Below are 56,693 nucleotides of genomic sequence, written 5' to 3' on the forward strand. Positions count from 1 at the left end.
TGCTTGGGCTGGGTTTGAGTGTTGTGTGCGCGCTGTGCTGGAGAGTGCTTGGGCGGCGTGCAGGCCGGGGGGGATGCGCTCAGGCGCATGGAGGCAGCCAGCGAGCCGTGCGCTGGCGTTGCGTCGCCTAAAAGACAAAACCCCCACAAGCGAGGCTTGCGGGGGTTTTGAGCAATAAGAGCTTGACGATGACCTACTTTCACAGACGTCCGTCCACTATCATCGGCGCAAAGGCGTTTCACAGTCCTGTTCGGGATGGGAAGGCGTGGGACCACCTTGCTATGGTCGTCAAGCGTAACTGGTTGCCAGGTTGTCTTGTGGACAGCCTAGCCAATTTGGAAGAAGCACCTTGCCAGGATCAGTACGGATCGCTTAGCAAGTGTTTACGAAGGGTTTGAGCGCGGGCTGCGCTGCACTTCAATATTACGTTCTGTGGTCAACAACTTGTACTCACTACAACCACAAGGGTTATAGGATCAAGCCACACGGGCAATTAGTACTGGTTAGCTACATGCATTACTGCACTTCCACACCCAGCCTATCAACGTCCTGGTCTCGGACGACCCTACAGGGGGTCAAGCCCCCGGGATACCTAATCTTCAGACGAGTTTCCCGCTTAGATGCCTTCAGCGGTTATCTCTTCCGTACGTAGCTACTCGGCAATGCCATTGGCATGACAACCGATACACCAGTGGTACGTCCACTCCGGTCCTCTCGTACTAGGAGCAGGCTCCGTCAAGTATCCAACGCCCACGGCAGATAGGGACCAAACTGTCTCACGACGTTTTAAACCCAGCTCACGTACCTCTTTAAATGGCGAACAGCCATACCCTTGGGACCGGCTACAGCCCCAGGATGAGATGAGCCGACATCGAGGTGCCAAACACCGCCGTCGATATGAACTCTTGGGCGGTATCAGCCTGTTATCCCCAGAGTACCTTTTATCCGTTGAGCGATGGCCCTTCCATACAGAACCACCGGATCACTATGTCCTACTTTCGTACCTGTTCGACTTGTCAGTCTCACAGTCAAGCACGCTTATGCCATTGCACTATCAGAACGATTTCCGACCGTTCCTAGCGTACCTTCGAACTCCTCCGTTACACTTTGGGAGGAGACCGCCCCAGTCAAACTGCCCACCATGCACGGTCCCCGATCCCGATAAGGGACCTAGGTTAGAACCGCAAACAGACCAGGGTGGTATTTCAAGGTTGACTCCACGCAGTCTGGCGACCACGCTTCAACGTCTCCCACCTATCCTACACAGGCCGGTTCACAGTTCAATGCAAAGCTACAGTAAAGGTTCATGGGGTCTTTCCGTCTAGCCGCGGGGAGATTGCATCATCACAACCATGTCAACTTCGCTGAGTCTCAGGAGGAGACAGTGTGGCCATCGTTACGCCATTCGTGCAGGTCGGAACTTACCCGACAAGGAATTTCGCTACCTTAGGACCGTTATAGTTACGGCCGCCGTTTACCGGGGCTTCGATCAAGAGCTTGCACCCCATCACTTAACCTTCCGGCACCGGGCAGGCGTCACACCCTATACGTCCACTTTCGTGTTTGCAGAGTGCTGTGTTTTTAGTAAACAGTCGCAGCCACCGATTCACTGCGGCCTCTTCGTGCTCCGTGCGCAGGCACTTCACACTAATGAGGCATACCTTCTCCCGAAGTTACGGTATTAATTTGCCGAGTTCCTTCTCCTGAGTTCTCTCAAGCGCCTTGGAATATTCATCCCGTCCACCTGTGTCGGTTTGCGGTACGGTCTCGTAGAGCTGAAGCTTAGAGGCTTTTCTTGGAACTGCTTCCAGTCAGTTTAGAGCCGAAGCTCTATTCAGTCACACCCTTGAATTATGCACCCGGATTTGCCTAAGTGCCTTCTACGATGCGCCAACGGGGACATCCAACACCCCGATGACCTTCTGCAATCCGTCCCCCCATCGCACTCTACGACGGTGCGGGAATATTAACCCGCTTCCCATCAGCTACGCATCTCTGCCTCGCCTTAGGGGCCGACTCACCCTGCGCCGATGAACGTTGCGCAGGAAACCTTGGACTTACGGCGAGGGGGCTTTTCACCCCCTTTATCGCTACTCATGTCAGCATTCTCACTTCCGATACCTCCAGCATTCCTCACGGAACACCTTCACAGGCTTACGGAACGCTCTCCTACCATGTGTACATAGTACACATCCGCAGCTTCGGTCTATGGCTTAGCCCCGTTACATCTTCCGCGCAGGACGACTCGATCAGTGAGCTATTACGCTTTCTTTAAAGGATGGCTGCTTCTAAGCCAACCTCCTGACTGTCTATGCCTTCCCACTTCGTTTCCCACTTAGCCATAGTTAGGGACCTTAGCTGGCGGTCTGGGTTGTTTCCCTCTTGAGTCCGGACGTTAGCACCCGGTGCTCTGTCTCCCACGCTGTACTTGTCGGTATTCGGAGTTTGCCATGGTTTGGTAAGTCGCTGTGACCCCCTAGCCATAACAGTGCTCTACCCCCGACAGTAATACGTGAGGCACTACCTAAATAGTTTTCGGAGAGAACCAGCTATCTCCAGGCTTGTTTAGCCTTTCACTCCGATCCACAGCTCATCCCCTAATTTTTCAACATTAGTGGGTTCGGTCCTCCAGCACGTGTTACCGTGCCTTCAACCTGGCCATGGATAGATCGCCTGGTTTCGGGTCTACACCCAGCGACTGAATCGCCCTATTCGGACTCGCTTTCGCTACGCCTCCCCTATTCGGTTAAGCTTGCCACTGAATGTAAGTCGCTGACCCATTATACAAAAGGTACGCAGTCACACCACGAAGGTGCTCCTACTGTTTGTATGCATATGATTTCAGGATCTATTTCACTCCCCTTCCGGGGTTCTTTTCGCCTTTCCCTCACGGTACTGGTTCACTATCGGTCGATCACGAGTATTTAGCCTTGGAGGATGGTCCCCCCATATTCAGACAGGATTTCACGTGTCCCGCCCTACTTGTTCGATGCTTAGTTCCACGTATTGCATTTCGTCTACAGGGCTATCACCTGCTACGGCTGGACTTTCCATTCCATTCGACTATGTAATACGCTAAAACATCCAGGCTGGTCCGGTTTCGCTCGCCACTACTTCCGGAATCTCGGTTGATTTCTTTTCCTCGAGTTACTGAGATGGTTCAGTTCACTCGGTTCGCCTCCACATACCTATGTATTCAGTATGGGATACCGCATTGCTGCGGTGGGTTTCCCCATTCGGACATCTACGGATCAAAGCTTGTTTGCCAGCTCCCCGTAGCTTTTCGCAGGCTACCGCGTCCTTCATCGCCTGTGATCGCCAAGGCATCCATCATATGCACTTATTCGCTTGATCCTATAACGCTTACGGCTATAGGATATATGAGTATACGTTGTTGCCGTTCATCAATCCTTAGCTGTCATCCAATCCGAGGATTGAACAACGTCTATATTTTTGAGAACTTGTTGAACATAAATTGTTCGTGTTGCAATCACAACCCGTGCATTGTCTACATCGCTTCCTAAGAAATGATGCGTATCAGACAACACACCTTCGTTGTGCTTCTTCCTAATTGTTAAAGAGCAATTCGTGGGTTGCATAACCCAACGAGCAGTATTCTTTAAAAAGAACACTCTTCGTTGAATCTAGCGCCAGCCAAACCGTTGTTTGCCTGTGCCCTATACTCTGTCATGAATGATCAGTTACCGGCCCCTACCGCGATAAAGCGATGGTGGAGGATGACGGGATCGAACCGACGACCCCCTGCTTGCAAAGCAGGTGCTCTCCCAGCTGAGCTAATCCCCCGAGGTAATCGTTGGTGGGTCAAGTTGGAATCGAACCAACGACCCCCGCCTTATCAAGACGGTGCTCTAACCGACTGAGCTACTGACCCATCTATCACCACTGGGCGATAACCTTCATGGTCATGACATTAACTAACAGCCAATAAGTGTGGACGCTTTCGCTTTGCGAGCCATTCGCTCTAAAAGGAGGTGATCCAGCCGCACCTTCCGATACGGCTACCTTGTTACGACTTCACCCCAGTCATGAATCCCACCGTGGTAAGCGCCCTCCTTACGGTTAGGCTACCTACTTCTGGTGAAACCCACTCCCATGGTGTGACGGGCGGTGTGTACAAGACCCGGGAACGTATTCACCGCGACATTCTGATCCGCGATTACTAGCGATTCCGACTTCACGCAGTCGAGTTGCAGACTGCGATCCGGACTACGATCGGGTTTATGAGATTAGCTCCCCCTCGCGGGTTGGCGACCCTCTGTCCCGACCATTGTATGACGTGTGAAGCCCTACCCATAAGGGCCATGAGGACTTGACGTCATCCCCACCTTCCTCCGGTTTGTCACCGGCAGTCTCATTAGAGTGCTCTTGCGTAGCAACTAATGACAAGGGTTGCGCTCGTTGCGGGACTTAACCCAACATCTCACGACACGAGCTGACGACAGCCATGCAGCACCTGTGTTCCGGTTCTCTTGCGAGCACGGCCAAATCTCTTCGGCTTTCCAGACATGTCAAGGGTAGGTAAGGTTTTTCGCGTTGCATCGAATTAATCCACATCATCCACCGCTTGTGCGGGTCCCCGTCAATTCCTTTGAGTTTTAATCTTGCGACCGTACTCCCCAGGCGGTCAACTTCACGCGTTAGCTGCGCTACTGAAGCCTAACGGCCCCAACAGCTAGTTGACATCGTTTAGGGCGTGGACTACCAGGGTATCTAATCCTGTTTGCTCCCCACGCTTTCGTGTCTGAGCGTCAGTATTGTCCCAGGGGGCTGCCTTCGCCATCGGTATTCCTCCACATCTCTACGCATTTCACTGCTACACGTGGAATTCTACCCCCCTCTGACATACTCTAGCTCGGCAGTTAAAAATGCAGTTCCAAGGTTGAGCCCTGGGATTTCACATCTTTCTTTCCGAACCGCCTACACACGCTTTACGCCCAGTAATTCCGATTAACGCTTGCACCCTACGTATTACCGCGGCTGCTGGCACGTAGTTAGCCGGTGCTTATTCTGCAGATACCGTCAGCAGCGCTTCGTATTAGGAAGCGCCTTTTCTTCTCTGCCAAAAGTACTTTACAACCCGAAGGCCTTCATCATACACGCGGGATGGCTGGATCAGGGTTTCCCCCATTGTCCAAAATTCCCCACTGCTGCCTCCCGTAGGAGTCTGGGCCGTGTCTCAGTCCCAGTGTGGCTGGTCGTCCTCTCAAACCAGCTACGGATCGTCGCCTTGGTGGGCCTTTACCCCACCAACTAGCTAATCCGATATCGGCCGCTCCAATAGTGAGAGGTCTTGCGATCCCCCCCTTTCCCCCGTAGGGCGTATGCGGTATTAGCCACTCTTTCGAGTAGTTATCCCCCGCTACTGGGCACGTTCCGATACATTACTCACCCGTCCGCCACTCGCCACCAAGAGAGCAAGCTCTCTCGTGCTGCCGTTCGACTTGCATGTGTAAAGCATCCCGCTAGCGTTCAATCTGAGCCAGGATCAAACTCTTCAGTTTAATCTCTGTGGTTGTCCCGTCTTGCGACGAGACCGATTGTGTCTCAAAGAAAAATTCAGAGTTTACACAAGGTAAAAACTTCATTTTTCGTCTGTGAGCACTTGATACAAACTTGTGGCGATCCCGTAAAGGGTTCGGCCCGCTCATTCCAAGCGCCCACACTTATCGGCTGTTAATTGTTAAAGAGCAGTGACAGTTGCCTGTCGTTCTACTGGCTGAGTCGGCCGGCGCGTTACGCTGTGTGGCGTTTCGTGCCTTGCTGTCTCAGCAGCAGAGAAACGAGATTATGAAGCGTTTTTCGCAGTGTGTCAAGCGTTTTTTTGAAGTTCGTTTGAGCGTTTTTGGCAGAACCTAAACTGATCAAACTTGTTCCCGCTTGAACCAGAACCGGATGAAACCACCTGATCCTGTGCTGCTTAACTTCACAAGCTACAAAGTTAAATTTTAAGACGTCGCTAAAAACTTAACTTTGCAATCTCGTTTGCAGAATCTAGAACTTTAACATGAAAAACTGAAATCATGCAAGCTTTATTTTCTGCCGGTTAATTTAGACTTCGGTGCGGGCCATTGAGCCAAGGCGGTGAAATCGAACTAACCGCTTGCTGTACCGCTTCGGGAAAACCCTGTTCGCTGCAGCAAGAAAGAAACTATAGCACGGTGTTTTCCCCGATAGCAAGCTTTTTGACAAGAATATTTCAGCAGGCCTGACACTCTTTCTCCAGAAACATCTCAACCCACTGAAAACAAATAAAAATACAGGATACATATAAAATGTAACTTTTAGATGCGTAGCCACCCACGCTCCAAAACTACCAGACAAGAGCTTCGTCATCTATGCAAGGTGCTTAACAAGCCACTCATCCCTATTACGAAACAGAGCCACTGCCCCAGCCAACCCGCCCCACCATGCCTGAAGGAGCAGGCCGGCATCGCACCTATACAAACACCACCCCTACAATGGCAGCGCGCAATGACTGCCCGGCACCTAACGCCGGATCGTCGACCACCGACACAATCGCAAGCATCGTCACTCTGATTCGGGACTCGCCCTACTCTATATATATAGGGCAACCTGCTCTTCTATATATAGCGACCTTCGTTTTGCATGTCCGCGCCCAACACAGGCCCTTGGTGCTCGCTACTATATATAGAGGAGATGCTGCCCCCGCCACGCAGCCTATCGTCCTCACAACATTCCAGGCACAGCGCATTCGGCAGAGCGCAAGGCACGCCTTACAATACGCGGATAGTCACCACACTCTTTTCATTATGGCGCGCTCATCTTCCTCTCGCCCTAAGGGGCAGCTCAGCCTGATCGGCGACGAGATTCTAGCCGGCAATACGCTGGACGGCAGTATTCTTGCGCAGCTATCCCTTCTACCACCTCACTGGAAAGCCGCCCTTGGCAGCCCCGAACTGGTTCAGACCCTGCAAAACGTCTCTGCATGGCTGGACAAGGAGCTGGCTCAAGGAGCCACCATCTATCCGGCCGCTCCTTTTCGCGCCCTGCAATTGCTGCCGCCGGATGGCGTGCGTGTTGTCATACTGGGGCAAGATCCCTACCACGGCCCCAACCAGGCACAAGGTCTGGCATTTTCGGTACCCGACACCTGCCCCGCCCCTCCCAGTCTACGTAATATCCTGGCACAGTTGCAGCTGGAGTATCCAGATATGCCGGCACCGGCCAGCCATGATCTGAGCAATTGGGCGCGCCAGGGCGTACTGCTGCTCAATACATCGTTGACAGTGGAAGATGGGCTACCCGCCTCGCATGCCAGGAAAGGATGGGAGACAGTAACGGATGCCCTGCTGGTTCACCTGGCCGATCAGACTACGCACCCCATTGTCTATATGCTCTGGGGCAATCATGCCCAAGCCAAAACGGACCTGATCCGCCGGCACGCGCAAGGCCCGCACCTGATCTTGGCGGCCAACCATCCGTCCCCCTTATCGGCTCGTCGGCCTCCTGTCCCTTTCATGGGCTGTGGCCATTTTCGCCAAGCCAACGACTGGTTAGCCGAACAGAACGCCGCTGCCATCGACTGGCTGGCAACCGGCCCCTGACCCTGACCTTCTATATATAGACATACGCATATGCCGCTAAGCCCTGCCGATCCGACTTTGAACCCTGACGAACAACACGCTTTGTGGTCATCGGAACTGACCCAGCAATATGCCTGGCAGTTTGAAGGCAACACACCTATTCAGGTGCCCTTGAACTGCCTGCCTTTGATGGAAGAACTGTTCAAGCTGCTCAATGAAACCATTAAAGACTCGTTTGATCGTTCGCTGTTTTGCTGGACCGAGCTGAAACTGGACGCATCTGGCCTGACAGCATGGTACCTGGGGGTGGAAGACTACGACGCGACCATCGAAGCCTTTGTGGCATCGCTATCGAGCCGGTGTCTGGCCGCAAGCCAATAGGCTGACGGCGCACCGATCGCTGACCACAGCACGTGGTCATGCAAAGCTTGCTCGGTACGCCCAAGTCCGGGAGTTTTTGTTGCTGCTATGGCAAGAAGTAGACAGTGACCCGTATCAGGGCTGCACGCCGGCGGCGTGGGCCTGCTGATCCGCATGATAGGACGAGCGGACCATGGCACCGACAGCAGCATGGGTAAAGCCCATCGCGTAAGCTTCGCGCTCGAACATGGCGAATTCGTCCGGCGTGACATAACGCAGAACAGGCAAATGGTGTCCCGACGGCTGCAAATACTGGCCTATGGTCAACATCTCTACATTGTGCGCCCGCATATCGCGCATGACTTCCAGAATTTCCTCGTTGGTCTCGCCCAGCCCGACCATCAGCCCCGATTTGGTCGGCACTTCGGGATGCAGTTTCTTGAATTCCTGCAACAGCTTGAGCGAATGATGGTAATCCGAGCCGGGCCGGGCCTGTTTGTAGAGACGCGGCACGGTTTCCAGATTATGGTTCATGACATCTGGAGGGCAGGCATCCAAGATGTCCAAGGCGCGCTCCAGACGGGCACGGAAATCGGGCACCAGGACTTCAATGGTTGTATGGGGCGAATGCTCGCGCACCTGACGGATGCATTCGACAAAATGGGCCGCGCCGCCATCGCGCAAATCATCTCGGTCTACCGATGTAATGACCACATAGGACAATTTCATCGCGCCAATGGCCTTGGCCAGATTGGCGGGTTCGTCCTGATCCAGCGGATCGGGACGGCCATGCCCCACATCGCAAAACGGGCAACGACGCGTACACTTGTCGCCCATGATCATGAAGGTGGCCGTGCCCTTGCCAAAGCATTCGCCGATGTTCGGACAGGACGCTTCTTCGCAAACCGAAAACAGCTTATGTTCGCGCAGCGTTTCCTTGATTTCGTAAAAACGCGAATTCGGTGCCGCTGCCTTGACCCGAATCCAGTCCGGCTTCTTCAGACGCTCGGCCTGCACGACCTTGATCGGAATGCGCGAGGTCTTGGCCTGGGCCTTCTGCTTTTGCGTAGCGTCGTAATCAGCGGGCGCGACAGCGCGTGGGCGGACGGTAGGTTTAGGGTCGACGGACGTATCTGCAGGGGAGGTCATAGGCGTAGTAAATATAAACAGCATGCCTGCGCCACAGCCGGGCTGCGGGCGCATCGTCATTTGATTGTAGCCCCAAGCCTTTACAAGCGCCTAGAAGCAAGGCCATAGTTTGCTCACGAACCCCTTGAATATAAAAGCAGACGCATCGCATCGGCAACATTGCGCTGTGTATTCTGCACATACAACAAGTACGGAGACCTGCATGCCTTACGAGGAAAACACAGCCCCTGTGCTGCTGCAACAGCACGATGGACTGGCGCACATCACCTTGAACCGCCCGACGCAATACAACGCGCTATCCGAAGAAGTACTGGATGCCTTGCAGGACATACTGGATGATCTGGCCCGGGATCAAGCCCTACAATGCGTCGTTATACAAGCGCGCGGCAAGGCGTTTTGCGCCGGGCACGATTTAAAGCAGATGCGCAGTCGTCCCGAACATGCGTATTACCTGGACCTGTTTCAGCGCTGCAGCCGCGTCATGCAAAGCGTGCAGTCCCTGCCCGTGCCCGTCATTGCGCGCGTGCAGGGGCTGGCCACGGCGGCTGGCTGTCAGTTGGTCGCCAGTTGCGACTTAGCCGTGGCTGCGCAATCAGCACGCTTTGCCGTATCGGGCATTAATGTGGGTTTGTTCTGTTCCACTCCTGCGGTGGCCCTGTCGCGCTGCGTGCCGCCCAAAGCCGCCATGGAAATGCTGATGACGGGCGAGTTCATCGACGCCAGTCGGGCCCGGGAACTGGGGCTGATCAACCATGCCGTGCCCGACGAGCAACTGGACCAGGCCGTACACGATCTGGCCGACCGCATTCTGGCCAAAAGCCCGGTAGCGGTACGTGCAGGCAAGGCGATGTTTCACCGCCAGCGCAGCCTGCCGCTGGAGCAGGCTTACGACTACGCAAGCCAGATCATGGCCAAAAACATGATGAGCGACGATGCCTGCGAGGGCATAGACGCGTTCATACAGAAGCGCCCAGCCGTCTTTAAAGGGCGTTGATCAGGCTACGGCAGCGCTCATGCGCTGCGCCATTGCCTTGGACAAGTATTCGCATAAGAACTGTGCCGCCTGATCCAGGGTAACATCCGCCCCTTGGGAGCGCATATCGGTGGTTTGCAAGCCTTCGTAGCCACATGGATTGATGCCCATAAATGGGGTCAAATCCATATCCAGGTTCAGGGCCAAGCCATGATAGGAGCGTCCATTGCGGATTTTGATGCCCAGCGCGGAGATCTTGGCCAGTGCGCCACCCGGCGCTACCGGGACATACACGCCAGGCGCACCGGGTTTGCGGCAGGCCCCCTGGACGCCGAAATGCGTCAGACAAGCGATAACGGCATCTTCGAGCAAGACCACATACTCTTTGACATACAGGCCGACACGACGCAAGTCGAACAGGCAATACACCAGTAACTGACCCGGCCCGTGATAGGTGACCTGCCCCCCTCTATCGGTCTGCACAACAGGGATGTCCGCGGGGTTGAGCACGTGTTCGGGCTTGCCGGCCTGTCCTTGCGTATAAACCGGAAGGTGCTCGGCCAGCCAGATTTCGTCGGGGGTGTCGGGTCCGCGCTGCTCGGTGAACTCGCGCATGGCTTGCCAGACTGGCCCATAGTGGACCGGTCTGGGCAAAGACTTCACCTGTATGCAATCGGACATGCCGCCCCCCTGATCCTGCCTATAGGACGACACGCACCAGATGGTGCGCGTGCAAGGCACGGTACAGATTGTCCAACTGTTCACGCGACGTGGCCCGAACCGTGAACGTCAGGCCGGTATAGTTGCCTGCCTTGCTGGGGCGTTTTTCAATCGTGGCCGCGTCGAAGTCGGGGTCGAACTCCAGCACAATGGCCAATAGCTCTTCCTGCAGCGTGTCGTGAGTCTGGCCCATGACTTTAATGGGGAAGTCGCTGGGGTATTCGATCAATGATTCTTCGGGTGGAATAATGCTCATGCTTGCTCCGTAGCCTGAATGGCCTTGTCGTATCCTGCCCGCAATTGGGCAAAGACCGGGCCTGGCCGACCGTCTGCGACGGGGCGGCCATTAAATACAACGATGGGCAACACTTCCTTGGTCGCTGCCGTCATCAGGATTTCGTCGGCGCTATCGACTTCCTCGCGGGAAATCCGACGCGCCTGGAAAGCAATGCCCGCCTGCGCCGCCAGCTCTTCCATCAAGCCGTAGCGAACGCCTTCCAGAATCAGGTTATTGCGCATGGGTGCCAGCAAGGTGCCGTTACGCACGATCCAGATATTGCAGGATGCGCCTTCGGTCAGAAAGCCGTCACGAAATTGGATGACTTCATCCACCCCCGCCTGAACAGCCTGCTGTTTGGCCAGCACATTACCCAGCAACGACACCGACTTGATATCGCAATGCAGCCAGCGCACATCATCGATGGCGATAGCGGTCAGACCGTTTTCGCGCTCGGCCTGCACACGCTGAAAAGGCGAAACCATAATAAACACGCTGGGTGCGACATTCTTGGGGAAGGCGTGGTCGCGCTTGGCCACGCCGCGCGTGACCTGTATGTAAACCATACAGTCCGCCCCTTTGCCGGAGCGGGCCAGCATGTCCAGTACCAGCTTTTCCCACTGAACCCGTGTAAACGGATTAGCAATGCCGATCTTGGCCAGGCTGCGCTCCAGGCGGTTCAGGTGTCCGTCCATTCGAAAGGGCTTGCCGCGATAGGCCGGCACGACATCGTAGATGCCGTCGCCATAGATAAAACCGCGGTCCAGCACGGATATTTTCGCCTCGCCCAAACGAACGAAGTCGCCATTCAGGTAAACAATGCTGTCGGGATCAATACCAGAAATCATAGCGTCGGTCTCGGAAAGAAAGGCTTATTCGAACATCAGACGCACTTTGTCGACCATGCGGCCAAAAAAGCCGGCCTCGGGGACATCGTCCAGTACGACCAGAGGCTGTTCGGACAAGGTCTTGCCGTCCAGAGTCAGCGTCAGGGTACCGACTTTGGTGCCCTTACTTAATGGCGCGACCAGCGGCTGCGTATACTGAGCCACAGGCTTGATCTGGGCAGATTTGCCGCGCGGCACGGTCAACCACAAGGGTGCCGCTGTGCCCAGCCCGACATTCTCGACCGTGCCTTCCCAGACACGTGCATTAACAGCGGGGTTGCCGGCGTCGTAGAGCTTGACCGTCTCGAAATTCTGGAAGCTCCAGTTCAGCAGTTTCAGGCTGTTTTCGGTACGGGCATTGTCGCTGGCCGTACCAACTACCACGGACACAATACGACGACCGTCGCGCATGGCGGTGGACACCAGGCAGTACCCTGCTGACTGGGTATGGCCGGTCTTCAAGCCGTCCACTGTATTGTCCAACCAGAGCAAACGGTTGCGATTGGGCTGCTTGATATTGTTGTAGGCGAATTCTTTCTGGCTGTAGTAGTGCAGGTATTGCGGAAAGCGCGACACCAAGGCGGCGGCCAATGTGGCCAGATCGCGTACCGAGGTCAGATGGGCGGGATCGGGCAAGCCGGTGGAGTTGACGAAGTGCGTAGCGGTCAGGCCCAGCTTGGCGGCCTGTTCGTTCATGAGAGCCGCAAAGGCCGATTCGCTGCCGGCGACGGCTTCGGCCAGGGCCACGGAGGCGTCGTTGCCCGATTGCACGATCACGCCTTGCAGCAAGGCGTCCACCGGCACCTGTGTGTTGACCTTGACGAACATGCGCGAACCTTCGGTGCGCCAGGCCTTTTCCGAAATGTTCACAGCCTGATCCAGCTTCAGACGGCCTGATTCCAGTGCATCGAAGACCAAATAAGCGGTCATAATTTTGGTCAGCGAAGCCGGTTCGACACGCTCGTCGATGCGTTCGGCTGCAATGACCTGGCCGCTGTTGACATCCATGGACAGCCAGGCCGGCGCGGTCAACCCGGGCGGCGGCACGATGGAAAGATCGCCAGGCAAGGCCGCTGCTGTAGCGGCTGGTGCCGTGACCGGTGCGCTGGATTCAGCCGGCGTCTGTGCATAAGCTTGTACAGGCAACGCCAGTGCGAGCGCCACTACACAACGGGAGAGAATCGGAGATACGGATTTTTTTGCAAAGGTCATGTCTGGGAACAATTGTAAGCTGCGGTCAGATCAGGAAAGGCCCATTATGGCAGAGCGCCGCTACGCTGTAAGCCCGCCTGCCCAGTGATCCGCCAATGAAAACGCAACGATTTGAAAGCAAAGCGCCGCTTAAGTTCCAAGCCCGGCCAGATGGCGGCTGACAAGTTCGCGCAATTGGATCAGCTTGCCGTGAAAGAAATGGCCAGCCTGCGGCAGCACCACCATAGGAAGCTGGTGCTCGCGGGCAAACTCCATGCCCTCGGACAGCGGAACGACATCGTCCAATTCCCCATGCACCAGCAAGGTATCGGCAGGCGGCTGCACCTGACGAAAGCGAAAACGGTTGACCGCTGTACCAGCCAACACCAAGGCGCGCGGCGACGCAGCGCCCGCATCGGCCAGCTCGGCATGAACCTGGGCGGCCACGGAGGTGCCAAACGAAAACCCCGCCACAAGCCAGGGGCCGTCCGGCCATTGCGCAAACCGGTTGGAAAACTGTTCGATCAAGGCCAACATATCGACTGTCTCGCCACGGCTCTGATCGAACTGACCGGCAGACAGCCCAACGCCGCGAAAATCGGGACGCACCACCAGCAAGCCTTGCTGAGTGGCGCAGCGGGACAGGGTCGTCACCACTTTATTGTCACGCGCACCGCCATGCAGCGGGTGCGGATGAAGGATCAGCGCCCAACCACGCGGCGTGTCGATGGGCCAATCCAGTGCGCAATCGATGACGCCGGCAGCGCCGGAAAATTGGATCGTATCCAGGCGTTCAGACATGTTCAGACCAAATATCAAATAAGATTATGCCAAGCTCTTCCAGTGTACCGGATTGTCATGAACACCTCTTCCCAATTCGCCCTACCCAGCCCCCGCGACATGGTCGCCGAGCTGCGCACGCGTCTGCCGCATTTCAACCAGATCCGCTGGCTGGACGATACTGAATCCACCAATGCAGATCTGCTCACCCTGGCCCGCCAGGAAACCGGACCGCGAGTGCGGCCCTGGCTGCTGGGTGCCCACCTGCAAAGCCGTGGACGTGGCCGCGCGGGCCGCACCTGGCAGAACCGCGCCGGTGCCAATCTGATGTTCTCCTGTGCCTTCGATGTCTTTCTGCCGGCGCGCCAGTTGCCCACGCTCTCGCCGCTGGCCGGCATGGCCACCTGTGAAGCGCTGCGCCTGTGCCTGGAACCTGCCTTGCGCCGACGCCTGACCATGAAATGGCCGAATGACGTCCTTTGGGATCAGGCCAAGCTGGCTGGCATTCTGGTCGAAGCCACACGCGCCAGCGCCGCCCCCAGCTCGGCCGATCATCATGTTGTCATCATAGGCATAGGCATCAATCTGCAAGACGCCGCCGATCTGAGCCTGCGCACCCAGCGCGCTGTGGCCGACTGGAGCGGCATCGCCGAACACTCCACCCAGGCCAGCCTGACCCGCTGCTCGGACATTGTGACCAAAGTCGCCCAGTCCTGCTACCTGAGCCTGAATCATGTCACTGCGCAAGGCTTTACGGACCTGCCTGATCGCTACGCGCAAGTGGACGCCCTGATGGGACAACACGTACACATCATGGACAATGGCCAGATCCTGCATACCGGCATTGTCACCGGCATCAATGTATCGGGTCAGTTGTTGCTGCGCCATCCTGACGGCTCGGAGCGGGCCATCACGGTGGGCGAGGTCTCCGTGCGCCCACAGCGCTGATCACTATACTGGCGCTTTCTTTTCTCGGACTGGCACCGCATGACTTTGCTGATCGATTCCGGCAACACCCGCATCAAGCTGGGATGGTGCCATCCTGTTACCGGCGCGCGCGAAGCCATGGCGCTTTCGCTGCGCGCCGATCAGCTCGATCAATTGCCGGCCTTGCTACAGGCACATCAGGCCCCCCTGCAAGACATCAAACGCTGCAACGGCCCGCGTGCCATCGGCGTCAATGTGGCCGGAACCCACGTGCAGGCGCTGATCGATCAGGCCATGCACGCGTTGGGCCTGAGCCCGGTGCGCTGGCTGCGCAGCGAAGCGAAGGCATTTGGACTGCGCAACGGCTACAAGCGCGCCGAGCAATTGGGCGCGGATCGCTGGGTAGCCCTGCTAGGTTTGTGCGATCTGCTGCAAAACGCATCTTATGCCAATCACCCTGCTTTACTGGCCAGTTTCGGCACGGCCACCACCATCGATATGCTAGGTCCTGTTCAAACGAACGAACGCAACTTTCTGGGCGGCACGATCCTGCCCGGCCCCAGCCTGATGCTGTCCTCTCTGAAGCAAAACACGGCCCAACTGCCCCAGGCCCACGGTCGCATCAGCCCATTTCCCACCGACACGGACGCCGCCATCTGTACCGGCGTGGCCGCCGCGCAAGCCGGAGCCGTCCTGCGGCAGTGGGAACAAGGCAGACTGCAATTTGGCGTCCCCCCCCTACTGTTTATCGCCGGCGGTGGCCGCGACCTGATTCTGCCCGAACTGCATCAACAACTGGCGCATCACTGCAGGCTGATTAATACGGTACCGCCCCCGGCACAAAATCTAGACACGCCCACCCTAAGTGGATTGGCCCTGTACGCTAGCGCACCGTGCCGCTGACACAAGGTCTGGATACGCTAACCCATCCACAAACAAGCCCCCTTTGATACGTGAAGTTCACATTAAACGGGTGAACTTATAGGCCCGACCCCTTACAATCCAAGATTGAACTGTTTCTTTCCGGTGTCGGGGATGCGACTGCTTTTTATCGTTATCGTGCTGGTAAACATTGCCGTCCTGGCCTTTGGCCAAGGTTTTTTCGGCACGCCACCCAGCGAGCTGGGCCGCGAGCCCCGACAGTTTTCCCAACGCAACCAGGATGCGGTCAAATTGGGGGCTCCGCAAGAAGCTGCCAACTCTGCTCCTTAAATCACGATTGCCGAACTCATGAAACCTATCCGTAAAGCCGTCTTTCCCGTCGCTGGCCTTGGCACCCGCTTTTTGCCCGCCACCAAAGCCATGCCTAAGGAAATGCTGCCCATCGTCGACAAGCCGCTGATCCAATACGCCGTGGAAGAAGCCGTGGCCGCCGGCGTCACCGAACTGATTTTTGTGACGGGCCGCAATAAGCGCGCCATCGAAGATCACTTCGACAGCGCGCCCGAGCTGGAAAAAGAACTGGAAAACAAGAACAAGCTGGACATGCTGGAACAAGTGCGCCATGTCATTCCCAGCCATGTCAACTGCATCTACACGCGCCAGTCGCGCGCCCTGGGCCTGGGCCACGCCGTGCTGTGCGCCGCCCCCATCGTCGGCAACGAGCCTTTCCTGGTGCTGCTGGCCGACGACCTGATCGATGCCACCACGCCGGTCTCTCGTCAGTTGGTCGAAGCCGCCCACCAGTACAACGGCAGCATCGTGGCGACACAGAATGTGGACCGCAGTGAAACCAATAAATACGGCATCGTGGCCGGTGAGGTACTCGATGCCAATACCATCCGCGTCAGTCGTATCGTCGAAAAGCCCGCCCCCGAAAATGCGCCTTCCACGCAGGCTGTCGTCGGCCGCTATGTGCTCGAACCGGAAATATTCGATCACCTGCGCCGCACTCAAGCAGGCGTCGGCGGAGAGATTCAATTAACCGACGGAATTGCCAGTCTGATGGAAAGTCGGGCCGTATATGCATATCAATACGAAGGCACCCGTTACGACTGTGGTAGCAAGGCCGGTTTCTTTCATGCTACGCTTGAATTTGGTCGTAAATACCACGGACTTTAACGAGGGGCGCAGAGGGGTCCGGTTAATCAACAAACCTTAGTCGCAATTGTTTATTCCTTGCGTGTTACAAACTGTGCAAAGGGCGATTTAGCTTGACTTACAGGCCATTTCCCCCCTACGATTGACGGTGCAGGATTTCAAGTTCGTCGAAGTTTGTTCAATACGGTATTGTTTCTAATACTCATTGCCCTGATTTTTACATCTTGACAATCTTTTTTGAGCAGATTGCTCGTCATTTTTAGGGAATGCAGGAAATGCAAACAGAAACCGGTATTGTGAAATGGTTCAATAACGAAAAAGGCTACGGCTTTATCTCCCCCGACAACGGTGGCAAAGATCTTTTCGTTCACCATTCCGACATCTTGGGCACGGGCTTCAAATCTCTGGAAGAAAACCAGCGCGTATCTTACGTGTCTGCTGAAGGCCAGAAAGGTCCCCAAGCCAAGAGCATCCAAAAGCTGTAATCAATACAGTTTTTGATCTCAAAAAAAGCCCGCTTCAGCGGGCTTTTTTTCGTCCAACCCATCTCTTTGTTGGCGGAACGCTACATCCAATCCTGCCCCCTACAACAAAATACGCATTTGCTTATGCTCCGGAGTCCTTATGCCCCCGGATCTCGGCCAGCCCCGACAGCACGCGCAATACAGCACCTTCATGCATCTGCACCCAGTGCAGTCCTGCATCAGACATTTTGTGATGCCGCGCCGGCGCATCCACTAATTCCACGGCCTGCTGCAAGGCCGCCACCGGTGTCGCGGCACGTACGACTGCACCGGCATGCAGCGCATCCTGCACGGCCTGCTCGAAATTACGCGTATGGGGTCCCACAATGACAGGCACACCTATCGCGCTGGCCTCGATGAAATTCTGTCCACCCAAAGGCTGAAAACTGCCTGCCACGATGGCTACCCGGGCCAAGGCGTAGTACCAATACATTTCACCCAAGGTATCGCCCAGCAGAACGTCCACATCACGACACGCCTGAATAGCCGATGTGCTGGAATCGCCCTGTTGCAATAAAACGCTGCGGCGCACGTAACGCAATCCCAATTTATCCAGATAAGCGGCTGCCTCCTCGAAACGCTGCGGATGGCGTGGAATCAGCACAAACAAGATTGGGCTGTGCAATTCACTGCCATGCTCACGCTCCCGGCGCAGAAAATGCGCAATAGCGTCGGCAAAGTCCATATCCTCTGTTTCGCGGGTGCTGGCAATAACCACGACGCGCCGATTCAGGTCACTGGAAAAACGCCGTCCCCGGGCGATTTTGTCGTGCGGCAAGTCCACATCGAACTTCAGGTTTCCCGATACCCGCACTCCTTGCGCACCGGCCTGCTCCAGCCGCTGTGCATCGGCCAGGCTCTGAGCGTAAACCAACTCGAAAGAACGATAGGCTTCGCGCATGACCGAACCGCTGCGCAGGCTGGTCGCCAAAGCGTGTTCAGAAAAACGGGCGCTGGCCAGCATCATGGGAATGCCCTGACGTCGTGCTGCCGCCAGCAAATTAGGCCAGACCTCGCGCTCGATCAGTACGCCGGCACATGGCCTGTAGTGCGCCAGGAAACGGCGCACCGCGCCGGGAAAGTCGTAGGGCAGCCACTGCTGGATAACACGGCCTTGCTCGATATCGGCGGCAAAGGCATTGGCACCTTCGGCGCGCCCTGTCACAGTCATGTGAGTCAACAACACCGTTTCGCCCTGATCCAGCAAAGCGCGGATCAAAGGGTGCGCCGCACGGGTTTCACCCAGACTGACGGCATGCACCCAGACCGGAGCCTTGGGTTCTACCGCCTGCCCGCCATAATACCCAAAGCGCGGCCCCGACAGCACTTGCCAGTCCCCGCCTGCACGGCGCGCCCGCAGGCCCATCCAGGCCATCAAGGCCGGAGCCAGCAAGCGTATGGAAGTGGTATAGAAAAAACGGTTCACCGGCCTGGCCTCAGCGCAAAAGCAAAACACATTGTAAGCAATAATGACACACTGCCATCGGGTGTTCCAAGCAGCACGGCCATTTCAAAGGCTGAGCTTAAGTGGCCGGGCTTGCCAGAGCAGGCGCAGCGCCTGCCGCATCACTGCCTAGCGCCTGATCAATTGCGCATAACACGGTCTGGGCCGAAGGCTCATGACCACGCTCTCCCAGACTAGCCGTGTAAGCGGCCCCTTCAAGCGGCGTGCGCACCGGCGTGGACGCCTTGTAGATGCCGATCGTCGGCCTGCCCAGGCCCGCCGACAAATGCGTCAGTCCGCTATCCAGCCCCACCATGATGCGTGCTCCGGCTAACTGCAAGGCAATAGGCGTCAGCCCCATGCGTGGCAACACAGTCGCGTGCGCCCGGCCGGCGATCAAGGCCTGGGCCCGCTCGGTCTCGGCAGCGTTGCCCGCCAGCAGGCGCAACTCCAGACCATCGCCTTGCAACCGGTCGAACACTTGCTGCCAATTGGACGCCGCCCAAAGTTTGTCGTCCCGACTGGCCGACGGCATGATAATGGCATAGGGAGGCTGATCCGCCGGTGCCTGGGCAACCAGGCCCTGCAGGCCGAAGTCCGGCGCGCCCTCGAACTGATAGCCAAATGCAGCAGCGGCCAGACTACGTTGACGAAATACGGCCGGCTGCCAGAAACCCACGCGATGGCGAACATCGTAAAACAAGGACGCCAAAGGTTCGCGGGCCGACTTCCAATCCAGGCCATGACGCCGACCGTGAGTCTGACGCACCAACCAGATCGACTTCATTAGGGCCTGCATATCCAGTACGACATCGTAGCGGCGCGCAGCCAGTTGCTCGCGCAGCGCCGCGCGTTCGCGTCGTGTCTGAGCCGACCACCACTGCTTGCGCCAGCGCCGATGCGCCACCGCAATGGCCTCGTGCACGGCGGGATGCCAGCGCGGAATTTCGGCAAAGCTTTCTTCCACCAGCCAGTCGATTTGTGCGCCAGGCACATGGCGCGCGATATCCGAGATGGCTGGCAGCATATGGACCAGATCCCCGAGGGAAGACGTACGCACAATGAGTATCTTGCAAGTCATGGCGCGATTATAGTGGCGACGCATGCAATTCCAGCCCTTGCCGCCAAAATTTTGCACTCCATCACAAAAGCGGGGAAGGCCGCTTCAGGCATAATAAGAGCCACCTCTTCAGGACCGGAAACATGATTGATTTCAAACAGATCGAAGCCTTTGTATGGGTCGCCGAACTGGGCGGCTTTCGGGCTGCCGCAGAAAAACTGAATACGACTCAGCCCTCTATTTCGCAGCGCATCGCCGGTCTGGAAGCCAACCTGGAGGCGAGGGTATTCGATCGCGGGGCACGCGGCATCAAACTGACCGACAAGGGGCAAGAGCTGCTCTCGCATGCCCAGCGCATGCTGGATCTGCGTACCGAGATGCTGCGTGCCGCCAAAGAACAAAACGCGATTCGCGGCGTGCTGCGACTGGGTGTCGCCGAAACCATTGTGCAGACCTGGCTGCATAACCTGATCGATTATCTGCATCACGAATACCCTGCCTTGGTCATCGAAATCCATGTCGATACCACTAGCGTCCTGCGTCAGCAGCTCGCTACGTTCCAGATCGACATGGCCATGATCGTGGGCATAGGACAAGACCCGAAAGAGCATTGCCTGCGGCTATGCGCCTATCAATTAGGTTGGGTGGCCAGCCCTGCCCTAAAGCTGCATGGCCGGAAAATCAGCGTTTCCGACCTAGGGGTTTACCCTGTAATCACCTATCCGTCGGGCAGCGTTCCTTATCAGTCGACACGCGAAGCCTTGCTGCGTGCCGGGGTCAAATCGCCCCGCCTTTTCGGCAGCGCATCGCTCAGTACCATCGTGCAAATGACCCGCCGGGGGATGGGCCCCAGCGTGCTGGCACCGGATGTCATAAAAGACGAGCTCTCCGAGGGAAAACTGCGCCTTTTGAAGGTAGATCAACCTTTGCCGGCGATCGAGTTTTTTGCCTGTTGGATGGACTCTCCCGACAGTCACATCGCCCGTACTGTAGCTAATCACGCACAGCGAATCGCACAGCTTTACGCCGAGACTGATAAGTAATATTTATAACTGCATATTTGAACTTACAATTGGACAGGCATAGCCCCATCGGTTGCAATTCGCTGCTGTGATCAACCCCCTGCGTGCGAGTGGTCATCATGAACCTGGAATCCCTGCCAAGCTTGGCACCCGTGGCCGAACAGTGCCGCGAGCGCATCCGCAACGAACAGCACACTGGCCCTACCGCCGGACTGGCGGCCGGTTACGTGCAGGCCAACCTGATGATTCTGCCCAAAGACTGGGCAGACGAGTTTTTGCTGTTCAGCCAACGCAATCCCAAGCCATGCCCCATCCTGGCGGTGACCGAACCTGGCCAGCACCTGGTCCCCTCGTTGGGCAGCACCATTGATGTGCGCACTGACTTCCCACGCTACCGGGTCTGGCGCAACGGTGAGCTGTGCGCCGAACCGCTGAACATCCGCGACCTCTGGCGTGACGATCTGGTGTCATTTTTGATCGGATGCTCGTTTTCGTTCGAAGAAGCGCTGCTGGCCGACGGCATTGATGTGCGCCACATCAGCGCCGGGGTCAACGTGCCCATGTACCGCAGCACCATCCAGACTCAGGCAACTCGACGTCTGGCCGGTCCGCTGGTGGTGTCGATGCGCCCCATGCGCGCCGCTGACGCCATCCGCGCCATTCAGATCACATCCCGTTTTCCGTCGGTACACGGTGCGCCCGTTCATATTGGCGACCCGGCTCTGATTGGCATTACCGACATCCACACGCCGGACTATGGCGATGCCGTGGAGATCCGTCCCGACGAGCTGCCCGTATTCTGGGCCTGCGGCGTCACCCCACAGGCTGTCGCCGCCCAGGCCAGACCCGAATTCTGCATCACGCATGCCCCCGGGCACATGCTGATCACCGATATCCCGAATACGCGCCTTGCCGCGCTTTGATCGTAGTTTTGACCGGCTGATCCCGGTTCCCCTTGTGGTTTTATATTGCTGTTTTTCCCGTGTCCTACCGACACATTCCAAGCATTGCAGCTAGACAGCTATCCGGAGCACATTATGAAAAAAATCGTGTTGACCTCCCTGGCACTGAGCAGCCTGGCCCTGGGCTCGGCCGCTCTGGCGCAGACCAGCGCCCAGGACCTGCCCAAGACCGAACTGAAAGTCGTCGGCGGCCTGAGCAACCTGACGGCCTACCAGAACACCGAACAGCCTTTCTGGACCAAGACCATTCCCGAGCTGTCTGGCGGCAAGGTCACGGCCGACATCAAAGGCTTTAACGACATGGGCCTGAAGGGCCCTGAAATCATGCGCCTGGTCGGCCAGGGCGTGATTCCCTTCGGCACGGCCACCCTGGCTTACTTTGCCAGCGACAACTCCATCAATGAAGCCATCGACCTGGCCGGCCTGGCCCCGGACATCTCCGTGGCCAAGAAGCTGACCGACGCCTTCACGCCTGCCTACGAACAGTTTTACGAAAAGAACAATATCAAGGTGCTGGGTTTCTCGACCTACCCCGCACAGGTACTGTTCTGCAAAGGCAATCTGGACGGTCTGGCTGACCTGAAAGGCAAGAAAGTGCGCACCAGCAGCCGCACCCAGGCCGAATTTGTTCAGGCCCTGGGCGGCAACAGCGTGACCATTCCCTTTGGCGAAGTGGTGCCTGCACTGCAAAACGGCGTGGTGGACTGCGCCATCACCGGTTCGATGTCCGGCTACTCGGCCAAGTGGTACGAAGTCAGCGACCACCTGTACAAAATGCCCATCAACTGGAATCAGCAAATCCACGCCGCCAATCTGAGCGCCTGGAAAAAACTGGACCCCAAAGTACAGGAATTCCTGGCCAGCAACATCAAGGTCATGACCAACCAGATCTGGGATGCAGCTGCCAAGGAAACCCAGGAAGGCTACGACTGCAACACCGGTGCCGCCGCCTGCACACACGCCGCCAAGGGCAAGATGACTTTGGTCGAGCCTACCGATGCGGACCGCGAACTGCTCAAGAAAGTCATGAGCGAGACCGTGGTGCCCAAGTGGGCCGAACGCAGCAGCGCCGATACCGTGGCTGCATTCAATACCCACCTGAGCCCCATCCTGGGCTTTGAAGCCAAGAAGTAAGCTGTAGCTGGACACCCGGCCGCCGCTACCCATGCGGCAGCCGGCGGCCTGCACACCAGGCCCCCCTCCTTCCTAGGGCGAATTGATATTTATATTCCCCCCTGAACCCTGTACGGGGTAGACACCATGGAAAACACCAAAAAATTCGCATTGCTGAACCGCATGCTGTCCGGTGCCACGACCCTATCGCGCATCGCCATCTGGTTCGCAGGCAGCCTGACACTGCTCAGCGCGCTCTACATCACCGCCGATGTGCTGTTTCGCAAGTTCAGCGGCAGCTCGCTGGGCGGCTCGGACGAATTGTCCGGCTATGCCTTTGCCATCAGCATCTCCTGGGCGCTGTCCTTTGCGACCTTGCAGCGCGCCAATATCCGTATTGACGCCATCTACCAGCACCTGCCTGTGCGCCTGGCCGCCCTGCTGGACTGGATCGCGCTGGTCGCCCTGTCCGCCTTTATCGTGTACCTGACCCGCTACGGCGCTGATGTCGCCGGCCTGTCCTGGACCAATCAATCCACTGCCAACACCGCCCTGGGCACGCCGCTGTGGATTCCTCAGTTTCTATGGGTCGCGGGCCTGATCTGGCTATGCGTGGTTCTGGCGCTGATGCTGTTGCGCTCCAGCCTGGCCCTGATTACCGGCGACATCCACACCGTCCAGGCTGTCTGCGGCATCCGCAGCACCCAGGAAGAAGCCCTTGAAGAAGCCGAGGCCGGCCACCGCATGGTTCACGGAGACGCCAAATGATCGCCACCGCACTGACTCTTTTGCTCGTCCTGATCGGACTGAGCGTGCCCGTAGGTGCCGCCCTGGGCGTCCTGGGCCTGATTCTGGACCCGCTTTATTCCATGCTGCCGCTGACCGGTGCGCTGGGCGAGCTGTCCTGGGGTACCAGCAATGAATTCCTGCTGGTCGCCATTCCCCTGTTCATCATGCTGGGCGAGATCCTGCTGCGCTCGGGCATGGCCGAACGCATGTACAACGCCATGAGCCTGTGGCTGTCCTGGCTGCCAGGCGGTCTGATGCACGCCAATATCGGTGCCAGTGCTCTGTTTGCCGCCACCTCCGGCTCCAGCGTGGCCACTGCCGCCACCGTCGGCACCGTGGCCTTGCCGCAGATCAAAAAGCAAGGCTACAACGAACCCCTGTTCCTGGGCAGCCTGGCTGCAGGCGGCACGCTGGGCATCCTGATTCCGCCATCGATCAATCTGGTGATCTATGGCGTGCTGACCAACACATCGGTCCCCAAGCTGTATCTGGCCGGCATCATCCCCGGTCTGGCGATGGCCTTGCTGTTCATGCTGTCGATCGCCGCCGCCTGCCTGGTCAAACCCCAGTGGGGCGGTGCCAAGATCAAAGCCTCCTGGAGCCAGCGTTTTGCCAGCCTGGTTCACCTGGTCCCGCCGCTGGGCATCTTCCTGCTGGTGGTCGGCTCCATCTACGCCGGCGTGGCCACCCCCACGGAAGCCGCCGCGCTGGGCGTGGTGGGCGCGCTGATCCTGGCGGCGTTTTCCGGGCGCATGAGCTGGACCATGATCAAAGAAGTGCTGGAAGGCACCATGAAGGCCACGGCCATGATCATGCTGATCGTGATCGGTTCGGCCTTCCTGAACTTCGTGATGTCCGCCACCGGCCTGACCAATGCGCTGACCAGTGCCATCACCGGCCTGGGCGTCTCGCCCATGACCATGCTGCTGATTCTGGTGGTCTTTTACCTGGTGCTGGGCTGCTTCATGGAAACCCTGTCCATGATGATCACCACCATACCGATCGTGGCCCCCATCATGATCGCCCTGGGTTTTGACCCCATCTGGCTGGGCATCGCCATCATCATCCTGGTGGAAGTGGCCCTGATCACCCCGCCGGTCGGCTTGAACCTGTTTGTGGTCCAGAGCCTGCGCAAGAGCGGCAGCATGAACGACGTCATGATCGGCAGCCTGCCGTTCGTGATCATGCTGCTGTCCATGGTAGGCCTGCTGGCCATCTTCCCGGATCTGGCCCTGTGGCTACCACGCCTGTTCGGCTGATCCCGTCTTGACCCTTGATTAAACGAGTATCGCTATGCGTCTGACCTTTGAGCTGGCCCAGGCCACCCACACCGAAATCGTCGAAGCCGACCTGCAACACTGCATCGTAGCCGGCTGGGCCGGCCGCGATATGGCTGCCATCGAGCACCATATCGAAGAGCTGGCCGAACTGGGCGTGCCGCGCCCCAGCGCCGTACCGCTGTACTACCGCATCGCCGCCAACCAGATGGTGCAGGACGAGACCATCCAGGTCGTCGGTTCCGGCTCCTCGGGCGAGTCCGAAGTATTTGTCTTCAACCACCAGGGCCGCCTGCTGGTCAGCCTGGCCTCGGACCATACCGACCGCGTATTGGAAGCGCACAGCGTAGCCTTGTCCAAGCAAATCTGCGCCAAGCCCGTCGCCCGCGAAGCCTGGCTGTTCAGCGATGTCGCCGAGTACTGGGACGAGCTGGTGCTGCGCGCCTATATCCAGGAAGACGGTAAAGAGGTGCTGTACCAGGACGGCACACTGGCCAGCCTGAAGAACCCGCTGGAGCTGATCGAGGGCTACTTCCAGTCCACGACCATGCCCGCCGGCTACGGCATGACCTGCGGCACCGTCGGAGCCATCGGCGGCATCCGTCCGGCCAGCAGCTTCACCATGGAGCTGTTCGACCCACGCCGCCAGCGCAGCATCCGCCACACCTACGTGACGGACGTTCTGCCCGAAGTGGCCTAAACTGCCACTGAGTTCAGCCTTACTTTTTGAGAGTAGCCATGCTAGCGACCATTACCGAACTGCAACGCGCCCTGGACCGGGGTGAAACCACCTCGGTCGCCCTGACCCGCCAAGCCCTGGACCGCATCCAGGACGAAAACGGCGAAGGCGCAGCGACTTTTATCGAGGTCTTTGCCGAACAGGCTATGCAAGCCGCCCAGGCTTCGGACCTGCTGCGCGCGGCAGGACTGCGCCGGTCGCTGGTCGAAGGCCTGCCCATGTCGGTCAAGAATCTGTTCGACATTGCCGGCCACATCACCCTGGGCGGTTCGGCTGTCCTGCAAGATGCCGAACCGGCTGAACACCACGCAGCCATTGTAGATCGCCTGCTCAAGGCCGGTGCCATTCTGGTCGGTTCGACCAATATGACCGAATTTGCCTTTTCCGGGCTGGGCATCAACCCCCACCACGGCACGCCCCGCTCCGCCTGGGACCGCGACAGCGCGCGCATCCCCGGCGGCTCGTCGTCTGGCTCGGGCGTGGCAGTCGCGCAAGGCATGTCCGTTTTTTCCATCGGCACGGACACCGGCGGTTCTATCCGTATACCCTCGGCGTTCAACGGCCTGACCGGATTCAAGCCCACGGCCGAGCGCGTGCCCAGCGAAGGTGCCATGCCGCTGTCGCGCAGCCTGGATTCCAACGGCCCGCTGGCTGCGTCCGTGGAATGCTGCGCCATCGTGGATGCCATCCTGACCGATCAGCCCTACGTGCCGGTGGTGGCTCCGGCCTTGGAAACTTTGCGGCTGGCGGTGCCTGCCTCGTTCGTGTTCGATGGCATCGACGATACCGTACGTGCAGCCTTTGACCGTGCCATCGCTTTGCTGCGCGAACAAGGCGCGCAGATCGAAGAAATCGACATCCCTGAATTCGAGCAGTTGCCGCATATCAATCGTCAAGGCGGATTTGTTTGCGCCGAAGCCTGGTCGGTACACCGTGACCTGATCCAGGCCAAAGGCGAACAGTACGACCCTCGCGTCGCCTCGCGCATCATGCGCGGCAAGAACATAGACTGCGCAGACTATATCGAACTGCTCGATACCCGCCAGGCCTGGATTGCTGCCGTAGAAAGCCGCCTGGAACGATTTGACGCCGTACTGATGCCCACCGTCCCAGTGATCGCACCCCGCATCCAGGATCTGATCGAATCCGACGACCTGTATTTCGCCACCAATGGCCTGATTCTGCGCAATCCGACCCTGATCAACTTCCTGGACGGCTGCGCCTTGTCGCTGCCTTGCCATGCACCCGACGAAGCGCCTGTCGGCCTGATGGTGGCCGCGCCCGCCTACCATGACGAGCACTTGCTCGGTGTAGGCGCAGCTATCGAAAGGGTATTGCCGCTGCGCGGCCGCTGATCCCGTAAGATCGTTTCCAGCAGGACGGCCGCCCGGCCGTCCTTGTGCTTTCTGTCAGGAGTCCACCATGAGCTCGCCCGCGACCGGATCACACACCCGGACGGCCCTGTCATCCAGCGCTTTCCCACTGGCCGGCGTACTGATTCTTGTGCTGTCTTCCTGGGCGCTGTCGGGCCTGGACGCCAGCGGCAAATGGATCATGGGCTTTGGCGTGCCCCTGCTGGTCATGTGCTGGTTTCGCTACGTCGTGCATCTGGGGCTGGTTCTGGCGCTGGTGCTGCCGGTCAAAGGCCGGCGCGTGCTGCGCAGCGCCCGGCCCAAAGCACAGATTCTGCGCGGCACCGTCATGATGCTGGCGACCTTTTCGTTCTTTTCGGCCCTGCGCTACCTGCCGCAGGCCGAAGCCACGGCCATCAACTTCCTGGCCCCGTTGCTGGTGCTGTCGGTCGCCCCCTGGCTGCTGAAAGAGCCGCCGCGCATCAGCCGCTGGATTGCCGCCGGAGTGGGGTTTTTAGGGGTGCTGATCATCATCCGGCCTACCGGCGGTCTGCATCCTATGGGTATTCTGTTCGGCCTGATCACGGCCTGTATGTTCGCCACTCAGTTTATCGCCACGCGCCGCGTGGCCGTGGACGACGCCATGACCACGCTGATCTGGAGCGGTGCCGTAGGCAGCATCTGCCTGACTATCGCCCTGCCCTTCATTCTGCCACCCACCCTGCCGGCTCTCAAGGCGCTCAGCCCCTTCCAATGGCTGATTCTGGCATCCACGGGCTTCTGGGGCTGCCTGGGCCACTTGCTACAAATACAGGCCTACCAGCGCGCGTCCGCTTCTTTGCTGGCACCCTTTGTGTACCTGCAGATCGTCGCCGCCGCCGCGCTGGGTTGGATGATATGGGGACAATTCCCCGATGTGTTCACCTGGATCGGCATTGGCGTGGTCTGCGCCAGCGGCATCGTGATCGGAGCGTTGGAATGGCGGCGCCAGGCCCGGCCCGGCACCTGAACGCCTAATCGGCGCGGGCCTGCCAGCCCTGCACGAATGCGCTGACCGGCTGACGCTTGCCGCCGGCCTTCTGCACTTCCAGCAAACGCAGCACGCCCTGGCCGCAAGCCAGATCTATGCCTTGCGCACTGGCGGCCAACACAGTCCCCGGAACAGCCGTACCCGACGCCTCCAGGGCCTGGGCTCGCCATACTTTAATGGGCTGCTCCAGACCCGGCAGCGCCAGCGTCGAACCCGGAACAGGATCGAACGCACGGATACGGCGCTCCAACGCCACGGCGGATAAGGACAGATCCAGAACCGACTCGGCCTTGGACAACTTGGCCGCGTAGGTAACACCCTGTTCGGGCTGCGGCGTGGCGATCAGGCTGGAATCGCGCAATTGCTGCAAAGACTCCAGCAACGCCTGGGCACCCAGGACAGCCAGTTCGTCGTGCAAGGTGGCCGCGCTGTGATCCGCCCGGATGGGCAGTTCGCGGCGTACCAACATATCGCCGGTATCCAGCCCTTCGTCCATTTGCATAATGGTAATGCCTGTGACCGCATCGCCCGCTTCGATCGCGCGCTGAATAGGGGCTGCGCCGCGCCAGCGCGGTAACAGGCTGGCATGAATGTTGAAACAACCATGACGCGGCAACTGCAAGGTCCAGGAAGGCAGAATCAAGCCATACGCCGCCACGACCATCAGATCGGGCTGTACACCCAGCAAGGCCTGCCGGGCCTGGGCGGCCTGCTCAGGGTACTTGCCGTCCAGGCGCAGGCTAAGCGGCTGCAAGACCGGAATGCCGGCCTGCACCGCAGCCTGCTTGACAGGACTGGGAGTCAGTTTAAGGCCGCGTCCGGCAGGGCGGTCGGGCTGAGTCAGCACCAAGGGGACATCAAAACCGTGCGCCAGCAAAGCGTCCAGGGCGATACGGGCAAATTCGGGCGTGCCGGCAAAAACAATACGCATACGATTAGCTGGTCGCTTTCAGGGCTTCGCGTTGCTGCTTGCGCAGACGGCTGCGTATGCGTTCGCGCTTGAGCACCGACAGGTATTCCACAAACACCTTGCCATCCAGGTGATCCAATTCGTGCTGCACGCATACGGCCAACAGGCCTTCGGCTTCCTGTTCGTACTGCTCGCCCTTCTCGTTCAGGGCTTTGAAGCGGATGCGTGCCGAACGCTCGACCTTGTCGTACACGCCGGGTACCGACAGACAACCCTCTTCGTAGACTTGGAGTTCTTCGCTTTTCCAGGTGATGACCGGATTGATCAGCACCAGTAGTTCGTTGCCCTCTTCGGATACGTCGATGACCACGATGCGCTCGTGTACATCCACTTGTGTGGCAGCCAGCCCGACGCCGGGTGCATCGTACATGGTTTCGGCCATGTCCTTGACCAGCGTGCGCACGCGCTCGTCCACTTCCTGCACGGGTTTGGCCACCGTGTGCAGGCGCGGGTCTGGGAATTTAAGGATAGGTAGCAAAGCCATGATGCAAGTCCGAAGAAAACCTATAAGTCTATATAATAAAACACGATTCAGGACAGCATCTGCTTTCGGGACGTGCGCTGCGCGCCTTTTGATCCCGCTAGAGACAACTGTCCTGCCTGGAAGCGCCAACGCGCTGTTTCATGCCACACTGCCGCATGCCACACCATTTTACATCGGAAGAACTGCGCGGCTGGCTGCGCCTGTCTCTGGAACCCGGCCTGACGCCCGCCCCTGCCCGCCAACTGCTGGCCGCGCTCGGCTTGCCGCAACATATCTACCAAAGTTCCACCGCCACGCTGACCCGCCACCTGCCGGCCGACCTGGCCGCCCAAATGGCCGGCGAACCCTCGGACCCACTGCAAGCCGCCATCGCGCAGGCAACCGACTGGCTGGAACAAGCCGGCCATCATATCCTGACCTTGGCCGACCCCGCCTACCCAGCCGCACTGCTGGATTTGCACGACCCACCCCTGCTGCTCTATGCCAATGGCGACCTGGACTGCCTGGGCCGCCCCGCTCTGGCCATTGTGGGCGCGCGCAATGCCACCCAATCAGGCCAAGAGACTGCCCGGGACTTTGCAGGCACTTTAGCGGCACAGGGATGGTGCATCGTCAGCGGCCTGGCTGCCGGAATCGACCAGGCAGCCCACCACGGTGCCCTGCGCGCCGGACAGCAAGGCGGCAGCACCATCGCCATCATGGGGACCGGCATGGACCTGGTCTACCCGGCCGCCCACCGCGCACTGGCCCACCAGATCGCCGGGCAAGGCTTGCTGCTTAGCGAACTGCCCCTGGGCACCCGCGCCCTGCCCCACCACTTCCCGCGCCGCAACCGGTTGGTCGCCGCCCTGTCCAAAGGCGTGCTGGTGGTCGAAGCGGCCCGCCAGAGCGGCTCACTCATTACCGCCCGACTGGCAGGCGAGCTGGGGCGCGAGGTCTTTGCCATCCCCGGCTCTATTCACTCCCCGCTGTCACGCGGCTGCCATGCCCTGATCCGACAAGGAGCCAAGCTGGTGGAAAGCGCACAGGACATTCTGGATGAACTGGGTGGCGCAGCCCCGTCGGGTTTGCCGCCCTGTGCCATATCGCCACCGCCTGCCCCGACAAACACTGACAACCCCTTACCCGAGGAACTGCGCCCGATTCTGGAGCGGATCGACTTTGCCCCCTTGTCTGCCGACCAACTGCTGCGCCGCACCGGCCTGCTGGCAACCGAGCTGCCCGCCGTATTGGCCGAGCTGGAACTGGCCGGATGCATCGAAGCCCTGCCCGATGGCCGTTTCCAACGCTTGAAACCTTAATCACCAGCCCGACAGCGGTTATCATCCGTATATAGTTTGCGGCCACATGGCCGCCTTCCCTTTCCAGGACTCACCATGTCATACCCATCGCGCGTCAAGATCGTCGAGGTCGGCCCCAGGGACGGCTTGCAGAACGAAAAAGAATTCATTCCCACCGCCGTCAAAGTCGAGCTGGTCGAACGCCTGGCCCACGCCGGCTTTGCCAATGTCGAAGCCGCTTCTTTTGTATCGCCCAAATGGGTGCCGCAAATGGCCGATGGCACGCAGGTCATGGAATCCATCGAACGCCGTCCCGGTACGATCTACTCGGTACTGACGCCAAATATGCGCGGCTTCGAGGGCGCGCTGGCCGCCAAGGCCGACGAAGTCGTCATTTTCGCAGCGGCCAGCGAAGCCTTTTCCCAGCGCAACATCAATTGCAGCGTCGACGAATCCATCGAACGCTTTGTGCCGGTCGCGCAGGCGGCCAAGCAGGCAGGGCTGCGTCTGCGCGGCTCCATCAGCTGTTCGCTGGGCTGCCCCTACGAAGGCGAAATCGCCCCCGCCAAGGTGCTCAATGTGGCCCAACGCCTGATCGCCCTGGGTTGCGACGAGATCGACGTGGCCGACACCATAGGGGTGGGCACGGCGCGGCGGGTCTATGACCTGATGCGCATCATCACCGAACAGGTAGATCCGGCCCGCGTGTCCGGGCATTTCCACGACACCTACGGTCAGGCCATTGCCAACATCGTAGCCTCGATGCAGGCGGGCATTCATATTTTCCACAGTTCGGTGTCCGGCCTGGGCGGCTGCCCCTACGCCAAGGGGGCAACCGGTAACGTCGCGACCGAAGATGTGCTGTACCTGATGCAGGGCATGGGAATAGACACCGGCGTGGATCTGGACGCTGTGGTGGACATCGGTCAGTGGATCTCTGGCCATCTGGGCCGCAAATCGGCCAGCCACGCCGGCAATGCGCTGGCCGCTCGCAAGGGAGCGATTGCATGCTCATGAGCCAGCCCGCCTCCTCGGAGGAGATTGCTGCGCTGCTCAAGGACATATCACCTCTGCCTGTTCAGGGCCGCTCCTGGCCGCGCTGGGTAGCCGCTACCGCCTGGCTGGTGCTAGTCCTGATCGGCATACGCATGGCTCTGGTGGCAAGCTCCCCGCAAGGTGCCGCCATCAGCCCGCTGCTGGCCGGCAGTCTGGTGCTGCTGTTCACGGGCCTGATCGTGATCGCCTGGTATATGTGGCACGGTGTCACCACCATAGACCAGGACGGCATACGCCAAAGCTGGATCATGAAGCGGCAGGTACAGTGGCAGGACATCCACTTTGCCAAATTCGTGCCGCTGTTCAACTCCAAGCGCCTGATCTGCTTTACCCGGCGCGGCCGCCCCATCGTCTTTCAAGGAGCCACGCCCGAACTGCAAGTGGCCTTCGCCAAAATCTCGCTGGTGCTGCGGCGCAAAACCTAAACAACGACCGCAGAACAGGCGCACGGCAGGTTCGTGCATCGCCTTGAAGAAAACCATCTTGCAACCGCCAGACAACAAAAACGGCTCCCCACAGGGAGCCGTTTCGACACCATCATCAATCTGGCGGCATCAAATTAACGAATAGGCAAACCGTAAATCAGGCCGCCGTTGGTCCACAAGGCATTCAGGCCGCGTTCGATCTTGAGCGGGCTGCCTTTGCCCACCGTGCGCTCGAACGATTCGCCGTAATTGCCCACTTGTTTGATGATGTTGTAGGCCCATTTTTCGTCCAGGCCCAGGTTCTTGCCGGCACCCGGAGTCACGCCCAGCAGGCGCTGCACATTCGGGTTGGTGCTTTTAAGCTGCTCGTCCACGTTGGCCGAGGTCACACCCAGCTCTTCGGCATTAAAGGTCGCCTGCAACGACCATTTCACAATGTTCAGCCACGCATCGTCGCCCTGGCGCACGAACGGCCCCAACGGTTCTTTGGAGATGATCTCGGGCAGCACCTGATAATCGTCGGGATTCTGCATCTTGGAGATGCGGATCGAGGCCAGGCCCGAGGCGTCCGTGGAGAATACGTCGCAGCGACCGGCCACGAACGCGTTGACCACTTCGTTGAACTGCTCGATGACCACCGGCTTGTAGTCGACCTTGTTGGCCCGCGCCCAGTCGGCCATGGTGTTTTCGTTGGATGTGCCGGTCTGCATGCAAACCGTCGCCCCGTTCAATTCCTTGGCACTGGACACGCCCAGCTTCTTGGACACCAGAAAACCCTGGCCGTCGTAGAAATTGATGCCGGCATGGATGGCACCCACGGCCGTATCGCGCTGCTGCGTCACCGTGGTGTTGCGCGCCAGCAGATCGATCTCACCGGACTGCAGGGCCGTAAAACGCTGCTGGGAATTCAAAGGCACGGCCTTGTACTTGCTGGCATCGCCCAGCGTCGCGGCGGCCACGGCACGACATACGTCGATATCCAGCCCCGTCCAATTGCCCTTGTCGTCAGGGGCGGAAAAACCGGCAAAACCCGTGGTCACGCCGCACAGCACATGGCCACGCTGCTTGACCGTATCCAGGGTGGTGGCCTGGGCCGCCTGGGCGCAGGCCATCGCCGCCAGGACGCCGGCAGAAAGTTTCAGGAAACGCATCGGTCTCTCCTCTGTGGATGCTGGAATACATGATTTTCCTGCATATTACCGCAGCCCGATATTACCCTGTAGGTATAAACAAATTACATATCAATCGTAGCTACGTTGATCTTCGATGACTTTTCCGTCGCGCGGCAAGGTATCAGGGGCCAGCAGCTCGACCTGGGCACGTAGTTTGGTCACATCCCGTATGGTTTCGGCCACGGCCTGCTCCAGACCGGGCAGCCCAGAGACGATCTCGGCCTGAAACACCATCTGATCCTGTCCGGTTGCGCCACGCACCACCAACCGCGCCTGCCCCAGCTCCGGATGCCGGGTACGGATCTGCTCGACCTGGGCCGGATGCACGAACATGCCGCGCACTTTGGTGGTCTGATCGGCACGCCCCATCCAGCCCCGTATGCGTTGATTGGTCCGTCCGCAAGGCGAGACACCCGGCAACAAAGCCGACAAATCGCCGGTGCCAAAACGCACCAGGGGGTAATCGGGATTGAACGACGTGACCACCACTTCGCCCACCTCGCCCGGCTCGACGGCATGGCCAGTGCCCGGACGCACGATCTCCAGAATCAGGCCTTCGTTCAGGACCAGGCCTTCGCGCGCCGCCGTCTCGTAGGCAATCATGCCCAGATCCGCACTGCCATAGGCCTGATACCCGTCAATGCCATGCCCGGCAAACCACTGCTGCAAGGAAGGCGGATAGGCTTCGCCGGAGAACAGCGCCTTGCCCAGGCTGGGCAGCGCCACCTGCATGGATTGGGCTTTTTCCAGGATGATCTTCAGGAAGCTAGGCGTACCCGTATAGCCCCCGGGCATCAAGTCGGCCATCGCCTGCACCTGCTGTTCGGTCTGCCCGATGCCACCGGGAAACACGGTGCAGCCCAAGGCATGAGCCGCCGTTTCCATCATGGAGCCGGCCGGCGTGAAATGATAAGAAAAACAGTTGTAGATCAGCTCGTCGCGCCGAAAACCGGCCGCATACAAAGCCCGCGCAAAGCCCCAATAATCGGGCCGCGCGCTTTCCGGTTCGTACATAGGGCCGGGCGAGGCAAACACTTTACGAGCCTGCCCCCAGCCAATCGCGGAAAAACCGCCAAACACATCCTGCGCCTGACGGCCCGCCCCCCCTTGCGTGCGCGCCTGTTCGCGCGACCGCAGTTGCGCCTGCAACAGCTCGCTCTTGCGGATGACCGGAATGGCGGACAAATCCTCGCGGCTACGCACAGCTGCTATATCCACGCCCTGCAATTGCACGGCAATGGCCGGTGCGCGTTGGCGCGCCGCCTGCAACACCTGCGGCAGGCGGGCCATCAATTCTTGCTCGCGCTGCTGGGCAGGCAAGGTTTCGCGTTCGTCGTAATAGTCGCTCATGGTCCCCCCTCAGGCCAGCCAGCGCTTGCGCCGTCTATAGAACTTGTTGTCCCGAAAACTCTTGCGTTCGCCATGCGAGACGCCCAGGTAAAACTCTTTGACGTCCTCGTTCTCGGCCAGCGCCTGGGACGGGCCATCCATCATGACGCGGCCGTTTTCCAGGATGTAGCCATAGTCGGCGTACTTCAGCGCCACATTGGTGTTCTGCTCGGCCAGCAGAAAACTGACCCGTTCGCGTTGATTCAGATCGCGCACGATCTCGAAGATTTCTTCCACAACCTGGGGGGCCAAACCCATAGAAGGTTCGTCCAGCAGAATCATGCCCGGATCGGCCATCAAGGCCCGGCCGATGGCACACATCTGCTGCTCACCGCCGGAGGTATAGCCCGCCTGGCTGGTGCGGCGCTGCTTGAGTCTGGGGAAGTACTGGTAAACCTTGTCCAGCTCGGCGCTCAGGTCGCCCCGAGACAAGGAACGCGTATACGCCCCGGTCAGCAGGTTTTCTTCGATGCTCAGGTGCGCAAAGCAGTGCCGGCCCTCCATGACCTGCACGACGCCGCGCTTGACCAAATCGGCCGGGGTCAACTGTTCGATGCGTTCGCCGCGCAGTTCGATATGCCCTTTGGTCACATCGCCGCGCTCGGCGCGCAGCAGATTGGAGACGGCGCGCAAGGTCGTGGTCTTGCCCGCGCCGTTGGCCCCCAACAGGGCCACGATATGCCCTTCAGGCACACGCAGGGACACGCCCTTAAGCACCAGAATGACGTGGTTGTATATGACTTCAATGCCATTGACGTCCAGCAGCACGGGTGCCTGTGTCGTCTGGTCTGCGGTATTCATCATGATCATCCCCGCGCAAAAAGCGCCCGGAGTCGCCCCCCGGGCGCCTGGGTTCAACCCTCGCAGGTGCGAGGCGTGATCTTCTTCTCGGCCGCGTACTTGGCCGACATTTCCTTGACCAGCGGATCGACAAAGCTCTTGTCGGACTGATACCAATCCGAGACGACCTCGAACTTGTTGCCATTCCACTGCACGATGCGGGCCCAGTCGTCACCCATGTGATTGCTGCACGAAGTCTTGACCGGACGCATGATGCCCTCGAAGCCCAGCTCCTTCAGGCGCGCTTCGTCCAGATTCAGATTCTCGAAACCCCAACGCACCTGCTCGGGTGTCATATGCTTGCCTTTGCCGAATTTTTCCTGGGCGGTCCGTATGGCTTCCACCTGCATCATGGAAATCATCATGCCCCGCGTGTGCGCCAGCGAACCCACGTACTTGTCGCCGTTTTCGGCTCCTTTGCCTTTGGCGTGCATGGCTTTGACAGCCTCGTGTACCGGACCATCCTCGGCGCTGTTGTGAATCGTGATGCCCTTGTATCCCTTGGCGGCCGCACCCAGATCGGCCACATCGCTTTCGGAGGCGGCCCACCAGATGCCATAGATTTTGTCACGCGGATAACCCACCGCCTGAGCTTCGCGAATGGCCGTGGGCGTCATGATGCCGGCGCTCCACAGCAGGATAAAGTCGGGCCGGTTCTTGCGTACCTGCAACCAGGTGGACTTCTGCTCCACGCCGGGCGCGGTTACCGGGTACAGATCCAGCTTGAAGCCTTCGGCCTTGGCGCGGGCCTGCAGCAGGGCAATGGGCTCCTTGCCATAGGGCGAGTCGTGATAGACCAAGGCAATACGCTGATCCTTGAGCTTATCCTGCCCAACCTGCTTGGCAATGTCCTGGATCATGACGTCGGCCGCCGTCCAGTACGTACCCAGCAGCGGAAAGTTCCACTCGAACACGGAACCATTGACCGAGTGCGACAGGCCATAGCCCATCGTTTCGATAGGTATGCCGTCCACAAACGCCTTGTCGGTCAGGGCAAAGGTAATGCCAGTGGACTGGGTGTCAAAACCCGATGCGCCGCCGCCCTTGCCTTTCATGCGTTCGTAGCATTCCACGCCCCGGTCGGTGGCGTAGGCCGTTTCGCATTCCTCGTACACCAACTTGACGCCGTTCACACCGCCGTCGCGCTCGTTGACCAGCGCCAGATAGTCCAGCTTGCCGTCGGCCCAGGGAATCCCCAAAGGCGCAAACGATCCGGTGCGGTAGGTCAGCAGCGGAATGTATTGCTCTTCGGCCGCCAGCGCAGCCGTGCTCATGGTCAGCATCGCGGCGCAGGCGCTCAAGCCCAGCGCGGCACGTTTCAGTCGTGTTGTCATCTCCTGGTCCTCCGATAAGTACCATGTTGTGAATGCCCCGTCCTGATGGCAGGGCTGTTCGTTCATGCACCACTTGCCTGCATCAATGGGGGAAAGGCCACAGCCGCAGCTTTTCCTTGCCAATGCTCCAGAGCCGCGCCAGACCATGCGGCTCCACAATCAAAAAGAAAACAATCAAAGCGCCAAACACCATATGCTCGATGTGCGAGGCCGTGTCCACCGCCAGCGACAACCCGAACCAGTGCGGGACATTGGTCAGCAGCACAGGCAGCAGCACCATGAAAGCCGCACCGAAGAAACTACCCACAATCGAACCCAGTCCGCCGATGATGACAATAAACAGCAGTTGCAAGGAGCGCGTCAGGTCAAACGCCAACGGCTCCCAGGACCCCAGGTGGATATAGGCCCACAGGGCACCGGCCACGCCAATGAAAAAGGAGCTGACGGCAAAGGCTGTTAATTTGGCGTACACCGGCCGTATGCCGATCACTTCAGCGGCCACGTCCATATCCCGGATGGCCATCCATTGCCGGCCTATGGCCCCGCGCACCAGGTTCTTGGCCAAGAGCGCAAAGATCACCACAAAAATCAGCACGAACACGTACTTCTGCGCCGGCGTCTGCACCGGCAGCCCAAATGCCGTCAAGGCCGGCACAGAGACGTTGCCCGAGGGCGAGTAGTTGGTAAAAAAAGCAATGCGCAGAAAGGCCCAGTCCACGAAAAACTGCGCCGCCAGCGTGGTTACGGCCAAGTACAGCCCCCGGATGCGCAAGCTGGGGATGCCGAACACCACACCCACCAAAGTAGCGAACACCCCGCCCAGCAAGATCTGCCCCACCAGCGGAATTTCGGGAATGCGCACCCCGAAGTTCCAGGCCGCATAAGCCCCCACAGCCATGAAGGCACCCGAACCAATGGAAATCTGCCCGCAATAGCCCACCAATATGTTCAAACCGATGGCGGCCAGCGACAGGATCAGAAAAGGCGTCAGAATGGCCTGCAGAAAATAATTGGACGCCAGCAGAGGGGCCGCCACAAAGGCGATCAACAGAACACCCAGCACCACATAGCGGTCCTGACGGATGGGGAAAATCTGTTGATCCGCCCGATAGCTGCTCTTGAACTGGCCGTTTTCGCGATAAATCATGTCGACTCCACCTCAGACGCGATCAATAATCTTCTCGCCGAACAAGCCTTGCGGCCGGAACAGCAGAAACACCAGGGCCAGCACATACGCAAACCAGATCTCGATGCCGCCGCCCACATACGGTCCCAGATAGACCTCGGACACTTTTTCGCCCACGCCGATAATCAGCCCACCTACGATGGCCCCCGGCACCGACGTCAGCCCGCCCAGTATCACCACCGGCAAGGCGCGCAAGGCTGCCGTGGACAGGGTGAACTGCACACCGTACTTAGACCCCCAGATCACCCCGGCCACCAGCGCCACCAAGCCCGCCACCGTCCAGACCACCACCCAGATTCGATTCAAGGGGATACCGATGGACTGCGCCGCCTGGTGATCGTCGGCCACGGCGCGCAACGCCCGGCCTACCCCGGTGTATTGAAAGAAGAAGGCCAGAGCCGCCACCAGCAAGGCCGCCAGCAAGGCTGAGCTCAGGTCTTCCATGCTGACCAGCACGCCGCCCTCGAACATGGATTCCAGGATAAAGACCGGGTCCTTGGGCATGCCCACATCGATGGAGTAGACCGAACTGCCAAACACAATCTGCCCCAACCCGTCCAGAAAGTAGCTGATGCCGATGGTGGCCATGAGCAAGGTCGTGCCTTCCTGATTGACCAGATAGCGCAACACCCAACGCTCGATCAGCACCGCCAGCAGCCACATGAGCAAGGCCGACACGATAAAGGCCAGCACATTGCCCCACAGGCCCGGCTCCATGCCCAGCCACTGCGGAATCCAATGCGACAGCCGGGCCATCGCCAGCGCCGCTACGAGCACCATGGCACCTTGGGCGAAGTTGAACACGCCCGATGCCTTGAAGATCAGCACAAAGCCCAGGGCGACCAGGGCATACAGCATCCCTATCATCAAGCCGCCCAGCACGGTTTCCAGAAAAAAAGCCATGTCCGCTCCCCTCAGTGCCCAGCGCCCAGATAGGCGCGGATGACGTCCGGATTCTGGCGCACCTCGTCGGGCGCGCCATCGCCGATCTTTTTGCCATAGTCCAGCACCACAACGCGGTCGGAAATATCCATGACCACGCCCATATCGTGCTCGATCAGCACAATGGTGGTGCCGTACTCTTCGTTGACATCCAGGATGAAGCGGCACATGTCCTGCTTTTCCTCGATATTCATGCCCGCCATAGGTTCGTCCAGCAACAGAATGCTGGGCTGCATGGCCAAGGCACGACCCAGGTCCACCCGCTTTTGCAAGCCATACGGCAAACGCCCCACCGGCGTCTTGCGGTACGCCTGGATTTCCAGAAAATCGATCAGGCCTTCTACATATTCGCGATTTCGGATTTCCTCGCGTTCCGCACTGCCCAGGCGAAAAGCTTGGGCCAGCACGCCGCTTTTCATGTGCAGGTTGCGCCCCGTCATGATGTTGTCCAGCACGCTCATGCCCTTGAACAAAGCCAGGTTCTGAAAGGTGCGGGCAATTCCCTGCTCGGCCGTATGCCGCGAGTTCATGCGCGCATAAGCGCGGTCGCGCAGCACGATCTCGCCTTTTTGTGGCGCGTACACCCCGTTGATGACGTTCAACATGGAGCTTTTGCCTGCCCCGTTAGGGCCGATGATGGAGCGGATCTCGTGTTCGCGTATGTCGAAAGAAATATCCGTCAACGCCTTGACCCCGCCAAAGGCCAAGGAAATATTCTTCAGATCCAGCACCACCGGCCCGATGCGCCGTTCCTGTGTCTGCACGTCAGTCATCCCTTGCTCCTTCCTGCGGCCTGCGGCATACGTTCAATGCGCAGGTCTGCCGAAATGCGGCCCGTTCGGCCATCTTCGAATTTCACCTCGGTCTCGATGTACTGGTGATCCACGCCCCCGAACAAGGCCTGCACCAGCACCTCGTATTTCTGCGCAATGAAGCCGCGCCGCACCTTGCGAGTCCGCGTCAGCTCATCGTCGTCCGGGTCCAGCTCCTTATGCAGGATCAAGAAAGCGCGAATGCTGGAACCAGCCAGTTTGGGGTCGGCCGCCAGGTCCGCGTTCACCTGCTCCACACAGTCGCGGATCAAGGCATAGACCTCGGGCTTGGCCGCCAGATCGGTATAGCCCGCATAAGGCAGGTTGCGACGTTCGGCCCAATTGCCCACCGCTTCCAGATCGATATTGATGAAGGCGCAGACCTGATCCTGACCCGCGCCAAAGGCCACCGCCTCTTTAATAAAGGGGAAGAACTTGAGCTTGTTCTCGATGTACTTGGGCGCAAACAACGAACCATCAGCCAGCTTGCCCACATCCTTGGCACGGTCAATGATCTTCAGTTGCCCATCGGTATCCAGATAGCCCGCGTCGCCCGTGTGGTACCAGCCGTCCTCGGTAAAGGATTCGGCGGTGGACTCGGGGTTGCGGTAGTACTCTTTGAACAGACCCGGACTACGCACCTGGATCTCGCCGTTGTCTGCCACCCGTATCTCCACGCCGCGCACCGGCGGTCCCACGGTATCGGCGCGCACGTGGCCGTCTTGCTGCACACAGACAAACACCGACGTTTCGGTAGAGCCATACAACTGCTTCAGATTGATGCCGATGGAGCGGTAAAAATCGAACAAGTCCGGGCCAATGGCTTCGCCGGCGGTATAGGCCACACGAACCCGGCTCATGCCCAAGGCATTGCGCAAGGGGCCGTAGATCAGCACATTGCCCAGCGCGTAGCGCAGCCGGTCCCACAGGCCAACATCGTGGTGGCCGTCCAAAATGCGCACCCCGACACGACTGGCCAGCGCCATACAACGGCGATACAGCGCCCGTTTGATTGCGCCGGCATCTTCCATGCGTATGGTCACTTGGGTCAGCAGGCCTTCGAGCACGCGCGGCGGCGCAAAGTAATAGGTCGGGCCTATATCGTGCAAATCAATGGACACCGTATTGGGCGATTCGGGATGGTTGACCGTAAACCCGGTGACCAGAAACTGCGTGTAGGAAAACATGTTCTGCCCTATCCAGGCCGGCGGCAGATAGGCCAGCACTTCCTCGCGATCGGTCAGCGACTCCATATCCTGGATGGCCAGCGCACGATCGATCAGCGCCGCATGCGTCAGCACCACGCCTTTAGGCTTGCCGGTGGTGCCGGAGGTATAGAACATGGCCGCCGCCTGGTCAGGTTGCAGTGCCTGCCAGATGCGGCTCACGCAATCGGCCTCGCGCCTCAGGCGCTCCCTGCCCTGCTCCATGACCCGCTCGATATCCAGCAATTGCTCTTGCCGGTAGTTGCGCAGGCCACGCGGGTCATCGTAGACCACCTGGCTCAGATCCGGGCACTGTTCCCAGACCTCCAGCATCTTGTCGACCTGTTCCTGGTCCTCCACCACGGCCACCCGTATGCTGGCATCCTGCAGCACGTGCAGCATCTCTTGGGCAACCGCGTCCTGGTAGAGCGGCACCGGCACGGCCCCCAGCATCTGTGCGGCCATCATGGCCAGGTACAGACGCGGGCGATTCTCGCCGATCACGGCCACATGCTGGCCTTGCTGCACGCCCAGAGCCGCCAGACCGGCCGCCAAGGCTTGCGCTTGTTCGGCCACCTGCTGCCAGGTCCAGGTTTGCCAGATGCCCAGGTCTTTCTCGCGCATGGCGACACTGCCGCCACGCACACGGGCATGATGATCTATCCACGCGGGAAAGGTGCCTGGAATAGCGGCTACCTGTCCTTGATCTGTCCGAACAACCATGTCTCCTCCGAATTTTCCCGGCTTGTTCTGCTCAGGTGGGCTGCTTATGATGGCCTAGGAAGACTTGCTTATATCAGTCTGCTATTTGCATCCTGTTGTTAATCAAGGTATCGGCTGCCTGCCCGTGCAACTGTCACGGACATGACATTCCACCTTTATCTAGGGTTATTCCTCATGCATGTTCTAGACGCCCTGCCCGAACGCGCGGCATGGTTCGGCCTGCTGACTCCCGATCTGCAGGAACGTGTGCGGCGCGACACCTTGGTCACCGTGTACGAAGCCGGTGCCATCATCGAGCGCAAAGGCGAACGCGCTTCGGCCTGGCTAGGTGTGATGTCCGGCCTGATCAAGGTTTCGGTCGGCAATCCCGACGGCAAGATTGCCTCGCTGACGGGCGTGCCCGCCGGCGGCTGGATAGGCGAAGGGTCGCTGCTCAAGGACGAGGAGCGCAAATACGATGTCGTGGCGCTGCGCGCCAGCCAGGTCGCCCGGCTGCCCGCCCGTACGTTCAACGACTTGCTGGACCAGAGCATTGCGTTCAATCGCTATCTCCTGCATCAGCTCAACGAACGTGTTGCGCAGTTCATCGGCAAAGCCGAGTACGACCGCCTGTCCACCCCGGACGCCCGCGTGGCGCGCTGTCTGGCCGAACTGTTCAACCCACTGCTGTACCCGGGCAAAGGCCCCCGGCTGGACATTACCCAGGAAGAAATCGGCTACCTGGCCCGCGTATCTCGACAACGCGCCAATCAGGCCCTGCGCCAGCTAGAAAACGAAGGCCTGCTGCTGATCGAGTACGGCGCTGTCCAGGTACTGGATCTGGATGCCCTGAAACACTATGGAGACATCCAGATCGCCTGAGCACTGCTTAATCCAGGCGTATACCGGCCCGCTGGATCACGCCCGCCCATTCGCTGCGTTCGCGCTCGGCAAAGCTGCGAAACTGCTCGGAGGTCATCGGCATGGGTTCGACGCCCATGTCGCGGATGCGCTGGGCGATGGCCGGGTCCTGCAAGGCCTGCATCAAGACCTGGCTCATCCGCTGGCTGGCCTGGGCATCCATGCCCTTAGGTCCGACCATGCCCTGCCAGGCATACGCCTGAAAGTTCTTCACACCGGCCTCGGCCATGGTGGGCACATCAGGCAGCAAATCGATACGCGCAGGGGTGGCCACGCCCAGCACACGCAGCTTGCCGGCCTTGATGTTAGACAAGGCGGCAGCCGAATCCACAAACGACATATCCACCTGCCCACCCAGCAAATCCTGGATGGCTGGCGCAGCGCCCTTGTAAGGCACATGGGTGATCTTGGTGTCCGTCAGTTGCTCGAACATTTCCAACGCCAAATGATGCGGCGAGCCGCTGCCGGCCGACGAGGCGGTCAACTTTTCAGGTTCGGCCCGGGCGGCGGCCAACAGATCAGCCAGCGTTTTATACGGCGAACCCTGGGGCACGGCCAGCATCAAAGGAAAACGCGCCAGACCACCCACATAGGTAAAGGCGCTTGGATCATATTGCAACGAACGGTACAAGGACACGTTATAAGCCAGCGTGCCCGAGTCGGCCGTACCCACCGTATAGCCATCGGGCTTGGCATTGGCCACGTAAGTAGCGCCGATGATGGTGGCCGCGCCCGGCTTGTTTTCCACGACCAGACTCTGGCCCAGCGTAGTCTCAAGCTGCTTGGCCACCAGACGGGCGATCACATCCGAACCGCCGCCGGCCGGATAGGGCACCACCCACTGGATCGAGGACTGCGGCCAATCCGCCGCCATCGCCGTGCTCGTCAGGCCGGCACCGGCCAGCAGCAGACCGATTCCAAAGGTTTTCCAACGCATAATGTCTCCTTGATTATTGTGCGAGCACGCGCGCAGCGCCGCTCTCTTTATCGTTGAGTGGTTGCGCCTCGTTCGAGACGCGCCGGATCATTATGCGTCAGCCCTGCAGCGCACGGCATTAGGAGCGATGCGGATACCGCCTGGCGGACGATTCGACACAAGGCCGCGCCATCAGGCGTAATCGCGCGCTCCGAACAGCGCCGAGCCGACCCGCACTTCGGTAGAGCCTTCCTGAATAGCCAGCTCGAAATCACCGCTCATGCCCATGGACAGGCCCTGCACCTGCTCGTAACCCAAGGCCTGCAAACGATCGCGCCACAGGCGCAACTGCGCAAAGCAAGCACGTACGGCATCGGTGTCCGGACTGTTGACCGCCATCGTCATCAGCCCACGCACCCGCAAGGTATCCATAGAACGCAAGGCCTGCATAAACGCCGGCAATTGATCGGGAGGCAAACCGAACTTGCTGTCTTCGGGCGAGGTCTTGACCTGCACCAGCACATCCAGGCTGCGTTGCTCGACCTGCAGTCGCCTATCCAGCGCATGGGCCAGCGCCAAACGGTCCAGGGACTGGACCTCGGAGGCCAGCCGCGCCGCATCCTTGGCCTTGTTGGTCTGCAAATGGCCTATCATGACCCACTGCACGTTGCGGTCAGCCAATTGTTCCTGCTTGTCGCGGACCTCTTGCAACTTGTTCTCGCCCAAACGGGTCAGGCCCAGATCCAGGGCCTGCGCCAGCACAGACGCAGGAAAGGTCTTGCTGACCGGCAACAACGCGACCGAACCAGGTTCGCGGCCAGCCTGCACACAGGCTCGCTCGATACGTTCGCGCAACTGCGCCAGGCGAACGCCAAGGGAAGAGTGGGGAGAGGACATCAATGCACACAGCCAGAAAAACCGCGACCGGAGGCGGCAAACACAAGACCGGCCATTTCCGATAGCATACCTCCTGAGGGCCTCGTGCGTTAAGGCGGCCCGCCCCTTGAACACACTTTCGCCGCGACACATAGCACGCTTATTTCTTTATTTTCCAGCCCTATCGAGGAGCCCATGACAGATCGTCCCACTCATGCCCTGCCGTCCTACCTGAATCCCGACAATGTCGGCCCCTGGGGTATCTATCTCGAACAAGTGGAGCGGGTCACACCCTACCTGGGCAAGCTTTCCCGATGGGTGGAAACACTCAAGCGCCCCAAGCGCACCCTGATCGTGGATGTGCCCATCGAACTGGATAACGGCACCGTGGCCCACTTTGAAGGCTACCGCGTCCAGCACAACACCTCGCGCGGCCCCGGCAAAGGCGGCGTGCGCTACCACCAGGACGTCACCCTGTCCGAGGTCATGGCGCTGGCCGCCTGGATGTCGGTCAAATCGGCTGCCGTCAACCTGCCCTTTGGCGGCGCCAAGGGCGGCATACGCATCGATCCGCGCAACTTCTCCCAGGCCGAGCTGGAACGCGTGACACGCCGCTATACCAGCGAAATCGGCGTCATCATCGGCCCCAACAAAGACATTCCCGCGCCTGACGTAAACACGAACGCGCAGACCATGGCCTGGATGATGGATACCTATTCCATGAACGTGGGCGGTACCTCCACCGGCGTGGTCACCGGCAAGCCGGTGTCGCTGGGCGGTAGCCTGGGCCGCGTGGAAGCCACCGGCCGGGGCGTGTTTACCGTCGGCTGCGAAGCCGCGCGCGATGCCGGCATCGATGTCAACGGCGCACGCGTCATCGTGCAGGGCTTTGGGAATGTGGGCGGCACTGCCGCCCGCCTGTTCCAGGAAGCCGGTGCCAAAGTGCTGGCCGTGCAGGATCACACCGGCACGGTCTACAACGCCAACGGCCTGGATGTACTGGCCCTGCTGAACCACGTGGAGCAAAACAAAGGCGTGGCCGGCGCGCCCAACACTGAAACCATCGCGGATGCCGACTTCTGGCATATCGAAACCGATCTGCTGATTCCCGCCGCCCTGGAAGGCCAACTGAATAAAGACAATGCTGACCGCATCCGGGCACGTATCGTCATCGAAGGGGCCAACGGCCCGACCACCCCCGAAGCCGACGACATTCTGAATGCCAAGGGCATCGTCGTGGTGCCGGACGTGGTCGCCAACGCTGGCGGCGTCACGGTGTCCTACTTCGAATGGGTGCAGGACTTCTCCAGCTTCTTCTGGACCGAAGACGAGATCAACGCGCGTCTTGGCCACATGATGCGGGCGGCCTACGCCACGATGGCCGCCGTGGCCAAAGAGCATGGCGTCACCTTGCGTACGGCGGCATTCATTGTGGGCTGCGCGCGCATTCTGGAGTCGCGTCAGGTGCGTGGACTCTATCCTTGAGGCACACTATTAAATGTCTATACCTTTTATTTAGCAAGATAGGATAGACACGATACGGCCTGAACGCGGGGAAAGCGGTAAAATCGGGGCAATCACGATATGACACCCGTATGAAACGCTTTCCCCTTTCCCATCGACCGCAAGGATGTGCCTGTGAGCCACGCTGACACAAATGCAGCCGTCCAGGTCCGCGACATTCACAAACGCTTCGGCAGCAACGAAGTCCTGAAGGGCATTTCGCTCAGCGCCTGCAAAGGCGATGTGCTGTCTATCATCGGTGCATCCGGCTCAGGCAAAAGCACCCTGCTGCGCTGCATTAATCATCTGGTCGTGCCCGATCAGGGCGAAGTTCAGATCGGCGCAGATATCCTGCGCAGCCATCGCAACCGCAAGGGACTGTGCGTCAGCGACGACCCCCGGCTGCTGGAACGGGTACGCGCCCGCTTAGGGATGGTGTTCCAGAATTTCAACTTGTGGTCACACCGCACGGTACTGCAGAACGTCACCGAAGGTCCTATCCACGTCAAGCGTCGCCCCGCCCACGAAGCTGCCGACCACGCCCGCGAACTGCTGGCCAAGGTGGGGCTGAGCAACAAGTGCGACGCCTACCCGTCCGAGCTGTCCGGCGGCCAGCAACAACGCGTTGCGATCGCGCGCGCCCTGGCGATGGACCCGGATGTGCTCCTGTTTGACGAACCCACCTCCGCCCTGGACCCCGAAATGGTCGGCGAAGTGCTGCGCGTCATACGTCAGCTGGCCGAAGAAGGCCGCACCATGATTCTGGTCACGCACGAAATGAATTTCGCCCGCGATGTCTCCAGCGAGACCGTTTTCATGCACAACGGCCTGATCGAAGAGTCCGGGCACCCCCGGAACCTGTTCGATGCGCCCTGTTCGGAGCGCCTGCGTCAATTCCTGCAGCCCATGCAGTAAGATCATTGCTTCCTCAACACGACACCGGCTGGGACGGCGCAGCGGACACACGCAGCCCGCCGCCAGCCTATCCACAAAGGAGAGCCAGACCATGAAGTTCATCAGTAAGACCCTGATCTGCGCCAGCCTGGCCCTGCTGGGCACCCAGGCGGCCACGGCCGACACCCTGAAGATCGGCACCGAAGGCGGTTACCCGCCATGGAGCATGGTGGATGCCGCCGGCAAGGTCACGGGCTTTGACGCCGACGTGGGCGCCGCCCTGTGCAAACAGTTAGGCTCGGACTGCAAGTTCGTGGTGCAGGCCTTCGACAGCCTGATCCCTTCGCTCGATGCCAAGCGCTTTGACCTGATCATCTCGGGCATGTCCTACACGCCCAAGCGCGCCGAACGCATCAACTTCAGCATCCCCTACGCCGTGGAAGACGCCATTTTCGTCTTGCCCAAGAAAAGCGAGCTGGTCGCCGCCGACAAGGAACAGACCATTTTCGACGGTCTGGCCGGCAAGACCATCGGCGTGCAAGGCGGTACCACGCATGGTGCCTACCTGAGCAAAATGGCCCCCAAAACGACGGTCAAGAACTACGACACGCTAGACCAGATGCAGATCGACCTGGACGCCGGCCGCCTGGACGGCACCTTCGCCGACCTGACCTCGCAGTCCAAGTTCCTGCACAAAGTGGGTGAAGACAACTTCGCGCTGTCCAAACTGGTCATCAAGGGCTCTTCCGATCCCGAAACGCTGGGCTACGGCATTGCCGTAGGCATTCACAAAGACAATGCCGAACTCAAAGCCAAAGTGGATGCTGCCCTGTGCAAGCTGATCGAAGACGGCACCATCAAGTCCTCCAGCGAGAAGTGGTTCGACATCGACATTTCCAACTACGAGATCTGCAAGAAATAATCCGAGAAGCACCACTTGATGCTAGACACCATTTTCAACGTGCTGCGCGAGGGCTGGGGCTGGATGTTCCTGCGCGGCGTGATGATGACGCTGGTCATATCCATTCTGGGCATGGCGCTGGGCGTGGTCATCGGCATAACGGGAGCCAGCATCAAGACGACCGGCCCGCGCTGGCTGCGCGGACTGGTCAGCCTGTACACCACGGTGGTGCGCAGCATCCCAGAGCTGCTCATCATCTATCTGTTGTTCTTCGGCTCGGTCCAGGCCGCTTCGGACCTGGCCGATCTGATGCGCTGGGAAGACGCCATGACCAGTTGGTTTCCCGCGCTGGTCGGCGTGTTGGCAATAGGCCTGATCGCCGGTTCCTATAGCGTGGAAGTGTTTCGCGGCGCGCTACAGGCTATCCCCGAAGGCCAGATCGAGGCGGCCAAAGCCATCGGCATGCCGGCCTGGATGCGCTTGAAACGCATCATCCTGCCGCAAATGTTCTGGTATGCGCTGCCCGGGGCCAACAATGTCTGGCAGACCGCCCTAAAAGATACGGCGTTGATTTCCCTGGTCGGACTGGTGGAGATCATGCGTGCCGCCACGCTGGGCGCGGCCAATACCCGCGAGCCCCTGGCCATGTACCTGATTGCCGGCGTGCTGTATTTCCTGATCGGAGCCCTCAGCCAGGCCCTGTTCGTGCTGGCCGAACGCTATACCGGCAAAGGCATGAGGGCCAGGGCATGATAGATCTGGACCTGTTTTCCACCACGCTGCAGACCCTATTCAAGGGCTTCTGGCTAAGCGTCTATATCGGCCTGTGGGGCATTGTGCTGTCGCTGGCCGTCGGTCTGTCGCTGGCGTTGATGCGTCAGTCCGGCAACCGCGCCCTGCAAGGCTTTGCCTTTGGCTACAGCACACTGTTTCGCGGCACGCCCTTACTGGTGCAGCTTTTTCTGCTGTACTACGGCGTGGGCACCCTGCCCTTTGTACGCCAATCGCCCGCCCTGTGGTGGCTGTTCAGCGATGGCATGCGCTGCGCGATTCTGGCCATAGGCCTGAACAGCGGCGCTTACGTCAGCGAAGTGTTCCGGGGCGGCTTCCAGGCGGTTCCCACGGGCCAGATCGAAGCGGCCAAGGCCATCGGCATGTCGGCCTGGATGCGTTTTCGGCGTGTGGTCTTTCCGCTGGCCATACGCCAGGCCCTGCCTGCCTACAGCAACGAAATCGTACTGGCCATCAAAGGCACCAGTCTGGCCTCCACCATCGCCGTCATGGATCTGACCGGCCACGCCAAGCGATTGATGAACCAGAACTACGCCATTATCGAGACCTTCGTGATCGCTGGCCTGCTGTATCTGCTGATCAATTTCACCCTGCTGTCCTGCGTTCATCTGGTCGAGCGCTGGCTGCATATCCGACGCTGAGCACCATGCCTGTCCCATCCAGCACGCCGCGACCCCGTTTGGCCCTGGTGGGCACAGGCGGCACCATTGCCGCCACCACGCACTCCAGCACCGGCCTGACCGACTACGACATTACCGAAGGCGTGCATGCCCTGCTGCACGCCGTGCCCGAGCTACTGGAGCTGGCCGAACTGGAATGCCATCAGATCTTCAATGTGGACAGCCGCGCCATGAGCTCGCTGATGCTGCTGGAGCTGTCGCAAAAACTGAATGATCTGCTGTCCCGCCCGGACATTGACGGCGTGGTGCTGACACACGGCACAGACACACTGGAAGAAAGCGCCTTTTTTCTGCACCTGACCCTGAAAACTCACAAACCTGTGGTGCTGACCGCCGCCATGCGTCCCGCGTCGGCCTTGAGCGCGGACGGCCCCCTGAATCTGCACAATGCCGTGCGCGTGGCCTGTAGCCCCCAAGCCCAAGGAGCGGGGGTACTGGTGCTGCTGAACGACCAGATCCACAGCGCGCGTTTTCTGAGCAAGCAGCATACTACCCAGGTCAATGCCTTCGGTTCCCCCGACGCCGGGCCGCTGGGGCTGGTCGCTGCCGGACAGGTGCGTTTCGCCATGCGCTGCCTGCTGCCCCACACCCTGGACAGCGTCTTTGACGTGCGCAGCCTGGCGGCTCTGCCCAAGGTGCAGGTCTTCTACGACCACCCCGACACCCTGGCCGAACTGTACCGCAGCGCCGCCCAAAACGGCGTGCGCGGCATTGTCGTGGCGGCAACCGGCAACGGCAGCCTGACGCCCGGCGCGCTGGAAGGCGTCAGCCGTGCCCACCGCCTGGGCGTGACCTGTGTGCGCGCCTCGCGCATTCATGCCGGGCCCGTCAGCGACAGCGCCTACGACCAGGATCACCACACCATCGCCGCCCACTGGCTGCCCGCTCAAAAAGCCCGCATCCTGCTGATGCTGGGCCTGGCGGCACAGCTGGACGAGGCCGGACTGCGGGACATTTTCCAGGACTACTGAGCCAAGGGTACGTATCGATCTGTGCGATGGACTTCTGGATAGGTCAATCACAGCGCGGACCAAAATCCGATCAATGCCTGCAATATCAGTCCTTACAGCCATTAAGGACTGATATTGCAAGCATTCGCTGTTTAATAGCCCATCCAGAAAGAGCGGGCCATAGACCAGGGAAACCGTACTTTGAACAATTCAACGCATCAGCCAAAGACATAAGACATCTGGAAGGCGCATTCCGGCGCTTGGATCGCTTAGCCTCCCCTCCCCTGGAAAAAGAGTTAAGGACATTTGCCAGCTAAGAAATCCATTCTCCTTCCAGAGCAGTCATCACCGGCCTCTGATCCGCATCGGCGCTCACACCCTACTACTACAAGGCCCCTCAGCCAGGCAACGCAGGCTGCTAAAGCGCACCGTCTGTCCCGTGACGGGATCGACAAAGCTGATATGGCGCGCCAGCAATTGCAAGGGCTGATCAAAATCGTCGTCCTCGCGCGGCGGCAGCAGGTCGGGATAGAACACATCGTTCAAAATAGGTGCGCCCAGGCTGCTCATATGCAGGCGCAACTGATGTTTGCGCCCGCTGTGGGGCCGTAAGCGGTACACGGCCAGACGACGGCCTTGCCCATCTGCCCAGTCGTGCTGGCGCAGGACGTCGGTACGGCTATTGGGCTCCCCGGCGACCTCGCGCATCACGAACAGACCGGGCACATCTTCCATGCGACTGACATACGTATGGCCGTGCGACGGCAAGTCCAGAAAGGGCGCGACAGCTTCATACTCTTTGTCGACACACCCATGCTGGAACAAAGACTGATACGCACCACGCAGGGCAGGATCGCGACAGAACAACAGCACACCGGCCGTTTCACGATCCAGGCGGTGCAAAGGCGTAATGCCATCCTCGCCGAAATGACGGCGCACCCGCGTCAAGGCGGTTTCCTGCAAGTAGCGCCCTCCGGGCGTCGTTGCCAGAAAGTGTGGTTTGTCCACGGCAATCAAGCGCTCATCGGCGTGCAGAACCGGCATCTCGAAGGGTACGGGCGACTCGTGCGGCACCATACGAAAATACCAGAGCCAACGATCGGGCTGATAATGCGAGCCAGCTTGCTGCGCCCGGCCTTCGTCATCCAGAATATCGCCACGCGCCAAGCGGTCGCGCATCACATCGGGACTGACATACGGAAAGCGTTCCAAAAGGAACTCGTCAAGCGTGCGCCAAGGGCCGCGAGGACACCAGACCCGGCTGGGCGTGACGCCGTCGCGGGCTGGAACAGGAGGCCGGGCTTTATTCGGTTTCATGATCGGACTGGGCAATAAAACGGCCCGCCGCACAGGCGGGCCGGATGATCCATGCCACTCAGTGTACTACCGGGACCGCCTCAAAGACCGATCCCGTACCGACTCAAGCCGGCGCAACAGCACGCCGCATACGTATGCCCTGACGCACCCATAGCCAGATCAGAATCAGGAACGCCGGCAGAAACACCCAGAACTCGGACGGACGATCCGGATGCGGCACCTTGACGTGCTGGATATCCCAACCCTGCTCCCACCCGGCGCGACGCGCCGAACTACCAAACGATACCGAGGAAATCTGGGCCATGTCGCCAAACGCCATGACCGTCAGCCCGGCCATGGACAAACGCTTGGTCGCCGCGGCGGCACCCGTGGACGTATCGCCTTCGGGCAGCCCTGGCAAGGCCACGGCCACCGTCTTTTGCAACTCATCCCCTTCCAGGTTCATGCCGGTCAGTTGCACGACCAGATTGGCCCCGTCGGGCAATGCCTGGACCACCTGCATCAGTTCGGCCGGCGGCCTATCCTGATACTTTTCGGTCACGCGGTCCATGAACCAGTCGGGCCGAAACAGCATGAAAGTAGCCACCAGCAACAGCGCCACTTCCAGCCAAGTGGCCCGCGTGCGGAACCAGCCCATGGTGGCGGCGGCAAACGCCAGAGAGGCCACCGTTGAACCTACGATCACCAAAATCAGCTCCCAGGTGCTGTGTATGCCGATCAGCAGCAGCATGGGGTTGAAAATGAACATAAAGGGCAGCACGGCAGTGCGCATGGCGTAAGTCACGCCCTGCACGCCGGTCTTGATCGGGTCCTCTCCCGAGATCGCCGCCGCCGCAAACGTCGCCAAGCCCACAGGAGGGGTAATGTCGGCCATGATGCCGTAATAAAACACGAACATATGCACGGCGATCAGCGGAATCACCATGCCGCTTTGCGCGCCCAGCTCGACCACCACGGGCGCCATCAACGTAGCCATCAGGATGTAGTTGGCGGTGGTGGGCATGCCCAGCCCCAGCACCAGGCAGACGGCGGCCGTAAAGAACAGCATGGCCAGCACGCTGCCCATGGACACCAGTTCCACAAAGGCTGTCATGCGCAGGCCCAGGCCCGTCAGGGTAATGGCACCCACAATCAAGCCTGCCGTGCCGCAGGCAATGCCGATACCGACCATATTGCGCGCGCCTTCCTGCAAGCCGGCTACCGCTTCGCGCAGACCCAGGCGCACCGGCTCGACCACGGCCTGCTTGCGAAACCAGGCAATCAGCGGCCGCTGCGTCACCATCTGGAACAACATGGCCACCACCGCCCAGAAGGCCGACAGACCGGCGGACATGACTTCCACCGTCAGGCACCAGACCAGCACCCCGATAGGGATCAGAAAATACAGACCTGCCCGCACAGTAGGCCAGGGCTCGGGCCGCACCGGCGTATTCACATTGATGTCGGTGGGCAGATCATCGTGGCGCGCCGCCACGCCCAGCAAGAACACATACAAAGCCAACAATAAAAACAACAATATCCAGATGGCAGCGTCCCCGGCCACCGCCTGCACGCCCACGCCTATCCAGTAAACCAGCCCCATTACGATCAAGGTGCCGGCAATACCCATGCCCCAACCCGCCAGCTTACGAGCGACGGTCTTGGGCGCGCCTGCTGCCATCATGGGCTGAATACCCAGCTTGAGTGCTTCCAGATGCACGATATAGAACAAAGCGATATAAGAAATCGAAGCCGGCAACAACGCATGGCGGATGATATCGGTATAGGGAATGCCCACATACTCGATCATCAAAAACGCCGCCGCCCCCATGACCGGCGGCATGATCTGCCCGTTCACGGACGAAGCCGTCTCGATGGCACCGGCGCGGATACCACCGTAGCCGGCTTTTTTCATCAAGGGAATCGTAAAAATGCCGCCTGTCACCACATTGGCCACCGAGGACGCCGACACAATACCATTGACGGCCGAGGACACCACGGCCACCTTGGCCGGGCCGCCGCGCAAATGGCCCAGCAAGGCAAACGACACCTGCATCATGTAATTGCCCGCGCCGCAGCGATCCAGCAACGAGCCCAGCAACACGAAGATAAAGATGTAGGACACCGACACGCCCAGGGCCACCCCGTACACGCCCTCGGTAGTCAGCCACATGTGCGACACCAGACGTTCCAGCGATGCGCCGCGATGCGACAGCGCATCGGGCAGCCAAGGGCCCAGGAAAATGTACGCAATAAAGACCACGGCCAGTATCGCCATAGGCGCGCCTAGCGCGCGACGCGTGGCCTCCAGCAGTAGCACCAGCCCCACGCTGGCCACCGCCACATCCATCGTCGTGGGTATGCCCGGCCGCGTCGCCAACTCTTTGTAAAAGAAAAACAGGTAAGAACCACAAAAGGCTGCAATCAGCGCCAACAGCCAATCGTGCAACGGCACGCGGTCGCGGGCCGATTTCAGACTGGCCGGATAGGCCAGATAAGCCAGAAACATAGCAATGCCCAGATGCAGGGCGCGCGCTTCCGTATCATTCAAAATGCCCATGTTCAGGGCAAACGGCAGGGGCGAGGCATACCATAGCTGAAACAGCGACCAGCCCACGGCGGTCAGAAACAGCACCATGCCGGCCACACCGGCCACGGAACGACCTCCTCGGTCTACATCGGCGACCAGCTTTTCCAGCTTGGCCGTTTCGCTCTGCGTCAGGGCGAGGTCGGGCCCTGTGTTTTGATGTTCTTGTTGTGTCATTGCTTGGTCTCCAGGAGAGCCTGGGTCTTGGTCCGGCACAGCCGGACCGGCACCTGCAGGTGCCCGATCAGAAAGACCGTCCGAAAGGACGGCCCTGGTTCAGGCGGGCACGGGCCAGGCCCTGCCCGCCTGCGGTCGGGCGGCAAACAGCCGACCCGAACCTGGCCGCTTACAGCAGCCCTTTTTCCTTGAAGTACTTCTCGGCACCAGGATGCAGCGGAGCCGACAGGCCGTTCTTGACCATGTCTTCTTTCTTCAGGTTCGCAAAAGCAGGGTGCAAGCGCTTGAAGTCATCGAAGTTTTCAAACACGGCCTTGACCACGGTGTAGACGGACTCCTCGGGCACATCTTCGGAAGTCACAAAGGTCGCCAGCACGCCGTAGGTCTGCGTATCGTTCGGATTGTTGGGGTACAAACCACCGGGGATAGCCACTTTGGCGTAGTACGGATAGGTTTCCACCAGCTTGTCCACGGCCGGGCCGGTCAGCGGCACCAGCTTGGCACCGCACGACGTGGTGGGGTCCTGGATATTGGCCGAAGGGTGGCCTACGCCATAGATGAAGCCGTCGATCTTGCCGTCGCACAAGGCCGGACCGTGCTCGTCGGGGCGCAGTTCGGAAGCCAGCGAGAAAAAGCTGTTATCCAGGCCCATGGCCTTGAGCAGTTGGTCCATGGATGCGCGGGTGCCCGAGCCAGGGTTGCCCACATTGAAACGCTTGCCCTTGAAGTCTTCAAACTTCTGAATATTGGCTTCTTTGCGCGAGAGTACGGTAAAGGGCTCGGGATGGATGGAGAACACCGAGCGCAATTTCTTGAAGGCACCCGCATCCTTGAACTGGCCTTCGCCGTTATAGGCGTTGTAGCCTACATCCGACTGCACCACGCCCAGGTCCAGTTCCTTGGCCTTGATGGTGTTCACGTTAAACACCGAGCCGCCGGTCGACTCCACCGAGCAGCGAATGCCGTGGTCCGAACGGTCTTTGTTGACCAGACGGCAAATGGCGCCGCCGGCGGCGTAATACACGCCCGTCACGCCACCGGTGCCGATGCTCACAAACTTTTGTTGCGCGCTGGCCGGCAGCGGGCTGGCCAGCATGGCGCACAAGGCCGCTGCGGCAGTCAATGCCATCGATGTTTTCTTGCCTGTTTTTCTGAATACGTGACGCATCACTCTCTCTCCCTTTGGGGTTGTCCCCTGTTTAATGGCCGACATAACGCCGGTTTTCTTTGTCTGACCTACTGTCTCTTGTGAAGACAGCAAGCCGGAATGTCGCGTGCGGATTGCCAGGCGGCATCCACGCAGACGGCCCGCGGAATCAGATCCGAGCGGCCGGCTGCCAATACAGTTGTTGATCCTGCAGCATGGACTCCATGCGTATCAGGCGCTGCACCACGGTATCGCCTCCAAGGGCGGCGATACGGGCCAGCAAATGTTCGGCCAATGCTACCGGGCCGACCATGGAATGAAAAAAACTCGCCGGCTGACGCTCGCCCGGCACGGCCTCGAACAACAGCACGTGCCGCGCACCCTGCGCAACCGGCGACAGCGCACTGTCGGTCAGGGCGATCACCGTGACGCCCCGCTGCACCGCCTGCCGCATGCTCTGCACAGTGGCGCGCACATAAGGTGCTTGGCTGATCACGACCAGCACGGCCTGCTTGCCCTGGGCTTCTTCCAGCTCCAGGATCACATCGGCCGAGTGGCTCAGCAGCACCCCACCGCCACGCATCAACTGATAGGCATAATGCATCTGGAACGCACAGCCAAAACTGGAGCCCATACCCAGAAAACCGACTTTGCGCGCATCCAGCACAGCTTGCGCCGCCGCATCCAGCGCCGCTGCCGAGTTCAAGCCTTGCACCGACTCCAGGGCCGACTCTTGCTGCTGGCGCAAGGCCGGCGTCTGGCGCACTGCCTGGCGTCTATCCTGCAGGCCACGGGCCCGGCTCGCCAGACTGCCCGTCTCGTTGCGCAAGGCCTGCTGGAACGGTGCCCGAAAGCGATCGTAACTGTCGTACCCTGCGGCCCGCGCCAGACGCAGCATCGTGGCTGGGGCCAGGGACAAAGCCTGGGCCTGGCGGCGCATCGACCACAGGCCGACCTCGACCGGATGCTGCTCCACCCAATGGGCGGCGCGGCGCAACTCGGGAGTCAGACCCGGCAGAGCCTGCTGCAAGCGGACCAGAGGTTCCATTGCGTTCACCACATGCCTCCCCAGACA

Annotated in this window: 50 protein-coding genes, 2 tRNA genes and 3 rRNA genes; 26 read left to right on the forward strand and 29 right to left on the reverse strand. The window is 59.6% G+C overall.

The genetic code is table 11. The features are described from left to right. Positions 1-180 precede the first annotated feature (180 nt). From rrf to AADW57_RS00025, 5 genes are all read right to left on the reverse strand, one after another. A 5S ribosomal RNA gene (rrf, locus tag AADW57_RS00005) occupies positions 181-293 on the reverse strand. 179 nt (positions 294-472) lie between these two features. Next, positions 473-3,354, reverse strand: a 23S ribosomal RNA gene (locus tag AADW57_RS00010). A gap of 374 nt (positions 3,355-3,728) precedes the next feature. Then, positions 3,729-3,804: transfer RNA gene (locus AADW57_RS00015), tRNA-Ala, on the reverse strand. Between the two features lie 11 nt (positions 3,805-3,815). Next, positions 3,816-3,892: transfer RNA gene (locus AADW57_RS00020), tRNA-Ile, on the reverse strand. Positions 3,893-3,985: 93 nt separating this feature from the next. After that, a 16S ribosomal RNA gene (locus AADW57_RS00025) occupies positions 3,986-5,522 on the reverse strand. The 16S, 23S and 5S rRNA genes sit together here with 2 tRNA genes alongside, the layout of an rRNA operon. Before the next feature lie 1,269 nt (positions 5,523-6,791). Between AADW57_RS00025 and AADW57_RS00030 the strand changes: the two genes are divergently transcribed. Then, positions 6,792-7,586 carry a uracil-DNA glycosylase gene (locus AADW57_RS00030; RefSeq protein WP_341668017.1) on the forward strand — a complete coding sequence of 265 codons (795 nt, stop codon included), beginning with the start codon at positions 6,792-6,794 and terminating at the stop codon, positions 7,584-7,586. A 30-nt stretch (positions 7,587-7,616) separates the two neighbouring features. Further along, positions 7,617-7,946, forward strand: a complete 330-nt coding sequence (locus AADW57_RS00035; protein ID WP_341668018.1) for a hypothetical protein — start codon at positions 7,617-7,619, stop codon at positions 7,944-7,946. Between the two features lie 114 nt (positions 7,947-8,060). On the opposite strand, the gene lipA is transcribed toward AADW57_RS00035, so the two are convergent. After that, complete coding sequence (gene lipA / locus AADW57_RS00040; protein ID WP_341668019.1) at positions 8,061-9,074, reverse strand: lipoyl synthase; 1,014 nt, start codon at positions 9,072-9,074, stop codon at positions 8,061-8,063. A 202-nt stretch (positions 9,075-9,276) separates the two neighbouring features. On the opposite strand from lipA, the gene AADW57_RS00045 reads away from it, so the two are divergent. Then, positions 9,277-10,068, forward strand: a complete 792-nt coding sequence (locus AADW57_RS00045; RefSeq protein ID WP_341668020.1) for an enoyl-CoA hydratase — start codon at positions 9,277-9,279, stop codon at positions 10,066-10,068. Here AADW57_RS00045 and lipB read toward each other — a convergent pair whose 3' ends face one another. The 5 genes from lipB to AADW57_RS00070 all read right to left on the reverse strand — a co-directional run bounded on the left by lipB (position 10,069) and on the right by AADW57_RS00070 (position 13,923). Beyond that, entirely contained in the window at positions 10,069-10,728 is a 660-nt protein-coding gene (gene lipB, locus AADW57_RS00050; protein WP_341668021.1) for a lipoyl(octanoyl) transferase LipB, read from the reverse strand. It abuts the gene before it with no gap. A gap of 19 nt (positions 10,729-10,747) precedes the next feature. Continuing rightward, a complete protein-coding gene (locus tag AADW57_RS00055; protein WP_341668022.1) occupies positions 10,748-11,023 on the reverse strand; it encodes a DUF493 family protein in 276 nt (91 codons plus the stop codon). Then, positions 11,020-11,892 (reverse strand): D-amino acid aminotransferase, encoded by an 873-nt coding sequence (locus AADW57_RS00060; protein ID WP_341668023.1) that lies wholly within the window; start codon positions 11,890-11,892, stop codon positions 11,020-11,022. Before AADW57_RS00060 ends, AADW57_RS00055 begins: the two co-directional genes overlap by 4 nt. Before the next feature lie 24 nt (positions 11,893-11,916). Continuing rightward, entirely contained in the window at positions 11,917-13,143 is a 1,227-nt protein-coding gene (locus AADW57_RS00065; protein ID WP_341668024.1) for a D-alanyl-D-alanine carboxypeptidase family protein, read from the reverse strand. Positions 13,144-13,272: 129 nt separating this feature from the next. Continuing rightward, positions 13,273-13,923 carry an alpha/beta hydrolase gene (locus tag AADW57_RS00070; RefSeq protein WP_341668025.1) on the reverse strand — a complete coding sequence of 217 codons (651 nt, stop codon included), beginning with the start codon at positions 13,921-13,923 and terminating at the stop codon, positions 13,273-13,275. A 57-nt stretch (positions 13,924-13,980) separates the two neighbouring features. On the opposite strand from AADW57_RS00070, the gene AADW57_RS00075 reads away from it, so the two are divergent. From AADW57_RS00075 to AADW57_RS00095, 5 genes are all read left to right on the forward strand, one after another. Beyond that, positions 13,981-14,850 carry a biotin--[acetyl-CoA-carboxylase] ligase gene (locus AADW57_RS00075; protein ID WP_341668026.1) on the forward strand — a complete coding sequence of 290 codons (870 nt, stop codon included), beginning with the start codon at positions 13,981-13,983 and terminating at the stop codon, positions 14,848-14,850. A 39-nt stretch (positions 14,851-14,889) separates the two neighbouring features. Then, positions 14,890-15,732: a type III pantothenate kinase gene (locus tag AADW57_RS00080; protein WP_341668027.1), complete on the forward strand. Its 843-nt coding sequence runs from the start codon at positions 14,890-14,892 to the stop codon at positions 15,730-15,732. 132 nt (positions 15,733-15,864) lie between these two features. Next, positions 15,865-16,041: a hypothetical protein gene (locus AADW57_RS00085; RefSeq protein WP_341668028.1), complete on the forward strand. Its 177-nt coding sequence runs from the start codon at positions 15,865-15,867 to the stop codon at positions 16,039-16,041. Between the two features lie 18 nt (positions 16,042-16,059). Continuing rightward, positions 16,060-16,890 carry a UTP--glucose-1-phosphate uridylyltransferase GalU gene (gene galU / locus AADW57_RS00090; protein ID WP_341668029.1) on the forward strand — a complete coding sequence of 277 codons (831 nt, stop codon included), beginning with the start codon at positions 16,060-16,062 and terminating at the stop codon, positions 16,888-16,890. Positions 16,891-17,144: 254 nt separating this feature from the next. Beyond that, positions 17,145-17,354 (forward strand): cold-shock protein, encoded by a 210-nt coding sequence (locus AADW57_RS00095; RefSeq protein WP_026483779.1) that lies wholly within the window; start codon positions 17,145-17,147, stop codon positions 17,352-17,354. 121 nt (positions 17,355-17,475) lie between these two features. On the opposite strand, the gene AADW57_RS00100 is transcribed toward AADW57_RS00095, so the two are convergent. After that, positions 17,476-18,819 (reverse strand): 3-deoxy-D-manno-octulosonic acid transferase, encoded by a 1,344-nt coding sequence (locus AADW57_RS00100; protein ID WP_341668031.1) that lies wholly within the window; start codon positions 18,817-18,819, stop codon positions 17,476-17,478. Between the two features lie 97 nt (positions 18,820-18,916). After that, the gene (gene waaC / locus AADW57_RS00105) at positions 18,917-19,918 is read right to left on the reverse strand and encodes a lipopolysaccharide heptosyltransferase I (protein WP_341669627.1); all 1,002 of its coding nucleotides are present in this window, start codon (positions 19,916-19,918) and stop codon (positions 18,917-18,919) included. Between the two features lie 122 nt (positions 19,919-20,040). Between waaC and AADW57_RS00110 the strand changes: the two genes are divergently transcribed. The 8 genes from AADW57_RS00110 (at position 20,041) to AADW57_RS00145 (ending at position 28,160) form a co-directional block, all read left to right on the forward strand. Continuing rightward, on the forward strand, positions 20,041-20,940 hold the full coding sequence (locus tag AADW57_RS00110; RefSeq protein WP_341668032.1) for a LysR family transcriptional regulator: 900 nt from the start codon (positions 20,041-20,043) through the stop codon (positions 20,938-20,940). Positions 20,941-21,038: 98 nt separating this feature from the next. Next, the gene (locus AADW57_RS00115; RefSeq protein WP_341668033.1) at positions 21,039-21,842 is read left to right on the forward strand and encodes a putative hydro-lyase; all 804 of its coding nucleotides are present in this window, start codon (positions 21,039-21,041) and stop codon (positions 21,840-21,842) included. A 114-nt stretch (positions 21,843-21,956) separates the two neighbouring features. Continuing rightward, on the forward strand, positions 21,957-23,015 hold the full coding sequence (locus tag AADW57_RS00120; RefSeq protein ID WP_341668034.1) for a TRAP transporter substrate-binding protein: 1,059 nt from the start codon (positions 21,957-21,959) through the stop codon (positions 23,013-23,015). Positions 23,016-23,141: 126 nt separating this feature from the next. Continuing rightward, a complete protein-coding gene (locus AADW57_RS00125; protein ID WP_341668035.1) occupies positions 23,142-23,762 on the forward strand; it encodes a TRAP transporter small permease subunit in 621 nt (206 codons plus the stop codon). Then, positions 23,759-25,042, forward strand: a complete 1,284-nt coding sequence (locus AADW57_RS00130; protein WP_341668036.1) for a TRAP transporter large permease — start codon at positions 23,759-23,761, stop codon at positions 25,040-25,042. Before AADW57_RS00125 ends, AADW57_RS00130 begins: the two co-directional genes overlap by 4 nt. A gap of 34 nt (positions 25,043-25,076) precedes the next feature. Beyond that, positions 25,077-25,760 carry a DUF2848 domain-containing protein gene (locus AADW57_RS00135; RefSeq protein ID WP_341668037.1) on the forward strand — a complete coding sequence of 228 codons (684 nt, stop codon included), beginning with the start codon at positions 25,077-25,079 and terminating at the stop codon, positions 25,758-25,760. Positions 25,761-25,798: 38 nt separating this feature from the next. After that, positions 25,799-27,154, forward strand: coding sequence for an amidase (locus tag AADW57_RS00140; protein WP_341668038.1), 1,356 nt, complete (start codon positions 25,799-25,801; stop codon positions 27,152-27,154). A 67-nt stretch (positions 27,155-27,221) separates the two neighbouring features. Next, entirely contained in the window at positions 27,222-28,160 is a 939-nt protein-coding gene (locus AADW57_RS00145) for a DMT family transporter (RefSeq protein ID WP_341668039.1), read from the forward strand. Between the two features lie 4 nt (positions 28,161-28,164). Here the strand turns inward: AADW57_RS00145 and fmt are convergent, their stop codons facing one another. Both fmt and def read right to left on the reverse strand, forming a co-directional pair. Next, entirely contained in the window at positions 28,165-29,112 is a 948-nt protein-coding gene (gene fmt, locus AADW57_RS00150) for a methionyl-tRNA formyltransferase (RefSeq protein ID WP_341668040.1), read from the reverse strand. 4 nt (positions 29,113-29,116) lie between these two features. Next, positions 29,117-29,635, reverse strand: coding sequence for a peptide deformylase (def, locus tag AADW57_RS00155; protein WP_341668041.1), 519 nt, complete (start codon positions 29,633-29,635; stop codon positions 29,117-29,119). 155 nt (positions 29,636-29,790) lie between these two features. Here def and dprA point away from each other — a divergent pair, with 155 nt between their 5' ends. The 3 genes from dprA (at position 29,791) to AADW57_RS00170 (ending at position 32,396) form a co-directional block, all read left to right on the forward strand. Continuing rightward, positions 29,791-30,936 (forward strand): DNA-processing protein DprA, encoded by a 1,146-nt coding sequence (gene dprA / locus AADW57_RS00160; RefSeq protein ID WP_341668042.1) that lies wholly within the window; start codon positions 29,791-29,793, stop codon positions 30,934-30,936. Positions 30,937-31,011: 75 nt separating this feature from the next. Next, positions 31,012-31,932 carry a hydroxymethylglutaryl-CoA lyase gene (locus tag AADW57_RS00165; protein WP_341668043.1) on the forward strand — a complete coding sequence of 307 codons (921 nt, stop codon included), beginning with the start codon at positions 31,012-31,014 and terminating at the stop codon, positions 31,930-31,932. After that, on the forward strand, positions 31,923-32,396 hold the full coding sequence (locus tag AADW57_RS00170; protein WP_341668044.1) for a hypothetical protein: 474 nt from the start codon (positions 31,923-31,925) through the stop codon (positions 32,394-32,396). Before AADW57_RS00165 ends, AADW57_RS00170 begins: the two co-directional genes overlap by 10 nt. A 134-nt stretch (positions 32,397-32,530) precedes the next feature. Here the strand turns inward: AADW57_RS00170 and AADW57_RS00175 are convergent, their stop codons facing one another. From AADW57_RS00175 to AADW57_RS00210, 8 genes are all read right to left on the reverse strand, one after another. Further along, positions 32,531-33,547, reverse strand: a complete 1,017-nt coding sequence (locus tag AADW57_RS00175) for an amino acid ABC transporter substrate-binding protein (RefSeq protein ID WP_341668045.1) — start codon at positions 33,545-33,547, stop codon at positions 32,531-32,533. A gap of 90 nt (positions 33,548-33,637) precedes the next feature. Beyond that, entirely contained in the window at positions 33,638-34,918 is a 1,281-nt protein-coding gene (locus AADW57_RS00180; RefSeq protein ID WP_341668046.1) for a phenylacetate--CoA ligase family protein, read from the reverse strand. Between the two features lie 9 nt (positions 34,919-34,927). Further along, the gene (locus AADW57_RS00185; RefSeq protein WP_341669628.1) at positions 34,928-35,758 is read right to left on the reverse strand and encodes an ABC transporter ATP-binding protein; all 831 of its coding nucleotides are present in this window, start codon (positions 35,756-35,758) and stop codon (positions 34,928-34,930) included. Positions 35,759-35,811: 53 nt separating this feature from the next. Further along, positions 35,812-37,080, reverse strand: a complete 1,269-nt coding sequence (locus AADW57_RS00190; RefSeq protein WP_341669629.1) for an ABC transporter substrate-binding protein — start codon at positions 37,078-37,080, stop codon at positions 35,812-35,814. 133 nt (positions 37,081-37,213) lie between these two features. Next, complete coding sequence (locus AADW57_RS00195) at positions 37,214-38,278, reverse strand: branched-chain amino acid ABC transporter permease (protein ID WP_341668047.1); 1,065 nt, start codon at positions 38,276-38,278, stop codon at positions 37,214-37,216. 12 nt (positions 38,279-38,290) lie between these two features. Next, positions 38,291-39,220, reverse strand: coding sequence for a branched-chain amino acid ABC transporter permease (locus tag AADW57_RS00200; protein WP_341668048.1), 930 nt, complete (start codon positions 39,218-39,220; stop codon positions 38,291-38,293). A gap of 11 nt (positions 39,221-39,231) precedes the next feature. Then, positions 39,232-40,032 carry an ABC transporter ATP-binding protein gene (locus AADW57_RS00205; protein WP_341668049.1) on the reverse strand — a complete coding sequence of 267 codons (801 nt, stop codon included), beginning with the start codon at positions 40,030-40,032 and terminating at the stop codon, positions 39,232-39,234. Next, positions 40,029-41,999: an AMP-binding protein gene (locus AADW57_RS00210; protein ID WP_341668050.1), complete on the reverse strand. Its 1,971-nt coding sequence runs from the start codon at positions 41,997-41,999 to the stop codon at positions 40,029-40,031. The genes AADW57_RS00205 and AADW57_RS00210 overlap by 4 nt, the downstream gene beginning before the upstream one ends. A gap of 174 nt (positions 42,000-42,173) precedes the next feature. On the opposite strand from AADW57_RS00210, the gene AADW57_RS00215 reads away from it, so the two are divergent. Further along, the gene (locus tag AADW57_RS00215) at positions 42,174-42,860 is read left to right on the forward strand and encodes a Crp/Fnr family transcriptional regulator (protein ID WP_341668051.1); all 687 of its coding nucleotides are present in this window, start codon (positions 42,174-42,176) and stop codon (positions 42,858-42,860) included. Between the two features lie 7 nt (positions 42,861-42,867). On the opposite strand, the gene AADW57_RS00220 is transcribed toward AADW57_RS00215, so the two are convergent. After that, on the reverse strand, positions 42,868-43,836 hold the full coding sequence (locus tag AADW57_RS00220; RefSeq protein WP_341668052.1) for a Bug family tripartite tricarboxylate transporter substrate binding protein: 969 nt from the start codon (positions 43,834-43,836) through the stop codon (positions 42,868-42,870). Between the two features lie 171 nt (positions 43,837-44,007). After that, entirely contained in the window at positions 44,008-44,712 is a 705-nt protein-coding gene (locus AADW57_RS00225) for a YggS family pyridoxal phosphate-dependent enzyme (RefSeq protein WP_341668053.1), read from the reverse strand. Between the two features lie 174 nt (positions 44,713-44,886). Between AADW57_RS00225 and AADW57_RS00230 the strand changes: the two genes are divergently transcribed. From AADW57_RS00230 to AADW57_RS00255, 6 genes are all read left to right on the forward strand, one after another. Then, the gene (locus AADW57_RS00230) at positions 44,887-46,176 is read left to right on the forward strand and encodes a Glu/Leu/Phe/Val family dehydrogenase (protein WP_341668054.1); all 1,290 of its coding nucleotides are present in this window, start codon (positions 44,887-44,889) and stop codon (positions 46,174-46,176) included. 153 nt (positions 46,177-46,329) lie between these two features. Continuing rightward, positions 46,330-47,109 (forward strand): ABC transporter ATP-binding protein, encoded by a 780-nt coding sequence (locus AADW57_RS00235; protein WP_341668055.1) that lies wholly within the window; start codon positions 46,330-46,332, stop codon positions 47,107-47,109. 91 nt (positions 47,110-47,200) lie between these two features. Further along, the gene (locus AADW57_RS00240; protein ID WP_341668056.1) at positions 47,201-48,010 is read left to right on the forward strand and encodes a transporter substrate-binding domain-containing protein; all 810 of its coding nucleotides are present in this window, start codon (positions 47,201-47,203) and stop codon (positions 48,008-48,010) included. An 18-nt stretch (positions 48,011-48,028) separates the two neighbouring features. Beyond that, entirely contained in the window at positions 48,029-48,742 is a 714-nt protein-coding gene (locus AADW57_RS00245) for an ABC transporter permease (protein WP_341668057.1), read from the forward strand. After that, a complete protein-coding gene (locus AADW57_RS00250) occupies positions 48,739-49,422 on the forward strand; it encodes an ABC transporter permease (RefSeq protein ID WP_341668058.1) in 684 nt (227 codons plus the stop codon). Before AADW57_RS00245 ends, AADW57_RS00250 begins: the two co-directional genes overlap by 4 nt. 5 nt (positions 49,423-49,427) lie before the next feature. Further along, positions 49,428-50,432 (forward strand): asparaginase, encoded by a 1,005-nt coding sequence (locus AADW57_RS00255; RefSeq protein ID WP_341668059.1) that lies wholly within the window; start codon positions 49,428-49,430, stop codon positions 50,430-50,432. A 351-nt stretch (positions 50,433-50,783) separates the two neighbouring features. Here the strand turns inward: AADW57_RS00255 and AADW57_RS00260 are convergent, their stop codons facing one another. The 4 genes from AADW57_RS00260 to AADW57_RS00275 all read right to left on the reverse strand — a co-directional run bounded on the left by AADW57_RS00260 (position 50,784) and on the right by AADW57_RS00275 (position 56,666). Beyond that, positions 50,784-51,728 carry a pseudouridine synthase gene (locus AADW57_RS00260; RefSeq protein ID WP_341668060.1) on the reverse strand — a complete coding sequence of 315 codons (945 nt, stop codon included), beginning with the start codon at positions 51,726-51,728 and terminating at the stop codon, positions 50,784-50,786. Positions 51,729-51,831: 103 nt separating this feature from the next. Next, positions 51,832-54,471, reverse strand: a complete 2,640-nt coding sequence (locus AADW57_RS00265) for a TRAP transporter permease (RefSeq protein WP_341668061.1) — start codon at positions 54,469-54,471, stop codon at positions 51,832-51,834. Between the two features lie 169 nt (positions 54,472-54,640). After that, on the reverse strand, positions 54,641-55,600 hold the full coding sequence (locus tag AADW57_RS00270) for a TAXI family TRAP transporter solute-binding subunit (RefSeq protein WP_341668062.1): 960 nt from the start codon (positions 55,598-55,600) through the stop codon (positions 54,641-54,643). A 187-nt stretch (positions 55,601-55,787) separates the two neighbouring features. Beyond that, positions 55,788-56,666 carry a MurR/RpiR family transcriptional regulator gene (locus AADW57_RS00275; protein ID WP_341668063.1) on the reverse strand — a complete coding sequence of 293 codons (879 nt, stop codon included), beginning with the start codon at positions 56,664-56,666 and terminating at the stop codon, positions 55,788-55,790. Positions 56,667-56,693: the final 27 nt, after the last annotated feature.

Source organism: Alcaligenes sp. SDU_A2 (assembly GCF_038237375.1).
GTDB lineage: Bacteria > Pseudomonadota > Gammaproteobacteria > Burkholderiales > Burkholderiaceae_B > Alcaligenes.

What these genes read in the sequence shown, in the direction of transcription:
- AADW57_RS00030 (WP_341668017.1), top strand. Translation starts at nt 6,792, where the DNA reads ATGGCGCGCTCATCTTCCTCTCGCCCTAAGGGGCAGCTCAGCCTGATC.
- AADW57_RS00035 (WP_341668018.1), top strand. Translation starts at nt 7,617, where the DNA reads ATGCCGCTAAGCCCTGCCGATCCGACTTTGAACCCTGACGAACAACAC.
- lipA (WP_341668019.1), bottom strand. Translation starts at nt 9,074, where the DNA reads ATGACCTCCCCTGCAGATACGTCCGTCGACCCTAAACCTACCGTCCGC.
- AADW57_RS00045 (WP_341668020.1), top strand. Translation starts at nt 9,277, where the DNA reads ATGCCTTACGAGGAAAACACAGCCCCTGTGCTGCTGCAACAGCACGAT.
- lipB (WP_341668021.1), bottom strand. Translation starts at nt 10,728, where the DNA reads ATGTCCGATTGCATACAGGTGAAGTCTTTGCCCAGACCGGTCCACTAT.
- AADW57_RS00055 (WP_341668022.1), bottom strand. Translation starts at nt 11,023, where the DNA reads ATGAGCATTATTCCACCCGAAGAATCATTGATCGAATACCCCAGCGAC.
- AADW57_RS00060 (WP_341668023.1), bottom strand. Translation starts at nt 11,892, where the DNA reads ATGATTTCTGGTATTGATCCCGACAGCATTGTTTACCTGAATGGCGAC.
- AADW57_RS00065 (WP_341668024.1), bottom strand. Translation starts at nt 13,143, where the DNA reads ATGACCTTTGCAAAAAAATCCGTATCTCCGATTCTCTCCCGTTGTGTA.
- AADW57_RS00070 (WP_341668025.1), bottom strand. Translation starts at nt 13,923, where the DNA reads ATGTCTGAACGCCTGGATACGATCCAATTTTCCGGCGCTGCCGGCGTC.
- AADW57_RS00075 (WP_341668026.1), top strand. Translation starts at nt 13,981, where the DNA reads ATGAACACCTCTTCCCAATTCGCCCTACCCAGCCCCCGCGACATGGTC.
- AADW57_RS00080 (WP_341668027.1), top strand. Translation starts at nt 14,890, where the DNA reads ATGACTTTGCTGATCGATTCCGGCAACACCCGCATCAAGCTGGGATGG.
- AADW57_RS00085 (WP_341668028.1), top strand. Translation starts at nt 15,865, where the DNA reads ATGCGACTGCTTTTTATCGTTATCGTGCTGGTAAACATTGCCGTCCTG.
- galU (WP_341668029.1), top strand. Translation starts at nt 16,060, where the DNA reads ATGAAACCTATCCGTAAAGCCGTCTTTCCCGTCGCTGGCCTTGGCACC.
- AADW57_RS00095 (WP_026483779.1), top strand. Translation starts at nt 17,145, where the DNA reads ATGCAAACAGAAACCGGTATTGTGAAATGGTTCAATAACGAAAAAGGC.
- waaC (WP_341669627.1), bottom strand. Translation starts at nt 19,918, where the DNA reads ATGACTTGCAAGATACTCATTGTGCGTACGTCTTCCCTCGGGGATCTG.
- AADW57_RS00110 (WP_341668032.1), top strand. Translation starts at nt 20,041, where the DNA reads ATGATTGATTTCAAACAGATCGAAGCCTTTGTATGGGTCGCCGAACTG.
- AADW57_RS00115 (WP_341668033.1), top strand. Translation starts at nt 21,039, where the DNA reads ATGAACCTGGAATCCCTGCCAAGCTTGGCACCCGTGGCCGAACAGTGC.
- AADW57_RS00120 (WP_341668034.1), top strand. Translation starts at nt 21,957, where the DNA reads ATGAAAAAAATCGTGTTGACCTCCCTGGCACTGAGCAGCCTGGCCCTG.
- AADW57_RS00125 (WP_341668035.1), top strand. Translation starts at nt 23,142, where the DNA reads ATGGAAAACACCAAAAAATTCGCATTGCTGAACCGCATGCTGTCCGGT.
- AADW57_RS00130 (WP_341668036.1), top strand. Translation starts at nt 23,759, where the DNA reads ATGATCGCCACCGCACTGACTCTTTTGCTCGTCCTGATCGGACTGAGC.
- AADW57_RS00135 (WP_341668037.1), top strand. Translation starts at nt 25,077, where the DNA reads ATGCGTCTGACCTTTGAGCTGGCCCAGGCCACCCACACCGAAATCGTC.
- AADW57_RS00140 (WP_341668038.1), top strand. Translation starts at nt 25,799, where the DNA reads ATGCTAGCGACCATTACCGAACTGCAACGCGCCCTGGACCGGGGTGAA.
- AADW57_RS00145 (WP_341668039.1), top strand. Translation starts at nt 27,222, where the DNA reads ATGAGCTCGCCCGCGACCGGATCACACACCCGGACGGCCCTGTCATCC.
- fmt (WP_341668040.1), bottom strand. Translation starts at nt 29,112, where the DNA reads ATGCGTATTGTTTTTGCCGGCACGCCCGAATTTGCCCGTATCGCCCTG.
- def (WP_341668041.1), bottom strand. Translation starts at nt 29,635, where the DNA reads ATGGCTTTGCTACCTATCCTTAAATTCCCAGACCCGCGCCTGCACACG.
- dprA (WP_341668042.1), top strand. Translation starts at nt 29,791, where the DNA reads ATGCCACACCATTTTACATCGGAAGAACTGCGCGGCTGGCTGCGCCTG.
- AADW57_RS00165 (WP_341668043.1), top strand. Translation starts at nt 31,012, where the DNA reads ATGTCATACCCATCGCGCGTCAAGATCGTCGAGGTCGGCCCCAGGGAC.
- AADW57_RS00170 (WP_341668044.1), top strand. Translation starts at nt 31,923, where the DNA reads ATGCTCATGAGCCAGCCCGCCTCCTCGGAGGAGATTGCTGCGCTGCTC.
- AADW57_RS00175 (WP_341668045.1), bottom strand. Translation starts at nt 33,547, where the DNA reads ATGCGTTTCCTGAAACTTTCTGCCGGCGTCCTGGCGGCGATGGCCTGC.
- AADW57_RS00180 (WP_341668046.1), bottom strand. Translation starts at nt 34,918, where the DNA reads ATGAGCGACTATTACGACGAACGCGAAACCTTGCCTGCCCAGCAGCGC.
- AADW57_RS00185 (WP_341669628.1), bottom strand. Translation starts at nt 35,758, where the DNA reads ATGAATACCGCAGACCAGACGACACAGGCACCCGTGCTGCTGGACGTC.
- AADW57_RS00190 (WP_341669629.1), bottom strand. Translation starts at nt 37,080, where the DNA reads ATGCTGACCATGAGCACGGCTGCGCTGGCGGCCGAAGAGCAATACATT.
- AADW57_RS00195 (WP_341668047.1), bottom strand. Translation starts at nt 38,278, where the DNA reads ATGATTTATCGCGAAAACGGCCAGTTCAAGAGCAGCTATCGGGCGGAT.
- AADW57_RS00200 (WP_341668048.1), bottom strand. Translation starts at nt 39,220, where the DNA reads ATGGCTTTTTTTCTGGAAACCGTGCTGGGCGGCTTGATGATAGGGATG.
- AADW57_RS00205 (WP_341668049.1), bottom strand. Translation starts at nt 40,032, where the DNA reads ATGACTGACGTGCAGACACAGGAACGGCGCATCGGGCCGGTGGTGCTG.
- AADW57_RS00210 (WP_341668050.1), bottom strand. Translation starts at nt 41,999, where the DNA reads ATGGTTGTTCGGACAGATCAAGGACAGGTAGCCGCTATTCCAGGCACC.
- AADW57_RS00215 (WP_341668051.1), top strand. Translation starts at nt 42,174, where the DNA reads ATGCATGTTCTAGACGCCCTGCCCGAACGCGCGGCATGGTTCGGCCTG.
- AADW57_RS00220 (WP_341668052.1), bottom strand. Translation starts at nt 43,836, where the DNA reads ATGCGTTGGAAAACCTTTGGAATCGGTCTGCTGCTGGCCGGTGCCGGC.
- AADW57_RS00225 (WP_341668053.1), bottom strand. Translation starts at nt 44,712, where the DNA reads ATGTCCTCTCCCCACTCTTCCCTTGGCGTTCGCCTGGCGCAGTTGCGC.
- AADW57_RS00230 (WP_341668054.1), top strand. Translation starts at nt 44,887, where the DNA reads ATGACAGATCGTCCCACTCATGCCCTGCCGTCCTACCTGAATCCCGAC.
- AADW57_RS00240 (WP_341668056.1), top strand. Translation starts at nt 47,201, where the DNA reads ATGAAGTTCATCAGTAAGACCCTGATCTGCGCCAGCCTGGCCCTGCTG.
- AADW57_RS00245 (WP_341668057.1), top strand. Translation starts at nt 48,029, where the DNA reads ATGCTAGACACCATTTTCAACGTGCTGCGCGAGGGCTGGGGCTGGATG.
- AADW57_RS00250 (WP_341668058.1), top strand. Translation starts at nt 48,739, where the DNA reads ATGATAGATCTGGACCTGTTTTCCACCACGCTGCAGACCCTATTCAAG.
- AADW57_RS00255 (WP_341668059.1), top strand. Translation starts at nt 49,428, where the DNA reads ATGCCTGTCCCATCCAGCACGCCGCGACCCCGTTTGGCCCTGGTGGGC.
- AADW57_RS00260 (WP_341668060.1), bottom strand. Translation starts at nt 51,728, where the DNA reads ATGAAACCGAATAAAGCCCGGCCTCCTGTTCCAGCCCGCGACGGCGTC.
- AADW57_RS00265 (WP_341668061.1), bottom strand. Translation starts at nt 54,471, where the DNA reads ATGACACAACAAGAACATCAAAACACAGGGCCCGACCTCGCCCTGACG.
- AADW57_RS00270 (WP_341668062.1), bottom strand. Translation starts at nt 55,600, where the DNA reads ATGGCATTGACTGCCGCAGCGGCCTTGTGCGCCATGCTGGCCAGCCCG.
- AADW57_RS00275 (WP_341668063.1), bottom strand. Translation starts at nt 56,666, where the DNA reads ATGGAACCTCTGGTCCGCTTGCAGCAGGCTCTGCCGGGTCTGACTCCC.